The organism is Rhodococcoides kyotonense (assembly GCF_900188125.1).
GTDB lineage: Bacteria > Actinomycetota > Actinomycetes > Mycobacteriales > Mycobacteriaceae > Rhodococcoides > Rhodococcoides kyotonense.
This window is the reverse complement of sequence record NZ_FZOW01000009.1, coordinates 172,804-230,474: the sequence shown is the minus strand read 5'-3', so window position 1 is coordinate 230,474 and position 57,671 is coordinate 172,804. Positions and strand designations below refer to the sequence as shown.

At 62.1% G+C, this 57,671-nt stretch carries 55 protein-coding genes (2 of these 55 only partly in view); 30 read left to right on the top strand and 25 right to left on the bottom strand.

Going from position 1 to position 57,671, the window contains the following annotated elements; all coding sequences use genetic code 11:
- Positions 1-136, bottom strand: the 5' end (the start) of a protein-coding gene (locus CHB96_RS16825; protein WP_089248212.1) for a DUF7064 domain-containing protein. Its footprint begins 878 nt before the window's first position; the window shows 136 of its 1,014 coding nt (coding positions 1-136); it begins with the start codon at positions 134-136; the stop codon falls past the left edge of the window.
- A 597-nt stretch (positions 137-733) separates the two neighbouring features.
- Here CHB96_RS16825 and CHB96_RS16820 point away from each other — a divergent pair.
- From CHB96_RS16820 to CHB96_RS16805, 4 genes are all read left to right on the top strand, one after another.
- The gene (locus CHB96_RS16820; RefSeq protein WP_089248210.1) at positions 734-2,182 is read left to right on the top strand and encodes an aldehyde dehydrogenase; all 1,449 of its coding nucleotides are present in this window, start codon (positions 734-736) and stop codon (positions 2,180-2,182) included.
- 155 nt (positions 2,183-2,337) lie between these two features.
- Positions 2,338-3,318, top strand: a complete 981-nt coding sequence (locus tag CHB96_RS16815; protein ID WP_089248209.1) for a zinc-binding dehydrogenase — start codon at positions 2,338-2,340, stop codon at positions 3,316-3,318.
- Positions 3,319-3,456: 138 nt separating this feature from the next.
- A complete protein-coding gene (locus CHB96_RS16810) occupies positions 3,457-5,151 on the top strand; it encodes an AMP-binding protein (protein WP_089248207.1) in 1,695 nt (564 codons plus the stop codon).
- A gap of 16 nt (positions 5,152-5,167) precedes the next feature.
- Entirely contained in the window at positions 5,168-5,947 is a 780-nt protein-coding gene (locus CHB96_RS16805) for an enoyl-CoA hydratase/isomerase family protein (protein ID WP_089248205.1), read from the top strand.
- 69 nt (positions 5,948-6,016) lie between these two features.
- Here the strand turns inward: CHB96_RS16805 and CHB96_RS16800 are convergent, their stop codons facing one another.
- Positions 6,017-6,412, bottom strand: coding sequence for a MaoC/PaaZ C-terminal domain-containing protein (locus tag CHB96_RS16800; protein WP_089248203.1), 396 nt, complete (start codon positions 6,410-6,412; stop codon positions 6,017-6,019).
- A complete protein-coding gene (locus CHB96_RS16795; RefSeq protein ID WP_245865781.1) occupies positions 6,409-6,876 on the bottom strand; it encodes an FAS1-like dehydratase domain-containing protein in 468 nt (155 codons plus the stop codon). The genes CHB96_RS16800 and CHB96_RS16795 overlap by 4 nt, the downstream gene beginning before the upstream one ends.
- 65 nt (positions 6,877-6,941) lie before the next feature.
- On the opposite strand from CHB96_RS16795, the gene CHB96_RS16790 reads away from it, so the two are divergent.
- Positions 6,942-8,120 (top strand): acyl-CoA dehydrogenase family protein, encoded by a 1,179-nt coding sequence (locus tag CHB96_RS16790; protein WP_089248199.1) that lies wholly within the window; start codon positions 6,942-6,944, stop codon positions 8,118-8,120.
- A 97-nt stretch (positions 8,121-8,217) separates the two neighbouring features.
- Here the strand turns inward: CHB96_RS16790 and CHB96_RS16785 are convergent, their stop codons facing one another.
- Both CHB96_RS16785 and CHB96_RS16780 read right to left on the bottom strand, forming a co-directional pair.
- Positions 8,218-9,513 carry an MFS transporter gene (locus CHB96_RS16785; protein WP_089248197.1) on the bottom strand — a complete coding sequence of 432 codons (1,296 nt, stop codon included), beginning with the start codon at positions 9,511-9,513 and terminating at the stop codon, positions 8,218-8,220.
- A gap of 232 nt (positions 9,514-9,745) precedes the next feature.
- Positions 9,746-10,465, bottom strand: coding sequence for a FadR/GntR family transcriptional regulator (locus CHB96_RS16780; RefSeq protein WP_089248195.1), 720 nt, complete (start codon positions 10,463-10,465; stop codon positions 9,746-9,748).
- Positions 10,466-10,635: 170 nt separating this feature from the next.
- Between CHB96_RS16780 and CHB96_RS16775 the strand changes: the two genes are divergently transcribed.
- The 14 genes from CHB96_RS16775 to CHB96_RS16710 all read left to right on the top strand — a co-directional run bounded on the left by CHB96_RS16775 (position 10,636) and on the right by CHB96_RS16710 (position 24,686).
- Complete coding sequence (locus CHB96_RS16775) at positions 10,636-11,712, top strand: acyl-CoA dehydrogenase family protein (RefSeq protein ID WP_089248193.1); 1,077 nt, start codon at positions 10,636-10,638, stop codon at positions 11,710-11,712.
- A 70-nt stretch (positions 11,713-11,782) separates the two neighbouring features.
- Positions 11,783-12,949, top strand: coding sequence for an acyl-CoA dehydrogenase family protein (locus tag CHB96_RS16770; protein WP_089248191.1), 1,167 nt, complete (start codon positions 11,783-11,785; stop codon positions 12,947-12,949).
- A complete protein-coding gene (locus tag CHB96_RS16765; RefSeq protein WP_089248189.1) occupies positions 12,949-13,698 on the top strand; it encodes an SDR family NAD(P)-dependent oxidoreductase in 750 nt (249 codons plus the stop codon). The genes CHB96_RS16770 and CHB96_RS16765 overlap by 1 nt, the downstream gene beginning before the upstream one ends.
- Entirely contained in the window at positions 13,698-14,888 is a 1,191-nt protein-coding gene (locus CHB96_RS16760) for a thiolase family protein (protein ID WP_089248187.1), read from the top strand. The genes CHB96_RS16765 and CHB96_RS16760 overlap by 1 nt, the downstream gene beginning before the upstream one ends.
- Positions 14,889-14,890: 2 nt before the next feature.
- Positions 14,891-16,129 carry an acetyl-CoA hydrolase/transferase family protein gene (locus tag CHB96_RS16755; protein ID WP_089248185.1) on the top strand — a complete coding sequence of 413 codons (1,239 nt, stop codon included), beginning with the start codon at positions 14,891-14,893 and terminating at the stop codon, positions 16,127-16,129.
- A 31-nt stretch (positions 16,130-16,160) separates the two neighbouring features.
- Positions 16,161-17,090 carry a hydroxymethylglutaryl-CoA lyase gene (locus CHB96_RS16750; RefSeq protein WP_089248183.1) on the top strand — a complete coding sequence of 310 codons (930 nt, stop codon included), beginning with the start codon at positions 16,161-16,163 and terminating at the stop codon, positions 17,088-17,090.
- Positions 17,091-17,137: 47 nt separating this feature from the next.
- Positions 17,138-17,893, top strand: coding sequence for an SDR family NAD(P)-dependent oxidoreductase (locus CHB96_RS16745; protein ID WP_089248181.1), 756 nt, complete (start codon positions 17,138-17,140; stop codon positions 17,891-17,893).
- A 99-nt stretch (positions 17,894-17,992) separates the two neighbouring features.
- Positions 17,993-18,838 carry a 1,4-dihydroxy-2-naphthoyl-CoA synthase gene (gene menB, locus CHB96_RS16740; RefSeq protein WP_089248179.1) on the top strand — a complete coding sequence of 282 codons (846 nt, stop codon included), beginning with the start codon at positions 17,993-17,995 and terminating at the stop codon, positions 18,836-18,838.
- An 82-nt stretch (positions 18,839-18,920) separates the two neighbouring features.
- Positions 18,921-19,703 carry an enoyl-CoA hydratase/isomerase family protein gene (locus CHB96_RS16735; protein ID WP_089248177.1) on the top strand — a complete coding sequence of 261 codons (783 nt, stop codon included), beginning with the start codon at positions 18,921-18,923 and terminating at the stop codon, positions 19,701-19,703.
- A 1-nt stretch (position 19,704) separates the two neighbouring features.
- Entirely contained in the window at positions 19,705-20,697 is a 993-nt protein-coding gene (locus CHB96_RS16730) for an EamA family transporter (RefSeq protein WP_245865779.1), read from the top strand.
- Positions 20,698-20,748: 51 nt separating this feature from the next.
- A complete protein-coding gene (locus tag CHB96_RS16725) occupies positions 20,749-21,957 on the top strand; it encodes a CaiB/BaiF CoA transferase family protein (RefSeq protein WP_089248175.1) in 1,209 nt (402 codons plus the stop codon).
- Positions 21,954-22,766, top strand: a complete 813-nt coding sequence (locus CHB96_RS16720; RefSeq protein ID WP_089248173.1) for an enoyl-CoA hydratase/isomerase family protein — start codon at positions 21,954-21,956, stop codon at positions 22,764-22,766. Before CHB96_RS16725 ends, CHB96_RS16720 begins: the two co-directional genes overlap by 4 nt.
- Positions 22,767-22,771: 5 nt before the next feature.
- The gene (locus tag CHB96_RS16715) at positions 22,772-23,620 is read left to right on the top strand and encodes an enoyl-CoA hydratase/isomerase family protein (RefSeq protein ID WP_176444333.1); all 849 of its coding nucleotides are present in this window, start codon (positions 22,772-22,774) and stop codon (positions 23,618-23,620) included.
- A gap of 43 nt (positions 23,621-23,663) precedes the next feature.
- Positions 23,664-24,686, top strand: coding sequence for a phosphotransferase family protein (locus CHB96_RS16710; RefSeq protein WP_089248171.1), 1,023 nt, complete (start codon positions 23,664-23,666; stop codon positions 24,684-24,686).
- 58 nt (positions 24,687-24,744) lie between these two features.
- Here CHB96_RS16710 and CHB96_RS16705 read toward each other — a convergent pair whose 3' ends face one another.
- The 3 genes from CHB96_RS16705 to CHB96_RS16695 all read right to left on the bottom strand — a co-directional run bounded on the left by CHB96_RS16705 (position 24,745) and on the right by CHB96_RS16695 (position 27,706).
- A complete protein-coding gene (locus CHB96_RS16705; RefSeq protein WP_089248169.1) occupies positions 24,745-25,644 on the bottom strand; it encodes an SDR family oxidoreductase in 900 nt (299 codons plus the stop codon).
- Between the two features lie 28 nt (positions 25,645-25,672).
- Positions 25,673-26,809: an acyl-CoA dehydrogenase family protein gene (locus CHB96_RS16700; protein ID WP_089248167.1), complete on the bottom strand. Its 1,137-nt coding sequence runs from the start codon at positions 26,807-26,809 to the stop codon at positions 25,673-25,675.
- A 93-nt stretch (positions 26,810-26,902) separates the two neighbouring features.
- The gene (locus CHB96_RS16695) at positions 26,903-27,706 is read right to left on the bottom strand and encodes an enoyl-CoA hydratase-related protein (RefSeq protein WP_089248165.1); all 804 of its coding nucleotides are present in this window, start codon (positions 27,704-27,706) and stop codon (positions 26,903-26,905) included.
- 268 nt (positions 27,707-27,974) lie between these two features.
- On the opposite strand from CHB96_RS16695, the gene CHB96_RS16690 reads away from it, so the two are divergent.
- The gene (locus CHB96_RS16690; RefSeq protein WP_089248351.1) at positions 27,975-29,732 is read left to right on the top strand and encodes a class I adenylate-forming enzyme family protein; all 1,758 of its coding nucleotides are present in this window, start codon (positions 27,975-27,977) and stop codon (positions 29,730-29,732) included.
- Here the strand turns inward: CHB96_RS16690 and CHB96_RS16685 are convergent.
- The 7 genes from CHB96_RS16685 to CHB96_RS16655 form a co-directional block, all read right to left on the bottom strand.
- Positions 29,655-30,116, bottom strand: coding sequence for an SDR family oxidoreductase (locus tag CHB96_RS16685; protein ID WP_089248163.1), 462 nt, complete (start codon positions 30,114-30,116; stop codon positions 29,655-29,657). The two genes, CHB96_RS16690 and CHB96_RS16685, sit on opposite strands and share 78 nt — an antisense overlap.
- Positions 30,113-31,042, bottom strand: coding sequence for an acyl-CoA dehydratase activase (locus tag CHB96_RS16680; protein ID WP_089248161.1), 930 nt, complete (start codon positions 31,040-31,042; stop codon positions 30,113-30,115). Before CHB96_RS16680 ends, CHB96_RS16685 begins: the two co-directional genes overlap by 4 nt.
- Positions 31,042-32,382 carry a 2-hydroxyacyl-CoA dehydratase subunit D gene (locus CHB96_RS16675; protein ID WP_089248159.1) on the bottom strand — a complete coding sequence of 447 codons (1,341 nt, stop codon included), beginning with the start codon at positions 32,380-32,382 and terminating at the stop codon, positions 31,042-31,044. The genes CHB96_RS16680 and CHB96_RS16675 overlap by 1 nt, the downstream gene beginning before the upstream one ends.
- Before the next feature lie 28 nt (positions 32,383-32,410).
- Positions 32,411-33,583 (bottom strand): 2-hydroxyacyl-CoA dehydratase subunit D, encoded by a 1,173-nt coding sequence (locus CHB96_RS16670; protein WP_089248157.1) that lies wholly within the window; start codon positions 33,581-33,583, stop codon positions 32,411-32,413.
- Between the two features lie 137 nt (positions 33,584-33,720).
- Positions 33,721-34,569, bottom strand: coding sequence for a PaaX family transcriptional regulator (locus CHB96_RS16665; protein ID WP_089248155.1), 849 nt, complete (start codon positions 34,567-34,569; stop codon positions 33,721-33,723).
- A 41-nt stretch (positions 34,570-34,610) separates the two neighbouring features.
- A complete protein-coding gene (locus CHB96_RS16660; RefSeq protein WP_089248349.1) occupies positions 34,611-35,663 on the bottom strand; it encodes an NAD(P)H-dependent flavin oxidoreductase in 1,053 nt (350 codons plus the stop codon).
- Between the two features lie 56 nt (positions 35,664-35,719).
- Positions 35,720-37,348, bottom strand: coding sequence for an AMP-binding protein (locus CHB96_RS16655; RefSeq protein ID WP_089248154.1), 1,629 nt, complete (start codon positions 37,346-37,348; stop codon positions 35,720-35,722).
- A 236-nt stretch (positions 37,349-37,584) separates the two neighbouring features.
- Here CHB96_RS16655 and CHB96_RS16650 point away from each other — a divergent pair, with 236 nt between their 5' ends.
- Both CHB96_RS16650 and CHB96_RS16645 read left to right on the top strand, forming a co-directional pair.
- Complete coding sequence (locus CHB96_RS16650; RefSeq protein ID WP_089248152.1) at positions 37,585-38,376, top strand: SDR family NAD(P)-dependent oxidoreductase; 792 nt, start codon at positions 37,585-37,587, stop codon at positions 38,374-38,376.
- Between the two features lie 12 nt (positions 38,377-38,388).
- The gene (locus tag CHB96_RS16645; RefSeq protein ID WP_089248150.1) at positions 38,389-39,561 is read left to right on the top strand and encodes an acyl-CoA dehydrogenase family protein; all 1,173 of its coding nucleotides are present in this window, start codon (positions 38,389-38,391) and stop codon (positions 39,559-39,561) included.
- Between the two features lie 6 nt (positions 39,562-39,567).
- Here the strand turns inward: CHB96_RS16645 and CHB96_RS16640 are convergent, their stop codons facing one another.
- Complete coding sequence (locus CHB96_RS16640) at positions 39,568-40,089, bottom strand: thioesterase family protein (protein WP_342746273.1); 522 nt, start codon at positions 40,087-40,089, stop codon at positions 39,568-39,570.
- The gene (locus tag CHB96_RS16635) at positions 40,028-40,357 is read right to left on the bottom strand and encodes a LuxR C-terminal-related transcriptional regulator (protein WP_089248148.1); all 330 of its coding nucleotides are present in this window, start codon (positions 40,355-40,357) and stop codon (positions 40,028-40,030) included. Before CHB96_RS16635 ends, CHB96_RS16640 begins: the two co-directional genes overlap by 62 nt.
- Positions 40,358-40,433: 76 nt before the next feature.
- On the opposite strand from CHB96_RS16635, the gene CHB96_RS16630 reads away from it, so the two are divergent.
- Entirely contained in the window at positions 40,434-40,985 is a 552-nt protein-coding gene (locus CHB96_RS16630; RefSeq protein WP_089248146.1) for a TetR/AcrR family transcriptional regulator, read from the top strand.
- 2 nt (positions 40,986-40,987) lie between these two features.
- Here CHB96_RS16630 and CHB96_RS16625 read toward each other — a convergent pair whose 3' ends face one another.
- Positions 40,988-42,229 carry an acyl-CoA dehydrogenase family protein gene (locus CHB96_RS16625; RefSeq protein ID WP_089248144.1) on the bottom strand — a complete coding sequence of 414 codons (1,242 nt, stop codon included), beginning with the start codon at positions 42,227-42,229 and terminating at the stop codon, positions 40,988-40,990.
- A gap of 154 nt (positions 42,230-42,383) precedes the next feature.
- Here CHB96_RS16625 and CHB96_RS16620 point away from each other — a divergent pair, with 154 nt between their 5' ends.
- Both CHB96_RS16620 and CHB96_RS16615 read left to right on the top strand, forming a co-directional pair.
- On the top strand, positions 42,384-42,836 hold the full coding sequence (locus CHB96_RS16620; RefSeq protein ID WP_089248345.1) for a MaoC family dehydratase: 453 nt from the start codon (positions 42,384-42,386) through the stop codon (positions 42,834-42,836).
- Between the two features lie 22 nt (positions 42,837-42,858).
- Positions 42,859-43,839, top strand: a complete 981-nt coding sequence (locus CHB96_RS16615; protein WP_089248142.1) for an NADPH:quinone oxidoreductase family protein — start codon at positions 42,859-42,861, stop codon at positions 43,837-43,839.
- Here CHB96_RS16615 and CHB96_RS16610 read toward each other — a convergent pair.
- The gene (locus CHB96_RS16610) at positions 43,836-44,867 is read right to left on the bottom strand and encodes a phosphotransferase family protein (protein WP_089248140.1); all 1,032 of its coding nucleotides are present in this window, start codon (positions 44,865-44,867) and stop codon (positions 43,836-43,838) included. The two genes, CHB96_RS16615 and CHB96_RS16610, sit on opposite strands and share 4 nt — an antisense overlap.
- Positions 44,868-44,992: 125 nt before the next feature.
- Here CHB96_RS16610 and CHB96_RS16605 point away from each other — a divergent pair, with 125 nt between their 5' ends.
- Positions 44,993-45,781 (top strand): SDR family NAD(P)-dependent oxidoreductase, encoded by a 789-nt coding sequence (locus CHB96_RS16605; protein ID WP_089248138.1) that lies wholly within the window; start codon positions 44,993-44,995, stop codon positions 45,779-45,781.
- Positions 45,782-45,864: 83 nt separating this feature from the next.
- On the opposite strand, the gene CHB96_RS16600 is transcribed toward CHB96_RS16605, so the two are convergent.
- From CHB96_RS16600 to CHB96_RS16590, 3 genes are read right to left on the bottom strand one after another with little or no spacing between them, the layout of a single operon-like run.
- The gene (locus tag CHB96_RS16600) at positions 45,865-46,578 is read right to left on the bottom strand and encodes an SDR family oxidoreductase (protein WP_089248136.1); all 714 of its coding nucleotides are present in this window, start codon (positions 46,576-46,578) and stop codon (positions 45,865-45,867) included.
- Positions 46,575-47,981 (bottom strand): PucR family transcriptional regulator, encoded by a 1,407-nt coding sequence (locus CHB96_RS16595; protein WP_176444332.1) that lies wholly within the window; start codon positions 47,979-47,981, stop codon positions 46,575-46,577. The genes CHB96_RS16600 and CHB96_RS16595 overlap by 4 nt, the downstream gene beginning before the upstream one ends.
- Before the next feature lie 10 nt (positions 47,982-47,991).
- Entirely contained in the window at positions 47,992-48,951 is a 960-nt protein-coding gene (locus CHB96_RS16590; RefSeq protein ID WP_089248133.1) for an LLM class flavin-dependent oxidoreductase, read from the bottom strand.
- Positions 48,952-49,159: 208 nt separating this feature from the next.
- Between CHB96_RS16590 and CHB96_RS16585 the strand changes: the two genes are divergently transcribed.
- Positions 49,160-50,305: a helix-turn-helix transcriptional regulator gene (locus CHB96_RS16585; protein ID WP_089248131.1), complete on the top strand. Its 1,146-nt coding sequence runs from the start codon at positions 49,160-49,162 to the stop codon at positions 50,303-50,305.
- Between the two features lie 92 nt (positions 50,306-50,397).
- On the top strand, positions 50,398-51,237 hold the full coding sequence (locus CHB96_RS16580; RefSeq protein ID WP_176444331.1) for a helix-turn-helix domain-containing protein: 840 nt from the start codon (positions 50,398-50,400) through the stop codon (positions 51,235-51,237).
- Positions 51,238-51,243: 6 nt separating this feature from the next.
- On the opposite strand, the gene CHB96_RS16575 is transcribed toward CHB96_RS16580, so the two are convergent.
- A complete protein-coding gene (locus tag CHB96_RS16575) occupies positions 51,244-51,564 on the bottom strand; it encodes a 2Fe-2S iron-sulfur cluster-binding protein (protein WP_089248127.1) in 321 nt (106 codons plus the stop codon).
- Positions 51,565-51,822: 258 nt separating this feature from the next.
- Here CHB96_RS16575 and CHB96_RS16570 point away from each other — a divergent pair, with 258 nt between their 5' ends.
- Together CHB96_RS16570 and CHB96_RS16565 are read left to right on the top strand one after the other, a co-directional pair.
- Positions 51,823-53,178, top strand: coding sequence for a cytochrome P450 (locus CHB96_RS16570; protein ID WP_089248125.1), 1,356 nt, complete (start codon positions 51,823-51,825; stop codon positions 53,176-53,178).
- Entirely contained in the window at positions 53,175-54,428 is a 1,254-nt protein-coding gene (locus CHB96_RS16565) for an NAD(P)/FAD-dependent oxidoreductase (protein ID WP_089248123.1), read from the top strand. Before CHB96_RS16570 ends, CHB96_RS16565 begins: the two co-directional genes overlap by 4 nt.
- A 68-nt stretch (positions 54,429-54,496) precedes the next feature.
- On the opposite strand, the gene CHB96_RS16560 is transcribed toward CHB96_RS16565, so the two are convergent.
- Positions 54,497-56,473 carry an acetoacetate--CoA ligase gene (locus CHB96_RS16560; RefSeq protein ID WP_089248121.1) on the bottom strand — a complete coding sequence of 659 codons (1,977 nt, stop codon included), beginning with the start codon at positions 56,471-56,473 and terminating at the stop codon, positions 54,497-54,499.
- A gap of 144 nt (positions 56,474-56,617) precedes the next feature.
- A protein-coding gene (locus CHB96_RS16555) for an Rv3169 family protein (RefSeq protein ID WP_089248119.1) crosses the window boundary here: on the bottom strand, positions 56,618-57,671 show its 3' portion. It continues 14 nt past the right edge of the window; 1,054 of the gene's 1,068 nt are visible here — the last part of the coding sequence; its start codon lies beyond the right edge, outside the window — the gene reads right to left on this strand; it ends in the stop codon at positions 56,618-56,620.

Here is a 57,671-nt window from a genome sequence, read left to right as displayed (position 1 = left end):
CATTGGGTCTGGCCAAGACATAGACGTTGCCGTAAATGGACTCCTCGGGAATCGCGAACCAGAAGCCGATGGTTTCGGTCCAGTTGGTGATCGAGGGATCGCTGGGGTGGAAGTCCGAATCAGCTGGAACGATCATTGCTGCCTCTCATGCGTCGCCGGTGTATCGACTACGACCGTCGCGTCGTGTTCGCCGACCGCGGAAATTGTGGGGACGTGCCTAAATCTGCTGGTTCGACCATGCAGCTAGAATTGGCTAGACCAATATTGCATACTGTGTCGTGCGGCACAATGGCTCGCGCTTCAGGCGTCGGCCGGGACCGCGCTTGACACTCTGGTCTAACCATTCTATTTTCAGACAGAACGTCTGTGAGCGTTGCCACATCGACAAGGGGCGGCCCAGTGCCTGTGAATGCCGAGGTCCAGCAACTATCGAAATGCTGTCGCGGGACGGAGTCACTCGCGGAGTATGCCGAGTTCGTCAAACAGTGTGATGACCGACACTTCGGCTGATGGCACAATTGCCGAGTCGGCTTCTTCCCGTTGTGAATGTACGCACAAGCGGTCGACCATGGCAGACGTCGAACCAAGCCTTGGTAGGGATGGCACCCCACGGCGTGCCCATGGCGTGCCGGAATCGGTTCGGGCACGTTCTGCGGACGTATTTGAAACGCAAGAACATCGGAGGTCCGACCGCCCCATGGGGCGTCGGCCGCAACTCGAAGGTGACTGCCTCATGACAATCGAATACTCGACTCTCTACATCGGCGGCAAGTGGGTCGAACCGTCCTCCTCGGCAAAGATTTCGGTGGTTTCGCCTACGACCGAACAGGTAATCGGCTCGGTACCGGAGGCTGTCGAGGCCGATGTCGACGCCGCGGTGTCGGCCGCGAGATCGGCGTTCGACGATCCGATCGGTTGGGCGTCGTGGACAGCATCGGAGCGCAAGGACGTCATCGAGCGTTTCGCACTCGAATTGGAAAAACGTAGTGAAGAGACGGCGCAACGAGTTTCGTCGCAGAACGGCATGCCTATCACGTTGGCACGCGCCTTCGAGGGTGCGTTCCCTGCGGTCATGCTGCGTTACTTCGCCGATCTGGCAGTCTCGACTCCGCAGGAGGAAATCCGCCCTGGCCTGCTCGGTGGCTCGACGCTCGTATCGAAGCTGCCCGTCGGCGTCGTGGGTGCGATCGTCCCGTGGAACGTGCCGCAGGCGATCTCTTTTCTGAAGTTGTCGCCGCTTCTGTCCGCAGGCTGCACGGTGGTGCTCAAGCCGGCACCCGAGACGGTTCTCGACGCCTTCTTGATGGCTGAATCCGCCGACGCCGCAGGGTTCCCTCCGGGAGTCATCAACATCGTCCCCGCAGGTCGTGAGGTCGGTGCCTACCTGGTGTCGCACCCCGGCGTCGACAAGGTGTCGTTCACCGGATCGACCGGTGCGGGCCGCAGCATCGCCGAGACATGTGGTCGTCTTCTTCGGCCGGTGACGCTCGAGCTGGGCGGCAAGTCTGCAGCCGTCGTTCTCGACGACGCCGATCTGGCCAAGAGTATCGAAAGCTTCGTTGGCGCAACCATGATCAACAACGGGCAGATCTGCTGGCTGAACACCCGTATCCTGGCTCCGCAATCGCGGTACGGCGAGATTCTGGACACCGTCACCGACATCATCGGATCGATGAAGATCGGCAACCCGCTGGACGAGACGACCCAGGTCGGACCACTGGTCTCCGCACGTCAGCGCGACCGCGTGGAAGGCTACATCGCCAAGGGTCTTTCCGACGGCGCACGGCTGACAGCGGGTGGCCAGCGTGCCGGTGATACGGGTTGGTTCGTCCAGCCGACGATTTTTGCCGATGTGGACCCACGGTCGACCATTGCACAGGAGGAAATCTTCGGACCCGTGCTGTCGGTGATCCCGTACACCGACGAGTCGCAGGCGATCGCAATCGCGAACGACAGCGAGTACGGCCTGGGTGGCACTGTCTGGTCGTCCGATCCGGATCGTGGTGCAGCAGTGGCGCGTCGGATTCAGTCCGGCACCGTCGGTGTGAACGGATACCAGAACGATCCGACGGCACCGTTCGGTGGCATCAAGAGCAGTGGACTCGGGCGGGAGCTCGGTCCTGAAGGGCTGGCGTCGTACCAGTACCCGAAGAGTATCTATCTGGACGCGTCCGCCAGCTGATTCGACCTGCATTTCACCCCTATGGTCGGCACTACTGGCTATAGGGTGATTCGTCGTTCCATCCGGTCGGCAAGTCTGTATTCGGCGGACCGAACGCTGGTCAAAAGCATCGACACTCCGTTATAGTCCAATGGTTGGACCGAAATGGAGGTGCGGTGTACGCGACAGTGATGACCGAATTCGGTGGACCCGAGGTGTTGACTGCTGCCGAGGTGCGCAACCCGCCGGTGCCCGAAGGCTGGGTTGCCGTGAAACTCGAAGCCGCGGCGTTGAATTGGCATGACGTGTTGGTTCGTCGTGGGCAGTACGGTTCGCCGCTCCCGCACACTCCAGGAGCCGACGGCGCTGGAATCCGTAGTGATACCGGAGAGAAGGTGCTCGTCGTTCCTTCGCTCTGGTGGGGCGGGGACGAGTCCGCGCCTGGTCCCCGGTGGGAAATCCTCGGCGACCGTCGACCCGGCACGTACGCGGAGAGGGTTGTGGTCCCCTCAGGTTCGGTGGTCCCGAAGCCGGCGGGCTGGGACTGGCATGGCGCTGCGGCGCTTCCACTCGTCGGTGTGACGACGTACCGGGCCCTGTTCACTCGCGGTCGACTGAGGGAAGGGGAGTCGCTTCTCGTTCTCGGCGCCGGAGGTGGTGTTGCCACGATGGCGGTGATGCTTGGCGCAGCCGTGGGCGCCAGGGTCATCGTGACATCGTCGAGTCAGGCCAAGATCGATCAGGCGGTCGGGCTCGGCGCAGCAGGCGGAGTGCTGTACACGAATGACGGCTGGCCCGACGCCGCTCGACAACTGGCAAATGACGCAGCAGGTTTCGACATGGTGCTCGATTCGGTGGGAACGTGGGAATCCTCTGTCGATTCTGCGAAGCATGGCGGACGAGTCGTGGTGCTGGGGGCGTCGCGAAGTGGCACCGGAGTTCTCGATGTTCGACAGTTCTACTTCGGCCAGTACGACCTACTCGGGACGACGATGGGTAGCCCTGCCGACTTCGCCGAACTTCTCGGTTTTCTCGAGCGGTATTCGGTGCCGCCGCCACCCGTGGGTCGAGTCTTTCCACTGGACGGCGCGGTCGACGCGCATGAATACCTCGAAAGCGGAATGGGATTCGGCAAAGTTGTTCTCTCCATGTCGTAGCCGAGTTCGGGCGATACGCGTCGTGCGGTCGAACGCGAGCCGTGTTCGGTACCGATATGGCACGAAATGCTTGCAAACTTCGGTCCAACCATTCTACCCTTTTATCAAGTCGGCATCTTTCATCGAAGGACGGGCACTATGGCAAGCGAGCGAAGCCTCGGACGATTCACTTCTCAGCAGATCGAAGATTTCTACGCAAACGGCCAATGGACCGGCGAGAACTTCACCGACCTCCTCGGCTCGCGGGCCGCGTCGAACCCGGACAAAGTGTTCATCACCGATGGAACGCATGCTCTGACCTTTGCCGAGCTCTACGACACTTCGCAGCGGTTGGCGCTCGGGCTCAAGCGTCGTGGAGTGAACTACGGGGATCGTGTTGCTGTCCAGCTGCCGAACTGGGCGGCATTCGTGGTGGTGGCCGCTGCCTTGTCCCGTCTCGGCGCAGTCACCGTGCCCATCATGCCCATTTACCGCCGCGACGAGGTGTCGCACGTGGTCGCAGACGCAGCGGTCACGACTGCTATCGCTCCAGTCGAATTCAAAGGGTTCGACTACGCTTCCATGTTCGACGACATTCGCACCGAGTCTTCGACGTTGAGGACAATCGTTGCCGTTCGTGCACCCGAGGACAAGCGATCCGAATTGGCAGAACGAGGAATCGACGTTCTGGAGGACCTCGTGGTTCAGGACATCTCGTCCGCGAACATCGACGCCGAGTTGGACACCCGCGTTCATCCGGACGACCCATTCGTCATCGTATACACGTCGGGAACGACCTCACGGCCGAAAGGATGCCTGCATACATTCAATTCGTATGCATCCGGAGCTCGTGCCCTGACCGTGGCCTTCGGCCACACCGAGAACGACGTCCAATTCGGTCCTTCGCCGATAACCCACACGACAGGTTTGGTGACCAGCGTCCTTCTTCCATTGCTCGTGGGAGCCTCGACGCACGTCGTAGCCGAGTGGTCTCCCGCACAAGGGCTGGCAGATATCAAGCAGTACAGATGCACGGCCGCGGTCACAGCAACGACATTTCTGCAGACGCTCATGTCCGCTGCGGACGAGGACGCGGACGCGGATTTGTCCAGTTTGAGGGTGTGGACATGTGCGGGATCGCCGATTCCGGCTTCGGTCGTCGAAAACGCCAAAGCCAAGCTACCTGCCGCGAGCATCCTGTCGTTGTACGGCCGGAGTGAAAACCTCTCCACGACTACATGCACTGTCGATGACGACGCCAGTCGCGCAATCACTTCCGATGGCGCGGCGCTACCGAGTGCGGAAGTCAAGGTCGTCGGCGACGACGGGCTGGAGCTTCCCCGGGGTACGGAAGGTGACATTGCCTACCGCGGACCTTCCCACATGATCGAGTACTTGAACCGCCCGGAGGACACTGCAGAACTCTTCACACCTGAGGGGTTCTCGCGATCCGGTGATCTCGGAGTCATGGACGACGACGGATTCGTCCGCGTCACCGGTCGTACGAAAGACATTGTCATTCGGGGTGGAATGAACATCAGCGTGCGTGAGGTCGAGGACAAGCTTGCCGATCATCCCGACCTGCTTGCGCTCGCAGTGGTCGGCATGCCCGACGAGAAGCTGGGCGAGAAAGTCTGCTGCTATATCGTCGCCAAGGACGGGCACGATGCTCCCTCTGCCGAAGACTTGCGACACTATTTGACCGATCGCGGTGTCGCGATCCAGAAGACACCAGAGCGGGTCGAGGTTGTCGATCAGCTTCCGATGACGGCGACGGGCAAGATTCAAAAGCACACGTTGCGAAAGTTGATTGCAAACAAATTGAATGCCGCAACCACTGCCGGCGCCCGATAAGCTGGGAGAACAGGTTATGCCGCTGGTCAGGTACCACGTCGAAGATGCTGCGCTGGCCTTCGTCACATTGGACAGTCCGAGCACTCGGAATGCGTTGAGCGACGAGATGCTCGATGAATTGATCGACGCATTCGAGCGGGCTCGCGACGATGCGCACGTGCGGGTAGTCGTTCTCACCTCGTCGCACGAGAAGATTTTCTCTGCAGGAGGTGACCTGAAAGCGTTTGCCGACGATGCGCCCACGATTCGGAAATATGCTGGTTTGCACAGGTTTCCGCGGCTGTACCAACTGATCGGGGGGTTGGGAAAGCCTGTCATCTGCGCTGCGAACGGGGACGTCCTTGCTGGTGCATTCGGTCTCGCATTGGCGTGTGACCTGATCCTGGCAAAGAAATCGGTGCATTTCGGATGTCCCGAGATCAATGTAGGAGTATTTCCCTTCATGATCTCCGCGCTCATATACCGCAACGTGGGGCGGTTGACTGCGAACGAGTTGATGATGCTCGGTGATCGGTTGAGCGCTTCCGAAGCCAAAGATCATGGCATCGTGAACCGCGTTGTCGCTGACGACGAATTCGACGATGTGGTGCGAGCGTGGGCTCAGCGTGTGGCCGAGAAGTCACCCCTGCTGATGAAGCTCGGCAAGGATGCAGTGAACGCCACCAAGGACATGTCTCTGCCCGACGCGCTCACGGCCCTTCAATCGCAGTTGGCTCTCGCGTTCACAACCGAAGATATCGGTGAAGGCGTCGCGGCATTCCGAGAAAAGCGAAAGCCCGTGTGGAAGATGCGCTGAGCCACGAATGTCCTCAGTGCGCAGGTCGGAGCCTGGGCAGGCTCCGACCTGCGGGAGTGCAGGTGCCTCCTAGGGCGAAGACGTACTGACGGCGGCGCGTCCGGTGACGATCGTGTCGGAACCGCGGGTAACTTTCAGCGAGATCTCGGCGATTCCGCTTTCGCTACTGCTCACCGTCCCGTCGAAGGCGAGGTTGTCGCCGACGAACACCGGTGCTACGAACCTCACGCCGAATTCCCGCACCCGCTCGACACCGACCCAATCGGTCAAGTAGCTGCCGAGTATGCCGGCATGGAGCTGGCCCATCGCGATGACACCGGGGAAGCCGCTGGCGCGGACGAATTCCGGATCATGGTGCAGTGGATTGAAATCTCCTCCCGCACCGGCGAATCTGACGATATCGGTTTGCGTGATCGGCCCGATATTCCGGGTCGGTGCGCTGAATCCGGGTTCCAGTTCGGTCATGACGCTGCTCCTCGTTCGATGATCTGCTCACGTTGGCGGAGAACTGTCGAGCCTGCAGCATCCACGAACTCCGTTTCGAGAGTCAGAATGCGCATGGAGCCGCCTCGCTTGCCTTCCTTCACGGCGTCCGCGACGACGCGTCGTGTTCCGGTCAGTCGGTCTCCGACGACGAGCGTGCGCATGTAGGACCAGTCGACGGAGCCGACGACCACTCGTTCGAGGGCGAGTCCCAATGCATCGACGAACGCGCGCTGGTCCCGGTAGTGGCCGGATACGACGGAATGCGTTGCGGTTGCAGCGATGCCTGCGTGACCGGCCGCAAGGGCAGCCTGTTCGTCTACGTGCACGTCGCTCTCTGCGAAGGTCGCACGCGCGAACTCGTGCACCTTCCCCTGCTCGACGGTGAAGGACACTGTGTCGATGATTCGACCCACATCCGAGGTGTGATCGACCTGTACTTTCACGGACACTCCTGGTTGTTTTGGTCCGACCATAGTAACATCAAGCCAAATAAAGATGAGGAGACCCGATGGATCTGTCAGACTCCGCAGACGAAGCGTTGTTCCGCAGCGAGGTGAAGGTGTGGTTGGGCGAAACGCTTCCTTTGCTACCGTGGCCCGAGCCTGTGACTCTGGTGGACAAAGTGCCGTTCTGGAAGCAATGGCAACGCGCATTGTTCGACGCCGGATATGCGGGATTGTCGTGGCCCAAGGAGCACGGGGGACAGGGCGCCGATCCGATACGCCGCGCGATATTCGCCGAGGAACTCGATCTTGCCGGTGCGCCGGAACGACTGAACACGATCGGTGAGGATTTCGCGGGCCCGACCATCAGTGACTTCGGGACGTCGTCGCAGAAGGAGCGATTCCTTCAGTCGATTCTGACCGGTGACGAGATCTGGTGCCAGCTGTTCTCCGAGCCCGACGCGGGCTCCGATCTGGCGTCGCTGCGCACGAAGGCGACGAAGTCGGACGGCGGTTGGAAGATCGACGGGCAGAAGATCTGGACGTCGAGGGCGCACATCGCCCAACACGCAATTCTGTTGGCGCGTACGGGCGGTGGCCCCAGGCACAAGGGAATCACGTTCTTTCTCGTGCCCATGGACAGTCCTGGAATCACGATTCGCCCACTCGAACACATGCTGGGTGAGGCGGAGTTCAACGAGGTCTTCCTCGACGACGTCTTCGTTCCGGATGAGCTGGTCGTCGGAGAGATCGACGGAGGCTGGAAAGTGGCGATGGGCACGCTCGCCTACGAGCGCGTTGCGATAGCCACCGGACGGGTGAACACCAAGAAGGCAGTCAGCGAGATCGTCGACGACGTGCGCGACAGGGTCGACGAGGATGGAAATCCTCTCGGCGCCCAGGCATCTGTCAGACAGACGGTTGCCGATCTGTACGGACGAGCACTGATTCACTATCTGATCGGTCAACGAGTGGTGACGCTTGCCGCCAACGACGGTCCGCCCGGGCCTGTTACGTCCATCGGCAAGTTGTACTTCTGTCCGCTGGTGGAAGAGTTGGCCGATTTCCGGCTCTCCCTCGAACCCCTCGGAGGTCAACAAGATTCCGACGACCCGGACCAGAAGACTGCGAAGTGGCTGCGACTGGCTTACCAGGCTCGCGGTACTGCCATCGCCGGAGGTTCGACGTACATTCAGCGCAATATCGTCGCCGAGCGGATTCTCGGCATGCCGCGAGGAAAGTAGCAAGACGGGCCCTGAAACGCCGAGGGCGACACTACATTTCGTAGTGTCGCCTTCGGCGTCTGTGTTTGGTTCGCCCCGAAAGGAAGACCCGGAGAACCTAATCGACCGGTGTCGCAGTCTGCGTGGCATCCTCCGGTTCGGTGGCCTCCACATGCTTGTGGTCGAGTGTGAAACGGTACGGTCCCAGCAGCAGGAGGCAGACGATGCTGACGATGACGAGGCCGAGAATGGGTAAGGCTCCCGCGCTGTACGAGCCGGTTGCCCTGAAAATCTGCCCGAGCAGGAAGATTCCGAACGCGGAACCCATCGCGTACAAGAAGTAGATCGATCCCAGTACACGGCCGTACGAGTGCTGCGGGAAGTAGCGGCTGCACATGTAGGCAGCGAGATCACCCTCGGCGCCCAATCCGAGACCGACTAGAAGAGCTGCTGTGATCAGCACCGAGACGTTGGACGACGAGATCATCAAGAACGCACCCAGTCCGCAGAGCGCGAAGATGATCGAACCGATGATGGGTGCGTAGAACCGATCGAGTAGGTACCCGACGAGCAAGCGCGCCACGATCGACGCAAAGCTCAATGCGGAGAGGATTCCCACCGCGGTGGCTTGGGCAATGCCCTTGTCGGTCGTCATCGGTACGACCTGCGACATCAAACCGAACGTGGCCGAGGATACGAAGAATATCGACACCGCAAGCAGCCAGAACTGACGGTATTTGCGTGCGATCGTCCATAGGGATTCGCCGGCAACCTTGCCCGCTTTGAGCGCAGTTCTACGAACTTCCTCGTGGTGGGCGGGCATCTTGGTCACGAAGGCATACACAGATGCCGGAATGACGGTGCTCAGGGCGCCGACGACGAGAAAGGCTGTACGCCAATCTGTAATTCCGAGAACGAAGTTGGCCAGATAAGGCATGAGTACGCCGCAAGCGCCGAGGCCGGCCATGAGGATTCCCAGGGCCATTCCGCGGCGGTCCTGGAACCACGCGCTGACGACGGTCGAGTGTGCGACCGGGTTGACCGCGCCTGCACCTGCGCCGATCAGTATGCACAACGCGTAGAAGGCGATCTGGCTGTTCGGAAGAACCGACATCAGCATCAATCCGATGCCGAACGTCAGTGACATCGGAACCGTCGGTGTGCGAGGGCCGAATCTGTCGATCAGGAAGCCGAGGACGACGATGCTGACGCCGACCATCAGTGTCTCGATCGAGAGGCCGTTACTGATGACGCTGCGTTCCCAACCGAACTCTTCGCTCATCGGCTTTCCGAGAACGTTGAAGAGCACATTGACGCTGGTGGTTCCGAACAGCAGTGTCAGGAATCCGGTGACGACATACCACCATCGATTGAGGTGGCGGTCCGAAGTGCGTGCGCTCGAAGTGACACTCATGGAGATCCCGTCTTGTCGAAATCCTGGCCGGAAAGGCAGAGGACCTGTGGTCGAGGGCCCACCCAGTGGTGCCCGTCACATATCCAAACATATGGACCGACCAAATACAATGTTGACCAAAAATGAACCTCGAGAACCCAAGCGAGCGTCCCGGAAAACACTTCAGGCAGGCCACCGGTGGTGGCCTGCCTGAAGTGCGACTCTCGGTACTGCTAACGGCGTTCTGTTGCGCTCAGTCCTCGCCGGGCACTGTGATGTCGACTCGTTCGTCCACCGCCAGAACCTCTTCCGCGTAGGAGTGCACGTGTCGAGTCATTCGGCGAACGGCCGCATCCGGGTCACGGTCTCGGATTGCGCGCGTGATCGATTTGTGGGCGCGCACGGTGGTGTTCCGAACTGTTTCGTCGACGAATCCCTCGTTCTCGGTGGCCGCGTAGATGGCTCGCGAGAGTGCCGTCATCATTCCCATGAGCAATTCGTTCTTACTGGCATGGGCGACGGCGACATGCCAGTCGACGTTGGCGCTCAGAAATGCGTCCAGGTCACCTTCGGCCGTGACTATCGCGTCGTTGGCGGCATCGAGTGCCTTCAGGTCCTCGGTTGTCCGGTTCTTGGCTGCGAGGCGCGCACAGAACGGTTCGAGAGCTTCTCGAGTCTCGAGTAGTGCTGCGAGGCGAATCTGCTGACCGCGGATGAGCAGCGCGACCGAGCTGGCCATCGATTCCCCACCGGGACGCTGGACGAACGCCCCACCTGCGCGGCCGGCTTTGATGCGCACCAGGCCCTGGACTTCGAGGATTCGCAGTGCCTCACGGACTGTGGTGCGGCTCATCTTCGTCTGAACAACCAGCTCACGCTCAGGCGGAAGGGGAGTGCCTTCTTCGTACTCGCCGCTCAAGATGCGTTCGCGCAGTTCGTTCGCCAGGACGTCGGATGCCTTGGGGACCTCCATCGGGGACAGCTGAATGGCGGATCGCCCATTCTTGGTAGCTCCAGGAGCGGCTGGTGTCATAGGATTCCCCCATCGCTGGTCTAACGGTCAGACCTAATATAACATTAACATCATGCCTGCACTGTGACATGTGCAGAGTAATCGCTGTCTCGAAAATTAGGAGCAGGCGCATGCGGTGGGAACTCTCCCAAGACCAAGAAATGTATCGCGAGTCGTTCCGAGGGTGGGTCGAGAAGTTCGCCCCGAACGAGTCGGTTCGCGCGTGGCTCACCTCCGGGGATGCCAGGGACTTCGAGAACCGATTCGTGGCCGAGGGTTGGTTCTCGGTCGGCCTGTCCGAGGACGTCGGTGGGCAGGGTGGTGGCGGGCTCGAATTGGCATTGACCGCAGTCGAGTTGGCGCGTCGATCGGCTCCCTCGGGTGCGTGGATCGCGTCCGTGCTCGCGGCACCATTCCTCGGCGGAGAACTGGGTGTCGAAGTCCTACAGGAAGGCGAGTTCGCGGCGCTCGTGGCGGACAGCACCAGGCCGCTGGACAGCGCGCCTCGGCTGCGCGTTGCCGACGGAAAAATCTCCGGCGACGTTTCGGGCGTGTTGGGCGGGGACCGCGCGCGCCATCTGGTTGTTCCTGTGCTCGGTCCGGATGGAGTTCAGGTCGCTCTCGTGTCCGCCGAAGCCGATGGGGTAACGATCGAGGCGACGACCCTCCTCGATCGGTCTCGGTCGGCGGCGAAGATACGTTTCGACGGTGTTGCCGCCGACGTACTCGACGTCGATGCGCCTGTGTTGCTGGCCAACGCGTCGTTGGTCTCTGCCGTACTGATTGCAGCCGATTCGCTCGGCGCAATGGAGCGCATGCTCGACCTAGCGGTCGAATACAGCAAGAGCCGAGAGCAGTTTGGCGTTCCGATCGGCTCGTTCCAGGCGGTCAAGCATGCAGCGGCCTCGATTCTCGTGTCCGTGGAAGCCGCGCGGTCGATTGTGTTCTACGCGGCCGAATCGATCGATGCGGGTATGGCGGAGTGTGACTTACATGCCGCGACTGCCAAGGCTCAGGTGACTGCTTCCGGCGCTGTGGCAGCGGATTCTGCGCTGACGATGCACGGAGCCGTTGGGTACACCTGGGAGCATGACCTCCATTTCCTGTACAAGCGGACGAAGTTGAACAAGGCGCTCTTCGGGAGCCCGTCGGTGTGGAACGAGAGGATCGCACGGTCGCTGCCACTCGTTCCGTTCGCACCGGCTTGATCGTTGACTTTTTGGTCTGTCCTTTAGTACGTTAAGTCCAAACATTCTTCATGGAGACAGGACGATTGCTGTGGACTTCGACCTCACAGAGGATCAGGCGACGATCCGAGACGCCGTGCGCGAACTCGCCGGAAAGTTCGACGACGAGTACTGGTTGGACAAGGACTCGGAGCACGAATTCCCGACTGAGTTCTACGACGCCTTCGCATCCGGTGGATGGCTGGGTATCACCACTCCCGAGGAGTACGGCGGGCACGGTATGGGCATCACCGAGGCCTCCATACTGCTCGAGGAAGTTGCGGCCTCCGGTGCGGGCATGAACGGTGCGAGCTCGATGCACTTGTCCATTTTCGGCATGCACCCGGTCATCGTCCACGGTTCGGAAGAGCTCAAGCAGCGCAATCTCCCGCGCATCGTCAACGGAGACATGCATGTCTGTTTCGGAGTCACCGAACCGGGAGCCGGTCTCGACACGACGCGCATCACGACGTTCGCCAAGCGTGAGGGCGACAAGTACATCGTCAACGGACGCAAGGTGTGGATTTCCAAAGCGATGGAGTCCGAGAAGATTCTTCTTCTGACTCGGACGACGAAATTCGAGGACGCGAAGAAGAAGACGGACGGACTCACACTCTTCCTCACCGACCTCGATCGCAGCAAGGTCGAGATTCGCCCCATTCGGAAGATGGGCCGCAATGCGGTCACGTCCAACGAACTGTTCATCGACGGCCTCGAAATTCCGGTCGAGGACCGCGTCGGCGAAGAAGGAGAAGGCTTCAAGTACATCCTCGACGGTCTCAATCCGGAGCGCATGTTGGTCGCGGCCGAGGCATTGGGTATCGGACGTGTCGCGCTACGCAAAGCGGTCCGGTATGGAAACGAGCGCGAGGTGTTCGGACGGGCGATCGGCAAGAATCAGGGAATTCAATTTCCTCTCGCCGACTCTCTCGCACGCCTCGACGCAGCCGAGCTGGTGCTTCGCAAAGCCACGTGGTTGTACGACAACGGGCGACGGTGTGCCCGCGAGGCGAACATGGCCAAATACCTGTGCGCCGATGCGGGATTCGAAGCTGCCGACCGCGCACTGCAGACACATGGCGGCATGGGGTACTCGGAGGAGTACCACGTGGCTCGCTACTTCCGTGAAGCCCGACTCACCAGAATCGCACCACTCAGCCAGGAAATGATCCTGAACTACCTGGGTGAGCACGTTCTCGAACTTCCCAGGAGTTACTGATGTTCGATCTGACGGGCAGATCAGCCCTTGTCACCGGTGCCGGAAGCGGCATCGGCGCGGCCGTCGCGCGCGCTTTCGCCACAGCAGGCGCGGCAGTACTGGTCACCGATGTGAATGGAGACGGCGCAACGGCGGTTGCCGCATCGATCGTGGAGGCAGGCGGAATCGCGAAATCCGCGGTACTCGACGTTCGAGACGGCGATCAGGCGAAGGCTGCAGCCGAGCAGGCTGCATCGTTGACCGATGGAGCCTTGCACATCGTGGTGAACAACGCGGGTGCGATCGCTCCCAACATGGTGCCCAACTTGAGCGTCGATGATTTCAGACGCATCGTGGACATTCACCTGAACGGCAGCTTCGTGGTCAGTCAAGCCGCCCTACCGTTCCTGCCCGAGGACGGCACCGCCCGCATCATCAACGTCACGTCGGCTGCGGGATTGACCGGCACCATCGGTCAGGCGAACTACGGCGCAGCCAAGGCGGGCATCATCGGGCTGACCAAGTCGCTGGCGAAAGAGCTCGCTCGCAAACAGATCACCGTGAACGCCATCGCCCCACTTGCGGCCACGCCGATGACGGAAAACATTCGTTCCAACGAAAAGCTCGCCGCGAAGACACTCGCTCGAATTCCATTGGGACGGTGGGCGTATCCAGAAGAAATTGCGGCAACCTTCGTCTTCTTCGCGTCCGACGGCGCCTCGTACATCACCGGCCAGGTTCTTCCGGTCGACGGCGGGACGGTCATCTGATGGCGATATCGAATCCATTCGTCCGATCCTCGCGCGAGGTTCTCGTCGTCGACGCCGTGCGGACGCCGATGGGAAAGTCGCATCCCGAGCGCGGCTGGTACCGCGACACGCACCCCAACGAGATCCTCGGGGCCGTGTACACATCGTTGATCGGCCGAAGCGGTCTCGACCCGTCAGTGGTGGAGGACCTGATCATCGGCTGCACCGCGCCGTTCGGTGAGCAGTCACGCAACATAGGCCGAAACGCTTGGCTGCAGGTCGGATACCCGGCCGAGGTTCCCGCGGTCACCCTCGACCGCCGCTGCGGATCAGCCCAGACGGCTGTGGAGATGGGTGCGGCGCTCGTTGGATCGGGCACGCACGATGTTGTCATCGCAGGCGGCGTCGAGCACATGGGCCACGTCCCCATGAACTCACCTGCCAAGATCTCCGAGCTCTACGGCGATCCATGGCCGGCGGAACTGCGGGATCGGTACGACTTCGTCACCCAAGGCGAGAGCGCCGAACTCATTGCCGAACGATGGAACATCTCGCGCGAGGAGATGGACGAGTTCGCCGTTCGTTCGCACCGGCTGGCGTCGGAGGCGTCGGACGCCGGACGGTTGCAATCAGAGATGATTCCGTTCGAGCTGGCGGGAGAGATGCGGACGACAGATCAGACGGTCCGCCCCGGTACTGACCTGGACGCACTCGCCAAGCTGCGTACGGTCTTTCGGGAGAGCAGCGGTCGAATCACGGCTGGTACGTCGTCGCCGATCTCGGACGGTGGCGCAGGCATTCTGCTTGCCTCGCGCGAAGGCATCGACACGCACGGACTCACTGCGCGTGCTCGTATCATCGACCAGACCACCGTCGGAGTAGACCCGATCATCATGCTCACCGGTCCGATTCCGGCGACTCGAAAGTTGCTCGAGCGCAACGGACTGACGATGGCGGACATCGACCTGGTCGAGATCAACGAGGCATTCTCTTCGGTCGTACTGGCCTGGGAGCGTGAGCTTAAGCCGGACATGGATCGGGTGAACGTGAACGGTGGTGCCATTGCGATGGGCCATCCCGTCGGCGCTACAGGAGCGCGGCTGATCGCCACTGTCGTCGCCGAACTCGAACGCCGCGACGCGGAAATCGGGCTAGTCACGATGTGCTGCGGTGGTGGGCTCGGTACTGCCACGTTGATTCAGCGGGTGTGACGATGATCGATCTGACGCCGCACATCGGCGCCGGCTCAGGTGTGTGGTGGAGCCAGACCACGGCGGAACCGTCGCCGTTGGTGCATGCGCTCATGCGCCAGATTCCCGAGATCGGGCCGGTGCGTGCGTTCGTCGGAATGTCCCTCGACAGAACGTTCGCCGACGCGGTTCCCGACCAGCTGAGTGTCGTGTCCTACGGCGGGCTCGGTGAATTGCGGAAGCTCAGTGCACGAGGGCTTCTCGATGTTGTGCCGTGCCACTATTCGGCACTGCCGAGTCTGTTCGAGCAGAAGCTGTTGCCGTGCGACGTCGGGATGATTCAGGTGTCGCGGCCCGACGCCGACGGCTACTGCTCACTCGGGGTCGGAGTCGATTACGTCGAGGACGCAATACCGCACACCCCGGTCCTGATTGCCGAGATCAATACGCACATGCCCGTGACGCACGGTGCGATGAAGCTGCACATCAGCCAGTTCGCTGCCACCGTGGAGACCGACCGTCCGCTGCCCGAAGTGCCCGATCGGACACCAGCGGACGTCGAAACAGCCATCGCAGCGAACGTTGCGGGCCTCGTCTCCGACGGCGACACCATTCAGATCGGTGTCGGTTCACTTCCAGGAGCGGTGTTGGTAGCACTCTCGGATCACCGTGACCTCGGGTTGCACTCGGGGATAATTTCCGACGGCATTGTTGCGCTGGTCGACAGTGGTGTTCTCACCGGAGCGCGCAAGGAGATCGACCCGGGTGTTCTCGTGACCGGAGCTGCCCTGGGGACCTCTGCACTGTACGACCGGTTGGCGGATCTGCCGATCGAGTTCAGGCCTGCGAGCTACACCCACGCCCCGAAAGTGCTGTCCCGACTGTCCACATTGGTGGCGATCAACTCGGCTATCGAAGTGGACCTGTCGGGTCAGGTCGGATCGGAAACCCGCGGCGAGGAATACGTCGGTGCGGTCGGAGGCCAAGTGGACTTCTGCCGGGCGGCGTCGTTGACCGGCGGACGGTCGATCATCGCGCTGCGTTCGACATCGCGCGGGGAGTCGACCATCAAGGCGGCTCTCGATTTCGGATCGGTCACCACAGGACGGTCGGACGTCGACTTCGTCGTGACCGAGCACGGAGTCGCAAGTCTGCGCGGCGTGGGATTGGCGGAGCGAGCGCGTCGGCTCACCGCTGTCGCCGCACCCGAGCATCGTGAGCTCCTCGAGCGGAGCCTGACAGAACCGGACTGCACGTCCTGACCGGCGGCAGGGGAGAGGAACTTTCGAGACCATGACAAGACCACAGAGCGTGAAGATCCGGGAAGTGGGTCCACGTGACGGCTTCCAGAACGAACCCGAGACGATCTCGACCGACGACAAGGTTCGGTTGATCGATTCGTTGGGCAAGACCGGGCTTGGGCGTATCGAAGTAGCGAGCTTCGTACGTCCAGACGTCATTCCGCAACTTGCCGACGGTGTCGAGGTGCTGGAACGCATCGATGTCCCCGACCACGTGAAACTGATGGTGCTCGTTCCGAACTCGCGCGGTCTCGACAATGCGTTGAAGATCAAGGAGCGGTTCCACGAAGTCACGATCTTCGTCAGTGCGTCGGAGACCCACAATTTCAAGAACGTCAATCGGACGGTCGACCAGACGATGGCAGACAACGACGGCATGGCAGGCCGAATCGTCGATGCAGGCTTGAAATGTGCTGCGGTGATCGCGACATCTTTCGGATGCCCATACGAGGGACACGTCGAGTTGGACAGGGTCCTCGATCTCGCACAGCGGTTCGCCGAAGCCGGCGCCACCGAGATCGGTTTCGGTGACACGACGGGAATGTGCAATCCTGCGTACTCCGCGAAGTTCTTCGCGGCGGCGATCGAGCGTCTGCCGGATGTCGAGATCACGGCACACTTCCACAACACGCGTGGCCAGGGTTTGGCCAATGCATATGCGGCACTCGAAGCGGGATGTGCCAGTTTCGAGTCGAGCTTCGGCGAGTTGGGTGGGTGCCCGGTGCCGGCCGGCTCGACAGGAAACATCGCGTCCGAGGATCTGATCAGCATGTTTCACGAGATGGACATCGACACCGGTGTCGACCTCGGCAAGCTCATCGAATCCGCGCGCGACGCCCAGGACGTACTGGGACGCAAGTTGACCAGTCATTCGATCGTGGCAGGCCCGATCACATGGAACACTTTGGCCGCCAACGCCTGAGCGGCACAGCACACATCATCGAACAACGCAGGAAGAGAGAGCACAGCATGAGCAGAGTTGCATTCGTTACCGGTGGAGCACAGGGAATCGGCAAGGGAATTTCCGAAACGCTCGGAGCCCACGGGTTCAAGGTCGCAGTCGCGGACCTCAACCTGGACGTCGCCAAGAGCACCGCCGACGAGATCGCCGCTGCGGGAGGCCAGGCGTTCGCGGTTCGCGTCGACGTCACCGACACCGCGTCGGTCGAATCGGCGGTGAAGGAAGTCGAAGCACAGTTGGGTCCGATCGAGATCGCGGTCAACAATGCAGGCTGGGACGACTTCATGAAGTTCCTCGACACGAACGAAGAATTCTGGGATCGAATCTTGGAAATCAACTTCAAGGGTGCGTTGCGTGTGACCAAGGCCGTCGTTCCCGGAATGATCGAGCGGGGCTTCGGACGCGTTGTCAACGTAGGCTCCGACGCCGGACGTGTCGGGTCGTCTCTCGAGGCCGTCTACTCGGGTGCAAAGGGGGGAATCATTGCGTTCACCAAAACGCTTGCGCGTGAGGTTGCGACGAAGGGTGTCACCGCAAACACCGTGTGCCCCGGTCCGACGGACACGCCCGCGCTGCGCAAGTTCGCCGAGGGGTCGGGCGGAGACTCGGAGAAGGTGATCGGCGGAATGACGCGTGCTGTACCGATGAAGCGGCTGGCCAAGCCGAGCGATGTCGCAGCCGCGGTGTCGTTCTTCGCTTCCGACGCGGCCGAGTACATCACGGGTCAGACGTTGTCGGTCAGCGGCGGACTCACGATGGCCTGATTCTTGCCTTGCGCTATGCCCCTGCTGTGATCGTTTGCGGCAGGGGCATTTTCGTGCTCCTGATAACGATCGTTCACGGATGCCGGTATGCTGTGATCCATGACGGCAACACAATCGGTTCAGTGGACGAGCCTCGGTGAATACGAGGACATTCGGTACGAGCACAGCGGTGACGGAATTGCCAAGGTCACCATCTGTAGACCCGAGGTCCGCAATGCGTTTCGCCCGCAGACGTTGATGGAGATATCCGATGCTCTCGTCGAAGCGCGTGAGGACCCGTCGATCGGCGTCATAGTGCTGACCGGCGAAGGACCGGATGCCTTCTGTTCGGGTGGTGACCAACGCGTCCGTGGTGACACCGGGTACCTGACCGAGCCGGGTAAGAAGGGGAGCGTCGGACGCTTCCACGTGACGGACCTGCAAATTCAGATCAGGCGTCTGCCGAAGCCTGTCGTTGCGATGGTGGCGGGATACGCCATCGGTGGTGGGCACATTCTGCACCTGGTGTGCGATCTGTCCATCGCGGCCGACAATGCACGCTTCGGTCAGGTCGGACCCAAGGTCGGTTCGTTCGACGGCGGTTTCGGCGCGGGGCTTCTCGCAGAACTTGTGGGGGTCAAGAAGGCGAAGGAGATTTGGTTCCTGTGTCGTCAATACAACGCTGATGAGGCCCGCGAGATGGGCCTGGTCAACACTGTCGTGCCACTTGCGGATCTCGAGGCTGAGACAGTGCAGTGGTGCCGCGAGATGCTGCAACTCTCGCCCTTCGCGCTTCGCCTGATGAAGGCCAGCTTCAACGCCGCAGAGGATGGGCTTTCCGGGATTCAGCAGCTGGCCCACGATGCGAATCTCTTGTTCTACTCCACCGACGAGGCGAAGGAGGGCCGTGAGGCGTACAAGGAAAAGCGGCGTCCGGAATTCGAGAAGTTTCCGAGGCGGCCGTAAGCTTCCATTTTGGTCCTACAATTAGTAATGTAGGACATTATTGCCGAATGTCGGCCGCACCAGACACACGAGGACGGACCGTATGACCGACAGCAAAACCTCCGCAGTCGAATGGACCATCGACGCCGGAATCATGGTGGTCACCATGAAACGCACTCCCGCCAATGCCCTGGGTCTGCCGATCATCGACGGGATCAACGCAGCGGTCGATGCTGCAGATGCAGATGGCACGGTCAAAGTCATCGTCGTCTCGTCGAGCATTCCGAACTTCTTCGCCGCGGGCGCCGACATCAAGCACATGGCTGCCGTCGACGCCGCATCGTTCACCGAATACGGCGACAAGTTGCGTGGCGCGCTGGATCGCCTGGCATCGGCCGATCGGATCACCGTCGCCGCGGTCGACGGGCTTGCGCTCGGCGGTGGGTTGGAGCTGGCCATGGCCTGCCACCTTCGGGTCGGAGGCGGCGAAGCGTCGTTCGGTCTGCCCGAGGTCAAACTCGGCCTCATCCCGGGCGCCGGTGGAACACAACGGCTTCCGCGACTCGTAGGCCGTGGCCGCGCGCTCGACATCATGCTGACTGCGCGTCAGGTGCCCGCTGCCGAAGCACACGCCATCGGTTTGATCGATCGACTCGTCCCAGCGGGAACCGCTGTCGAGGCAGCGGTCGAGCTTGCCAAGACACTCGTCACCAAGTCTCTTCCGGCGCAGCGAGCGGTCATTCGCACGGTCGACGCGTCGTTCGATCTTCCGATCGACGACGGCTTCGCGTACGAGGTTGCCCAGGAACAGGACTTGTTCGAGGACGGCGAGGCCAAGGAAGGCATCACCGCGTTCCTCGAGAAGCGCGCACCCGAGTTCTCCTGACGTGGCGATCGAGCAGGCAGACGCAGCGCGCTCAGGCGGAGGGTTGGCCGTATCCAGGCCTGCCGGCCGCGGCGCTGTGGCATTGGCTCTCGGTCTCGTCTACGTCATTTGGGGATCTATCTATCTGGCCGTGCGGTTGGTCATCACCGAGCTACCGCCCCTCGGATCGATGGGCTTGCGCTTCATCGCAGCAGGCCTCCTGATGGGACTCTTTCTGGGGATACGGTCGGGGTTCGGTCAGTTCGCGCTGACATGGAGGCAATGCCTCGGCGTTGTCTTCATGGGAACGATCCTTCTCGCCATGGGAAACGGTCTGACCTCGCTGGGACAGCTGAAGGGCGTGCCTTCAGGTATCACAGCGCTGATCATCGCCACCGTCCCGCTCTGGATTGCGATGTACCGCACGATCAGCGGCGACAGGCCGTCGGCCATGTCGCTCATCGGGGTCGGAGCCGGCCTTGCCGGGCTGATCTTCCTGATATCGGCCGGACCGGGTGTCGACGGAGGTGGCCTACCGCTGGTCGGTGTCGTCATCATCCTGATCTCGAGTCTCAGCTGGTCTTTCGGTTCGTGGATTCAGCCGCGAATCTGGCTGCCGCGGAGTCCCTTCGTGGCGGCGACCTATCAATTGGTGGTTGCAGGGTCGGTCATGTCGCTGGGTGCACTTGCCGTTGGAGAGTCTTTCGACGGAACGGTCGGAACACGTACTTGGGGTGCTCTTGCATACCTCGTCCTGATCGGCTCGATCATCGGATTCACCTCGTATGTATGGCTTCTCGGTAACGCCCCGGTCTCGCTCGTTGCAACGCACGCCTACGTCAACCCCGTCGTGGCGATCTTCCTGGGATGGCTCGTCCTCTCGGAGCCGGTCACCGTGCCGGTGCTGATCGGCGGTGGCGTCGTCGTGCTGTCCGTGATTCTCGTGGTGGGCGGAGAGCGGGCGAGCCCCGACGTCACCCGCAACGGAAGAGCCTCGCACCCCGTCGGGGGATGAGCGACGTTCGTAGACCAGGCAGTGCCGACCATTCGAGAAGAGAAACCACGTATGAGCGAGACATTCACAGGTCCCCTGAAAGGGATCAAAGTCGTCGAACTGGGGTCTATCGGTCCAGGCCCGTTCTGCGCGATGCTTCTCGCCGACCTCGGAGCCGACGTCATTCGCGTCGACCGTGTGAGCGGAGCCGGCCTCGTCGGGCCCAATGCTGACTTTCGCACCGAACTGCTTCATCGCGGCAGACGATCGATCGCGGTGGATCTCAAGCATCCGGACGGAGCCGAGGTGGTGCTCTCGCTCGTCGACAGTGCCGACATCGTCATCGAAGGGTTCAGGCCCGGGGTGACCGAGCGTCTCGGCGTAGGACCTCAGCAGTGCGCCGAGAGAAACACCCGGGTGATCTATGGGCGTATGACAGGATTCGGTCAAGACGGCCCGTTCGCTCAGACCGTCGGCCACGACATCAACTACGTCGCTCTGAGTGGAGCTCTGTCGATGATCGGTCGCCGTGGCCAACCACCGACCCCTCCGCTGAGTCTCGTCGGTGACTTCGCCGGCGGTGGAATGATTCTCGCGCTCGGAATTCTCGGTGCGCTCGTCGAACGTCAGACCTCCGGCAAGGGTCAGGTCGTCGATGCCTCGATGGTCGAGGGAGCGGCACTGCTGGCGACCGCGTTCTACGGTTTCGTTCAGAACGGCACTTGGAACCGAGAGCGTGGCACCAACATCGTCGACAGTGGTGCACCCTTCTACGACGTATACGAGACAGCAGACGGCAAGTGGCTTTCGGTGGCAGGCATGGAGCCGCACTTCTACGCCGATCTGGTCACTCTGCTCGGGATCTCGGACGAACTGGGCGACCAGAACGACCAGTCGAGGTGGCCCGAGATGAAGCAGGTGTTCGCCGACGCGGTGCGTACCAGAACGCGGGACGAATGGGTGTCCGCCGCGGCGGGTTCGAATCCTTGCGTCGCTCCGGTGCTCGATGCCGACGAAGCGCCGAGGCACCCGCACAATGCCGCGCGTCAGTCGTTCGTCGAGGTCGACGGGATCGTTCAACCCGTCCCGGCGCCGAAATTCAGTCGAACACCAGCGGAGGTGGATCGACGTCCACCCCTGCCGGGCGAGCACTCCACGGCCGTCGCAACAAGTTGGGGCGTCGACGCCACGACGATCGAAGCTTGGCTCGCCTCGGGCGTGATCAGTCAAACAACACTCGGCCCTGAAAGGGCGACAACCGAAGGAGTCGAACACAGATGACGTACGCGAATCTCGATCTCGAGACCATAGAGATCACCGAGCCCTCTCCAGGAGTGGTACTGGCGACACTGAATCGGCCGTCGAGGATGAACTCGATGACAAATGTGATGTTCGTCGAATTGGAAACTCTCGCACGCACTCTCGATCGCGACGATGATGTCCGAGTGTTGGTGCTCACCGGCGCAGGCAAAGCGTTCTGCGGAGGCTACGATCTCGACGACGCCGAGCTGCTCACTTCATTGTCACCGATGGGGATGCTCGATCAGCAGGAGCTCGCCGCGCGAGGTCTGGCCGCGATTCGCGCAATGCGCATTCCGGTCATCGCCGCAGTCAACGGTGCCGCCGCGGGTGGCGGTTTGTCGCTCACACTTGCAGCAGACATTCGCGTCGGATCCACCAGAGCCCGGTTCAACGCAGCGTTCGTCCGAATCGGCCTGTCTGCAGGCGATCTCGGAGCATCGTGGTTGTTGTCACGGTTGATCGGACCGGCGCGCGCCGCAGAGTTCGCCTACACAGGACGATTCATCGAAGCGGTCGAGGCGGAGGAGATCGGGCTGATCAACTCGGTGTTCTCGCCCGAGGATCTGGTGAACGAGGCAGTGGAACTCGCGAAGAAGATCTGTCTCAATTCGCCGGGCGGAGTGCAGTTGTCGAAGCGTGCCCTGCAGGCGAACATGGAAGTCGCCTCGTACGCCGCTGCACTCGAACTCGAGAATCGCGGGCAAGCTCTGTTGACGCGTGGCGAGGACATGCCCGAAGCATTGGCGGCGTTCAAGGAAAAGCGCACCCCACAGTTCACCGGGAAGTGACAGTCATGACGGACATGATCAGCCACGAGGCAGCAACACTCAGCAACTACACGCCGCCGGAGCTCGAGACCCTGAGGCTCGAGGTTCTGCCGGGCAAGATAGTCGTGCTCTACAACGACCGCCCGGCCCGCATGAACTCCCAGACAGTGAAGATGTTCGAGGAGTACAACACTGTCGCGTACGCGTTGCGTGACACCGACGCGCGGGCCCTCATCGTTCGAGGGGAAGGGGAGCGGGCGTTCTGTGCTGGGTTCGACCTGGACGAAATCGATGTGATCACCACGATGGGTGTGCGCGACTTCTTGAAATTCCAGGAAACCGCGACCGGTGGTCTGGCCGCCATTCGGCATCTGCCGTTTCCTGTCATTGCAGCCGTGCACGGTGCCGCGACCGGCGGCGGAATGGCTCTTGCGCTCGCAGCGGACATCCGTTTGCTGGCACCGACCGCGAAGTTCAGCGCCGCGTTCGTCAAGGTCGGATTGTCCGTCGGTGAACTCGGGACGTCGTGGCAGTTGACCCGGCTCGTCGGATATGGGCGCGCCGCCGAGATCGGGTTCACCGCCCGATTGGTCGAAGCAGAGGAAGCCGTCCGGATAGGACTTGCCAACCGAATTGTGCCTGCCGACGACTTGATGAGCGCAGCCGTCGAACTTGCTGGTCAGATCGCACAGAACTCGCCGGGTGGTGTGCGGATGTCGAAGCGCGCCCTGCAGCGAAACCAGGAAGTGTCCTCCTACGCGGCGGCGTTGGAATTGGAGAATCGCGGTCAGGCCCTGCTCACACGTGGCAGCGACATGCCGGAGGCACTAGCAGCATTCAAAGAAAAGCGTCAGCCCCGTTTCACGGGTCAGTGATCTGGAATACGAGCATTTTTCGAAACGAACGACAGGCCGGTGTGTGATGTGGGAATGGTCCGATGAGCAGCTGAGGGCGCTGCAGCAGTTCCTCGAGGAGCGCGGTCTCGCGTCGGGTCCGGTGACGACAGCGACGATCGGCGACGGTCACTCGAACCTGACCTATCTGGTCAGTGATGGAACCAGGCAGATGGTGCTTCGGCGTCCGCCGCCGCCGCCGGTTCCACGCGGTGCACACGACATGCTCCGGGAAGCGCGTTTGATCTCTGCGCTGAGCGGCACCGACGTTCCGGTCGCGGATGTTCTCGCGACCGGCCAGGTCGGTGACGTCCTCGACGTGCCCTTCTACGTGATGAGCCATGTCCAGGGACCGGTGGTGACGACGGAAACGCCGGATGCGCTCCGATCTCCAGCCGACCGTCTGGCGGTCGCGTACGACCTTGTCGACACACTCGCAGCGCTGCACAAGGTCGACTGGCGCGCTGCGGGTTTGGACGACATAGGAAAGCCCGAGGGATTCAATCGTCGTCACCTGGAACGCATGGGTAAGTTGGTGGCCGACGAGTCGGGCAGGCCGCCTGCTGCTTTCGCAGCCATCGATGGCTGGCTTGCGGCGAACGTTCCCTCCGAGTCGGGAGCAGCAATCATTCACAACGACTATCGCATCGGGAATGTAATCCTGGCACCGGATTCGCCGGGACGTATCGCTGCGGTGTTGGACTGGGAGTTGGCAACCATAGGCGACCCGTTGTTCGACGTCGGCTACTTCTTGGCGTCGTATCCGGTTGCGGGCGAGCCGTTGACGCCGACAGCCGAGCTGGGCATCGCAGTCCTCGAGGACGGATATCCGACCCGGGACGAGATCGCTCAGCGGTATTCCGCAGTCACCGGTGCAGATCTAGGGAACATCGACTGGTACACGGCTCTGGCGCTGTGGAAGCTGGCGGTGCTGTACGAGTACGGTCGCCGTCGAGCCGATCGCGGAGTCGGGGACCTTTACTACAAGGATCCGGCGTTGGTCGAGTCCTTCCTCGGCGCAGCCCACCGCGCAGCGGGGATTGCCTAGCGACGAAAAAGATGGCCGGTGGGAACCCCCACCGGCCATCCTTTTCGTCTGTGGAAAATCAGACGCCGCGCTGAGACTTGGCCACTTCGCTTGCGGCCTTGCTCTTTTCACGCGCAGCCACCCAGTCCTCGTCGGACATCGATGTGAGGCCCGCGAACGTGCCTGGTCCTGCCAGCATCTGACCGCCGTCCATTGCGATCGTTTGACCCGTCAGATAGTCGCAGCCGTCGGACAGCAGGAACGTTGTCAGGTTCGCCAGTTCCTCGATCGTGCCCATACGACCAGCAGGAACCTGATCCGCCTGCGTTGCTCCGACAGCACTCTTGTCCGTCGGGTTGAGCATCTCCCATGCGTAATCCGTCGGGATCGGGCCTGAAGCAATGGCATTGAACCGGATCCCGTAACGCGCCCATTCGACGGCAAGCGACATCGTCATAGCGTGCACGGCGGCCTTGGCCATCGCAGACGGCACGACGAATGCAGACCCACTCCACACCCAGGTGGTGAGGGTGGACAGAACGACACCCTTTTGTTTGCCGGCGATCCAGCGCTTTCCTGCTGCGTGCGCTGTATTGAACGATCCGTTCATGACGGTGGAGGTAACCGCTTCGAAGCCTCGCGCGCTCAACGATTCGGTCGGTGCGATGAAGTTCGCAGCGGCGTTGTTGATCACTCCGGTCAACGGGCCGTGCCTGTCCCAGATCTCGTCCATTGCGGCACCGACGAGATCCGCTTTGCGGACGTCGACGGTCTGCCAGTGCACGCTGCCCGGCCGGGAGGCCGACGCCTCTGCTGCCGCCTCTTCCAGCACCGCGGGGCGCCTGCCCCACAGGTGTACTTCGGCGCCGTTGTCGACGAGATGTCGGGCGACGCCGCGTCCCAGACCGGTGCCACCGCCGGTGATGAGAATTCGCTTGCCTGCAAGGGTGGTGGGTGCGAACAACGGCGTCGTTGTCATCGATGATCCTTTCGGGTGGGTGTGGCCACTACAGGCCCAGACTCTTCGAGATGATGTCGCGCTGAATCTCGTTGGTACCGCCATAGATCGGAGGGGCGAGCGAGCGTCGAACCTGCTCTTCCATTCCGTACTCGCGCGCGTACCCGTAACCGCCCATCATCTGCATCGCTTCCAGCGCACTTTTCTTGGCGATCTCGGTGCACTTGAGCTTCGCCATGGAACCCTGGCGGTTGAGCGAATCCTCCTCGCCTGCATCGATTCGTTCGGCGACGGAGTAGACAAAGGTGCGGCAGTAGTCGATCTCGGTGGCCAGATCTGCGATGCGGTGTCGGATGGCTTGGAACGAACTGATGCTACGTCCGAACTGCTCGCGGTCCTTGACGAAGGCGATGGCGTCGTCGAGCGACCGTTGGGCGGCGCCCATCGACATCGTCGCGATGATCAGGCGTTCGACACTGAGCCCACGCATGAGGTGCTTCCACGCCTGCCCCGGTTGACCCACGACCGCGGATACGGGGATCTGTGCGTCGGTGAAATACAGGTCGTTGCACGTGCGCGCCTCCATGGTCTTCACCTCGTGCATGGTGAGGCCTGGAGTGTCGGTCGGCACCATCAGCAGCGTGAGTCCCTGATGCTTCGGACCGCTCGAATCTTCACGGACGAGGAGGAGGATGTTCTCGGCGACATGCGCGGCCGAGATCCAGGTCTTCTGTCCGTTGACGATGTAGTGGTCACCGACGCGTTCGGCTTTGATGCGTACGCCGCCGAGGTCGGACCCTGCGCCGGGCTCGCTCAGTGCGATGGCTTCGAGTTTGCCGGACGCCATGTTGGTGACGACCGATTTCTTCTGTTCCTCGGTGCCGTATCGGAGATAGGTCTGCACCGCGGTGAGGCCTGTCGAGTACCCGATGATCGGTGCGAGGCCGCGCGATGTCTCCTCGAGGAAGATGCACTCGTCGACCATGCCGGCGCCGCCTCCGCCGTATTGCTCGGGCAAGGAAACCCCCAGCCATCCGAGTTTTGCCATCTTCGCGAGGATCTCGGGACTGTTGGCCACAGTTCCGTTCTCGGTGAGCACATCTCGTTTCGAAAGAGTCCCGCATTCGGCGTCGCAGAGGTCACGCACTGCGCGTGCGAAGTGCTGTTGTTCATCGGTGAAACGCATGGTTTCGGTGCTCCTCGATGTATAAGCACGATATCGGCGTCACTGCGGTCACGTGGGTTCGACCCAGTGACGGCAGTGACGCCGACGTCGCTACTAGTTTCCGCGGTACTTCGAGAAGTCGGGCTTGCGCTTCTCGTTGAATGCGGTGATGCCTTCCTTGGCTTCCTCGGACTCGCCGAAGACTTTCAACGTCGAAATCGCCATCGCACCTTGCGCTATGAAGTGTTCCGAGTCGGCGTTGAGGGACTGCTTGAGCACTTTCAAGGTGAAGGGGGAGAGCAGCAAGATCTCGTCTGCCCATGCACGGACTTCCGCCCTGAGCTGATCTGCCGGTACGACCTTGTTGACCAAGCCCCAGTCGAGGGCTTGTTCGGCGCTGTATCGGCGGCACAGGAACCAGATCTCACGCGCACGTTTCTCACCTACTGCGCGGGCGAGATAGCCGGTGCCGAGGCCGGCGTCGAACGAGCCGACCCGTGGTCCGTTCTGGCCGAAAATGGCGGTGTCGGCGGCGATGGACAGGTCGCACAGCAGGTGCAGCACATGTCCGCCGCCCACAGCTACTCCGTTCACCGCGGCGATGACAGGTTTGCTGACATCACGCAGCACGCGGTGCAATGCTTCGACCTCGAACAGTCCGCTGTCCGACGGGCCATAGTCGCCGGTCTCCATCCGCTGCTTCTGATCTCCGCCGGCGCAGAATGCTTTGTCGCCTGCGCCTGTCAGAGCGATTGCCCCGACGTCGCTGCTCGCCCACGCGTGTTTGAACGCCTTGACGAGTTCGTCGACTGTGCGGGCACGGAAGGCGTTGTAGCGGTCGGGACGGTTGATGGTGATCCAGGCGAGCCCGTTGTCCACCTCGTAGGTCACATCGGTGAAGTCGGAGAAGTCGGTCATTTGACTGTGCTGGTCCTTCCTGTGTCGTGGCCTCGCTGCCCCGCAAAAAGGTGTCGGTGCAACGCCCGTGTCGGCTTTGGTCCGACCGTATACTGAATGTAGCCCTGTGAACGATCGTTTTCAAGACCCGATTCGAGATGGAGCTTTCGACAGTGCGTCGACAGATGCCGCCTGACATCTCGGACGTTCACCGTCTATGGTGCGCAGCGAACCGACCGGCATCCCGCCGCCTCGTATTTCCATACGGCACAGCATATTCGGAGGATCGATGACCCAGCAGGACAGTTTCGACGTGACCACGCTGCGCGGACGCCGAGCCGATCGGCGGTGGAATCGGCTGGCCGTAGGAGACATTCTCGAACGGGTGCGCAGTAGCGCGCCGGACAAACTCGCTCTCGTTGCACGAGAGGGGGCATGTGCTTCTGCACGATTTCGGAGGATGACCTATCGCGAGGCCGACGAAGCCGCCAATCAGGTGGCGCACGCGCTACTGGATCGCGGACTGAATCCCGGCGATCGAGTGCTGCTGTATTGCGACAATTCCATCGAGGCCATCGTTCTGATGTTCGGGGTTGCCAAAGCGGGAATGGTTGCCGTACCGGTCAATCCATTGCTTGCCCCCGATGTACTTCGGTGGGTCATCGGCCACGTGGACGTGGCGTTCGCCGTGGTCGACGGCGAGTACATCGAACGAGTGAACGGCGATCTCGACGAGGCGGGCGTAGGAATCGGCGTAGTGATTCCGGTCGGCGGTCAGGGACTCGGTGGAGTGGATACATTCGACGCGTGGATCTCTCGGTATTCGGTCGAGCCGCCCGAGATCGAGGTACACGCCGACGACATCTGGAGTCTGCTGTTCACCTCGGGCACCACCGCGATGCCCAAAGCGTCGATGACCTCTCATACGTATTCGTACATGGCGGGATTCTCGTACGCGATGTCGTTGACTCGCGGGCTGAAGTTCGAGACGAATTTCGTCATGTGCACGTTTCTCCCGATCGTCTTTCACTGCGGACACAATTCGACGCTGCTTCCAGCGTTGCTGTCGGGCGGGACGATGGTGCTGGGACGGCGCCCCGACCCGCGGGGGCTCGCCGATGCGATCACGGAGCACGGGGTCACTGCCGTGTGGGCGGGCTCGCCGGCCTGGGTACAAGCGCTGGCAGACGCGGCTCTGGACGACCCGACGAATCTCGACCTGAGCACGCTGACGGTGGCGATGTTCTCGTGGGGAGCGATGAATCCGACCATGGAGAACGATCTGCGCCGAGCTTGTGGCACGCAGGTGGCGCTGCTCGAGGTGTTCGGCCAGACCGAGTCGATGTCGTGTTTCAGATTCTGGCCGGAGATGCATCCGAGCAAGTTCGCGCAGACGTTCGACGGGGTCAACTACGTGGGAGTTCCCAACCCGATGTTGGGCGCCGACATCGTCGACATCGATGGAGTGAGTCTGCGCGGGAAGGCGAGTGTTCCCGGCGAGGCCGTGTATCGAAGTCCGGTGATCACCGCAGGGTACTACCGCGACGAGGAGTCCACCCGAGAAGCGTTCCGCGATGGGTGGTTTCATAGCGGGGACAGCTGCATGTACGACGACGACGGCCTACAGATCATGGTCGACAGGTTCAAGGACATCGTGAAGTCCGGTGGAGAGAACGTGTCGAGCCTGCGCGTCGAGGGTGTACTGGCCGCTCACCCCGACGTCGTCCGGGCGGCAGTCATCGGACTTCCGGACGACAAGTGGGGCGAACGGGTGACCGGAGTCGTCACGGTGAAGGCGGGAGTGATCCCAGACGCGGCGTCACTGATCGCATACGCACGTGAGCGTCTTGCCAGCTACGAGGCACCGAAGCAGATCGTGGTCGTCGACGCCATGCCCGAGACGGTCGGCGGGAAGATCCTCAAGTACAAGCTTCGTCAACGACTGAGTGGGGCGGGTAACGCCGGCAAGTCAGGATCGGAGTCGGGCGACGACGACCTTCGCGGCGTCGGCGGCGCCATTGACCGAATACATGGCGACGCCACCTGAGGAGGAACCGTGTTCGTCGTTCGAACCCACGTCGACCACGATGCCCTGCCCGATCGAGCGCATCGCCTGCAGTAATTCGGCGCGCACAGCAGTGGGTGCGTCGGATACCTCGACGAGTACGTCCGGTTCACCCAGGGACGCCGACAATTCGGCCACCATCCGGCGGGCTTCGGCCGGAGAATCCGGATCGCCTGATGCCGACAGTGCCCAGACCCCCGACGCAGATCGAAAGATCTCGGTCGCGGCAGCGTCGCCTGCCCCGGCATCCCGGCTGACGAACCCGATCCGCTGCACTCCGACGCGAACGAGCTCGTGAGCGATCTCGAGTCCTACGCCCAGATGATCATCGACCACGAACACCGTCGAGTTCACGATCCCGCTCACGAGCGCACCGTCAGCGGGATCGTCGTGTGCGAGTGGTCACCTGCCATCCCGTCACATCCCGTGCACTGGGGGACGATGCCCGCGGCCCGGTCGACCAGCTGATTCTTGGCGGCTACGTCTCGTGTCTCCGTCGCGGCGATCGAACCTGCGTACTCGTCACGGGCGAGCAGCCCGGCTCCGTATGCGCCGGCTATCTGCGGTTGATCGAGCAGCTCGATGGGATGCCGCAAGGCCTTCTCGACGTAGTGACGGGCGGCGGGATTCCGTGCGACCCCACCGGTCATGACTGTCGGGGTCGCCTTGCCGACCTGCGCGACGAGGCCGAGAGTGCGTACAGCGACAGCCTTGTGGACCGACGCAGCGACATCGGCCTTCTCCTGTCCTTGGGCGAGCAGCGAGATGACCTCGGTTTCGGCGAACGTGGCGCACATGCTGCTGACCTCCAAGCCGTCGGCTCCGGCGAGAGCCAGATCACCCACCTCGCTGACGTCGACTTCCAGAGCGCGGGCTAGGACGTCGAAGAAACGGCCTGTCCCGCTGGCGCATCGGTCGTTCATCGCGAACCGGTCGACGAGACCGTCGGAGTCGACGGCGATGACCTTGCTGTCCTGTCCACCGATGTCGATGACCAGGCGAACTCCCGGGTGCAGCGCCGCCGCACCCCGTGCGTGGCAAGTGATCTCGGTGAACGAGCGGTCGGCGCCCGGCACGAGCTTGCGACCGTAGCCGGTACTGATGGTGCGTCGAATATCCGTCTGCTCGACGCCGGCCGCAGTCAGTGCAGCGTCCATCGCTCGCCGGACGGCGTCACGACTGACCGCTCCCATCTGAACGACGCTAGATCCGACCAGCGCCCCGGAATAATCGACGACGGTTGCCTTGGCCGTCGTCGATCCGAGATCGACGCCCATCACGTACCAGTTCATCAGATCAACGTCTTCATTCTCTGCACGTCGATGGCTTCCAACATGGCTTCGAGACGACTATCGAAGAGTTCGTCGTTGTAGAACGACGCATCTGCGACATCACCCTCGAAGAAGAACGACTTGACGCCCCGCTCCCGCTCGGCGGCCTTCGCGAGCATGGACTGCGGATTCGTCATGGCGCGGCAGGTACGGGTGGAGTGGAATGCGATACCGTCGATCGAGTACTGATCGAGTCGACGAATCAGCAACTCTTGCAGGTTCTTCAGACCATGGTTCAGTGGGCACAATAGATAGTGCTGCCCCATCCCGCGCAAGGGGTTGTCGATGTCGACAAGTTGCGGTTCCTGCCAGAAGGATTCGTGCGTATAGCGGCCCGCGATGACAGCGACGTCGTACTCGGCGAACTTACGCGTCAGGAAGCCGAGCTTGTTCCAGTTCATGATGCCGTCGAAATACACTCGGTAGCGTTCGTTCTCGACCGCGGAGACACCGTCGACGATCCGTTGTTGGATTTCGGCCTTCATGCCGGCGAAGTAGTCGACGAGAGCTTGGTTTCCGGGAAGGAAATTGATCGGTGCGATGCTGGCAACCCAGTCCCAGTACGTCGCGGGAGTCGGTGCAAGCGTGCACAGTTCCATCGCTTCGAGCCGGAGCTCTGATGCTCGTTTGATGTAGGACATGCTCTCGCTCAACTTGTCCCAGTCGAACGGCCGGCCGGTCTGGTGTTCGAGAAACACGATCAGTTCGCGGAGCTGGCCCTCGACGTAGTCGCCGACCTCTGCCCATTCCTCGCCGCGCATGTACCCAGCATCGGGCTTGTTGCCCCACAGCATCGGGATCGAGACGTTGAAGATCGGAAGCTTACGATCGAACACGCGGTACGTCATCGCGTCCCACTGCTGACCGGTGCTGCATCCGGAGTAGCCGTTGACGAAGAAGTCGGGCGCAGGCAGCTTTGCAGCCAATTCCTGCTGATCGAGCATGCCGACGACACCGCTTTCGCGTTCGTTGACATTCTTCTGCGTCAGCACCGCGCACCCGAGGTGAGTCCTTGCGTACGAACAGAGTTCGCCGATGTAGCCGTACTCGGCACCTGCAGCCTGAGCTGGCTCTTCGAGGTGCTGCGCAGCGAGCCGGGCGGCGAATGCCTCACCGTGACACCACTCCAGACCTGCAGCTTGGAAAATCGGATTGAGCGCCGAGCCGTTGTACCAGACGACGTGCTTTCCACGTTCTTTCGCGGTGAAGATATTGTTCCAGTAGTCGGCGGTCATCTTCCCACCGAGTCGGGTGCTGGACAGACGATTCGTCTTGTCCTTCTGGGGTATAGCGATCGACATTCGAACTCCTTCGAACAATGGTGTCGGGTCAAGCCGGAACAGGTGCGCCCTGACGGCGGATGCGTTCGACGAAGGTCTCCATCTTGGTGCGGAGCGTCTCCACCGGAATGCCTTCGTGCTCCGTCTCGATGAGCAGCGACGGAATGCCGTTCTGTTCGAGCGCTTTTCGCAGCTCCGGGTAGTACAGCATGTGAGGTTCGCAGAACTTCGCCATCAGCACGACTACACCGACGGACCTACTGACCGACAGGGAGTCGAGCAGGTAGGTGTCCCAGTCGACCTTGCTGGTCACACGAGTGGGACACGGAGCGTTGATGTTTCGTTGCATGTACCACGTCGACAACGCTTCGAATGGATCCCCGATCTCGGGAACGTCGGTCGAGATGTAACGAAAGCCCGTGTACAGATCGTCGTCGACGACGAGTCCACCGGATTCCTCTATGACGTCGAGGATCTCAGGCTTGGGAGCGTGACAGAAGTGCCCTGAAAGATGTAGTCGAACGAGATCGTCAGGCGCGTGGTCGCGTATCGGCAAGTGGTTCGACAATGTCTGTAGTACTGCCGTGTGTTCCTCGATGTCCATCACCATCGACGATTTGACGAGCAACTGCATCTCACTCGCAGTGATTCGCGCACGTCCCGATCGGCGCAGGTCGTAGAACGTGCGCAACAGTCGTCTGTTCACGTTGAAGGCCCGGATGCTGTGGGACAGCCGTTCCGGCGTGACGACGATGCCCGTGACGCCTTCGATGTCGCCCCTGAGGTCTTCGATTCGGTTGTCCACCCGAGGTTTCGACCACGTATCGTCCATCGCGCTCGTGAATTGGGCGAAGTGAACCGGCTTTTCGGGGCGCGTGTATCTGATGGCGTCGACCGCGCCGAGCAGCTGGACGCAGTGGTCGGCCGCGACGAAGGCGTCGAACACATCGAGTTCGCCGATGGCTGCCTGATCGGCGACGCTCCGGGTGTAGCCGCAATAGAACTCGGCGAGCATGCTGCGCCCCTCGGTGATCGGCGTCTTGCTCTCCTGCACGATGACCGGCAATGCCCCAGCGGCATGCACGATCTCGGACGGGAAGTTCATGGGGAACGAGCCGACCACCGGGCGTTCGTGAGTCTGCTTCCATTGCTGTGCATACGAGACGGGATCGTCGGCGACTTCTCGTAGCGTCGCCAACGAGGGTGCGTGGAGTTCGCTCACTGTTGTCCTTCGACTTCCTGGCGTGGAACGCACCTCACCGGCGCTGTCTAGAACGATACATTTACTGAGCTGATCTGTCCATAAATGTAGAACGAAATCTGAATACAGCTATGCCAGGACTCTGCAGAGGATGTTGCCTAGTCCAGACGCGCTACGGACAGCCAATGCGCGTGAGCTGCCGGCGCCCATTCGGTGCGAAGATCCTGCAGACGCTTCACCGCGCCCAAGCCCGACCACTCCGGAAGCAGTGCGTCAGGAAGGTGCGGGTCCATATACGGCGTCTGCCGGAGTGCGTCGACCAACTCGAGGTGCGCGACCAGCGCAGCCTCACCCGACAGACCTCGCTTGTCCTCGAAGCGGTTCAGCAGCTCGTCGTACGTGTCGGCGATCTTCTCCAGATCCCACGAGCGCTGGACCAGTTCGTTCTCCGATATGCCTGCAGCCGCGGGCGAACCGACGAACGAGACGGTATTCGGCGACAGCCCGAGCGAGTCGATGACGTCGGTCGCCTCCGGCAGCCTGTCGACATGAGGGGTGACCCAGACGCCTGGACTCGGATTGCCGAAGCCTGCCCAACGGAACGCGGCGTAGAGCTTCTTACGCACAGCCCGATGGGACTCCGGCACAGGAGCGATGACGACGAGCCATCGGCCGTCCCAACGACCGGACCGCGATGCGTCGGGAAACACCCGGTTCGTGCCCTCGACGAACAGTCGATGACCCAGCTCGGTCAAGCTCCACTTGGTCTCGCGGCCGTCCTTCTCTGCCGTGATCAGCCCTGATGCGCCCGCGCGTGCAATGGCCTGGCGACTCGCGGGTTCTCCGTAACCGAGGCGTGCGAGCGCATACAGCAGCGCGGAAGTACGTACCGGCCGACGATACGGGTTGACGAACTCGCCGAGGATGGAGATGAGCGCAGACCGAGCGCTACTACCCGCAGTCGGCCTCGACACCTCTTTCGATAAGGAATCCGTCACGGGCGACATGCTATCTGCGAGCCAGCACGGACACTGCACTCAGCACTGCATCAGAGCAGCACCGGAGAGGGTTCCGGAAGCGACGCCGTGAGACCACGGAGGATATCGGCCGCCTCCGACGCCATCGAAGGCACGAATTCCGCGATGTCGATCACGTCGTGGATCGCCGAGGCCACTTGCCCGGTCAGAACGAGCCCGTCCTCGACGTCACCGTGCGTCTGAGCGCGTTGCATCGATTCGATCTTCCAGCGAGTCAGCTCGACGGCGTCGAGAACCTCGCCCGCTGTGGACCGGTGGTCGGTCAGCTTCATCGACGCCGTGTTCCGAAGCCCGCGGCACGGGCCGTACACGCCGTCGAATGCGACGTCGTCACCCTCATTGGCGTCGAGAATGGCCTGGATGTAGCCGGGATGCCAATCAGAATTCGCGGTACTCGCAATGAATCGCGTGCCCATCGCGACGCCGTCGGCACCCATGGCGAGAGCCGACGCGAGGCTTCTGCCGTCACGCGCACCGCCCGTCAGGAGCACCGGCACGTCGACCGCTTCGGTCACGCTCGGAATCAGCACGTACGAGTGCACTGCCTTGCTCGGTGCGTGTCCGCCCATCTCGAACCCTGCTGCGATGACGACGTCGACGCCGGCGTCGGCAGCTTTCACGGCCTGACGCGTCGACCCGACTTTGTGCTGGTGGATCATCCCGGCGTCCCTGATCATGTCGATGTAGTCACCGGGAAAGCCTGCCGACGTCGTGAGGACCGTCAGCTGTGTCGCCAGAGCGGAATCTGCGCTCCGCGCGTCGAGGACCATACGGATGTAGACGTCGGTGAACGGGAGTACGACGCCGTTACCATCCACACCGACCGGGATGTTGACGGCGAAATGTCGGTCGGTCAGGGAAGCGCATTCTTCGATGTGCTCACGAAAGGTGCGCGCGCCCGCCTCGATGTCGGCGGGCATTCCTGGCATCGACACCGTACCTAGGCCTCCCGCGTTGGATACGGCTGCGGCGAGTTTCGGTGTACGGAAGGGGCCGAGACCCTCCTGCACGATGGGGTGGTCGATTCCGACGAGACGGGTGTAGCGATTGACGATGGGGTTCACAGAGACTCCGTAGCGGTCGATGTATGACGTGTGAAGCGTGTAGGTGTCGTGCAGTGTCAACTGACGTCTGCGCGTTCGGCTGCGGAAGTCAGTTCACCGGCGACGATCTGATCGCGCAGTTTGAACTTCTGGATCTTGCCGCTCGGAGTCATCGGGAACGCATCGGTGAAGTACCACTGCGACGGTGTCTTGTGCGCCGAGATACGTTCGCGGCACCACGCTTTGAGCACTTCGGGTTCGAGGCGATCATGACCTGCGTGCATCCGGATCACCGCACCGACCTGCTCGCCCCATTTCTCGTCGGGGACGCCGACGACCACGACGTCGGCGATCGCGGGATGCCGGAACAGCAGTTCTTCGATCTCCCGCGGGTACAGATTCGCACCGCCGCGGATGATGACGTCCTTCAGCCGGCCGGTGACCTTGATGAATCCACGGGAGTCCATGGTGCCGAGATCGCCCATGCGCAGCCAGCCGTCGGCGTCGATGGTATCCGCGGTGGCGTCGGGCATCTCGTAGTACGCGAGCATGTTCTGATAACCGCGACAACAGATTTCGCCCTGCTCATCGATCGGCACGACCTCACCGGTCAGCGGGTCGGCGATCTTCACCTCGAGTTCGGGCAATGGCTGGCCGACAGTCGTCGCTTGATCCGACGGGTCGTCGGTGACGCGCGTCTGACTGATCACGCCGTGCATCTCGGTCTGACCGAACAGAATCGTGAACTGGCAGTCGAATCGGTCGATCACACGGTGGATCAGACTCTCGGGCACCGTTGCAGCGCCGGACATCACGGTGCGCAGGCTGGACATGTCCCGACTCTTCAGATCGGGGTGGTCGAGCAGTGCGATGAGCATGGTGGGCACCATCAACGAGTGTGTGCCCTTGTAGGTTTCGAACATCTCGAGCGTCAGACCTGCGTCGAATCCTGGTAGCACGACGTAGGTTCCGCGCTTGGAGAACGTCCCCAGCTCGGTCACAGCACCACCACCGATGTGATACATCGGCATGGCATTGATGCAGACTCCACCGTCCTGCATGTCGGCACGCTCGAAGACGAACGTCGCTTCGTTGATGATTCCTTTGTGGTGAAGCAGGGCACCCTTGGGGAAACCGGTTGTGCCCGAGGTGTATTGGATCTGCACTGGATCCGTCGATGCGACATCGGGGAGTTTCCTGCTGTGGTCTGCTGCGTCGACGAAGGACTTCCACTGGCCCGTGCTGACGAGCGTGCGCAACGCGGGAAGGTTGGGGCGGATCTCGTCGATGATCGGACGGAGGTCGGTGCCGCGGTACGAGTCGCGATAGAACAGCGCGACGGCACCGGACTGACGCAGAACATATTCGAGTTCGTGGGCACGATAAGCGGGATTCGCAGCGACGACGACCATGCCCGCCATTGCCACCGCCTGCTGCAGTATGACCCATTCGCCGCTGTTGGGGGCCCAGATCCCGATGCGGTCGCCCGGTTCGCACACGGTGAGCAGCGCTCGCGCCACGGACTCGACCTCGATCAACAGTTCTCGGTACGTCCATTCGGTGCGCTGGTCGACCTCGGGGACACCGTCGACGAGGGCTACCCGGTCCGGCACCGTGCTTGCAGCTTCGCGCAGCAGCCCACCGAGGGTGATGTCGCGAACTCCGGTGCTGGGGGTCGACGGCCAAAGTGACAATTCTGGATGCATGCTGCGGTCCTGCCTTCGGCTTGGAGAATTGACATGGGGTGTTGCCTGAGTCACACCCATGAAGTAATACATCGAGTATCGGTTTTCGTCTATAGCTGTCACACGAACGTCAGTGTAGATCTGCACAGTAGTGCTGGTTGCCCGATTCGGCATCTGATGTTCTGATACATGTCAGAAGATCCACTTCCGTCAAATGTAAATAGTTTGGCGAGCGAATAACTTCGGAAAGGTAACAAATGTCCGTATCTCCGCTGGTCCGCACCTACGAGGACTCCTCGGTCCTCATCGCTGGGGGTACGTCCGGCGTCGGACTGGCCTCGGCCTTGGCGTTCGTCGATGCAGGCGTTCGACGACTTGTGCTACTCGGGCGAAACGAAGACCGGGGCCTCGCTGCTCGTCAGAAGGTTCTCGACCGGTGCGGCGATGCGAAGGTCGAGTTCATCGCCGCCGATGCCTGTGACGCACGTCGAGTGGAGCGGGCGGTCGACGAGGCGCAGCGGGCAATGGGATCCATCGATGTGCTGGTCAACTCGACGACGACCTCGTATCGGCCGGAGCTGCTTCATCGAACTGCTATCGACGACATCTCCGGGATCCTCACCGGTCAGGCGCTCCCGCCCATGTTCTTGACCCGAACCGTGCTTCCGATGATGCAGCAGCAGGGCGGCGGCAGCATCGTCAACATCGCATCGGATGCAGCCAAGGTCCCGACGCCGGGTGAGAGTGCACTCGGTGCGGCGATGGCCGCGATTGTCATGTTCTCACGGGTCGCCGCAATCGAGGGCAAGCGAAACGGCGTACGCGTCAACGTGGTGACGCCGTCGTTGATCGCGGGCACTCCGACTGCGGCCAACGTACTCAGTGACGGATTCAGCAAGTCGTTGTTCGATAAAGCTGCAGCTCAAGCGCACCTGGGCGTGGCAGAACCCGAGGATTTGGCATCGCTCATCGTGTATCTCGGTGGACCGGCGTCGGCTCGCCTGACCGGCCAATCGATCAGTGTCAACGGCGGAATCTCCGCGTTCTGAGCTGGAGAAATCATGACCACTGTCGAGACCACCGATCAGAGCCTCATCGCTGACGCCGTGCGCGACTTCGCGCGGAAGAAGCTCGCACCCGGGTATCTCGAGCGAGCCAAATCGTCGACATTTCCCTGGGACCTACACCGAGCCGTCGCCGAACTCGGGATCTACGGTCTCCTCGCCGGCGACGAGTACAACCCCCTCGATCAGGAAGACTTCGTCGCGGCGGTGCAGGCCGTCGAAGAGCTCGCGTACGCCGACTTCAACATGGCCAACGTGGCGATTCCTGTACTGCTGATGAGCTCGCTGTTGCAGCAGCACGCGACCGACACGGTCAAGCGAGAATGGATTCCGCAGCTGGTATCGGGCGACGCCTACGTTGCTTTCGGCCTGACCGAACCCGAGACCGGATCGGACGCGGCCAACATCCGAACCACTGCGCGTGCAGTCGACGGTGGTTACGTCATCACGGGCGAGAAGACCTCCGTGACGATTCTGGCCAATGCGTCGTCGATCCTTCTCGCTGCCCGGACGATTCGCGGCGGGGTCGATGTAGGGGTCTCCACCTTCCTCGTTCCGCTCGACGCCTCGGGAACCGTGAAGTCGACTGTCGCCGACACCGGCTGGGCCATCATGGGACGTGGAGTGCTGCACCTCGACGGTGTCGAGATACCTGCGGAGAACCTTTTGGGCGTCGAAGGAAAGGCGTTCTCGCGATTGCTGAACGGCTTTGACTTCACTCGTCCGTTGCTGGCTCTCACCGGGATCGGTGCGGCGCAGGCATCGATCGACGAGACGGCACGATACGTCGCCTCGCGCACTGCATTCGGATCGCAGCTGTCGAAATTCGAAGGTGTGTCGTTTCCGCTCGCCGAGCATCTCACGAAACTCGAGGCAGCTCGGCTCGTCTGCTATTCCGCACTGGACAAGCGAAACCGCGGCCTACCTCACACGGCCGAGGCTGCGATGGCGAAGTGGTACGGACCCTTGGTCGCCAGCGCCGCTGTGAAGGAATGCCTCCTGCTGCACGGCAATTACGGCTACTCGCAGGAACTTCCGTTCGAACAACGACTCCGCGACGTGATGTCCGTCGAGATCGCCGACGGTACGGCTCAGATCCAGAAGATCATCATCATGCGCGAGCGCTACGGTCTCGATTTCGTGCCCTACACCAAGAAATCGCGTTCCTGAGCTCGCTTACCTACGTCGGACACCGATGGCGCCCGACACCGGCAAATCGAACGTGCGATGCGCGGTCGACGCGATTTCGGCGTCGACCGTCGCAGCGAGGTCGTCGGCGAACGGCACGACGCGCCGCGTGGTCATATCGACGTGCGGTGCCGCAACTTCGAGGCTGTAGACCAGCTGTTTCGTATCGTCGTCAACAAGGAACGCCATGGCGTGGAACACCTTGTCCGACCTCTCGACGAAGGTGAAATAGCCGGATACGGTCTCGCCCGCATGAACCTCGGCGAAGTACTTCAGGTGGTGTTCGGCAGTGAAGATTCCGTGCCCCCTCGACGCTCGATACTCGTCGTCGATCCCGATGCGATCGAAAACACGGGCCACCACTTCGACTGCGAGATCGAAGTAGTGCCGAACATTCATGTGGCCGTTCTCGTCCTCGAACTCCGGTGGGACGACGAACGGACCGAACTCACGGGCGAGCGCAGTAACCTGTGAGTACGTGGGGATCGTCGCCGTGGAATCGATTGGCATGGTTTCGGTGCACCTTTCGTCCTTGATCGTGACCGAGTGTCGGTCGAAGATCCTTCGACACTGCTTCGGCTCGGTTGTCCACCCGCAGTTTTCGAAGAATTCGGCCGACGTGTGACTTCACGGTGTCCGAGCTCAGGTCGTACCCCGGGGCGCCGTGCACGTCCTCGGTGCACTGCGCGAGCGGTTCGGCGGCGGACAGGACCGTGAGACCCTGCAGTGCGATTCGCTGCGCGTGGGAGTCTGCGGACTTGTCCAGTTCCGAGCTCACTGCGTATCACCTCGTGGATGGTCGTCGGGTAGATCAAAAGTATAACGCTCGTTCACTACCGTGCTAGTTTCGACCCGTGGACCGCAATCGGAGAATTCTCGATGCTGCCGCCGAGCTCTTCTACGAGAAAGGGTTTCACGGCACGAGCGTCGACGAACTGGGTACTCGCGCAGGCGTGAGCGGCCCGGCTGTGTACCGCCATTTCGCGGGCAAGGACGAGATTCTGGCCGCGCTCTTCGATGAGGCGATGGACATTCTTCTCGCTGCCGTCGAACCGATACACGACGGCGCGGGCGACGACCTGGAGAGGCTGATACGGCATCACGTCGAGTTCGCGATCGGCAACAGGCATCTGGTCAATGTGAGCCAGCGTGAGGACCGGTCGCTCGTGCAGCCGTTCAAACGCCGAGTCGATCGGCGGCGTAAGAAATACGTCGAAGGGTGGGAAGCGGCTGTCGGTCGCTACCTCCCGGACGCGACGAGCACCCAGGTGTCCGTTGTGACGCAGACGTGCCTCGGCATGATCTTCTCGATCTCCTACTGGCCGACGAGTGCAACGAAGTCCAGCACGCTCACGGACTCCGTTGTCGCCATCGCACTCGGTGGTGTGGACGCTGCAGGCCGGTGAGATCAGCGCCGCGAACCGAAGTCGAACATCCGGCTCGCGATCCGACGCAGCTGCAGTTCGTCCGTTCCTTCCGTGATTCGATATCTCCTGTGGTGACGGTAGATGTGCTCGAACTGCTTGTGCCTGGTGTATCCAACTCCACCGTGGATCTGGATGGCGCGGTCCGCGGCCCGGCACGCGAGTTGGTTACTGCGCATATTGACCATCGCGACCTTGTCGCTGACCTCCGACTTTCCTAGCTCGTCCATCATGGACGCCGTCTTGTGAATCGTGTTGCGAATCAGCTCGGCATCGGTCTGGAGTTCGACCAACTGCCACTGGATTCCCTGATGCTCGTACAGCGGCTTCCCGAACACGACGCGTTCCTGCGCGTACTCGATACTGCGGTCGATGCAGTACTGAGCAGCACCGAGGGACGAGGCTGCCTGACGTATCCTGTTCTCGTGCACGAACAGTTGTGCACAGTCCAGACCCCTGCCCACCTCACCGAGGACGTTCTCCGCCGGGATTCGGACGTTGTCGAGATGCACTTCGGAGTGATCGCTCGGCATGTTGAATGTCCAGTGGTTGAACGGAACCGAGAATCCAGGCGCGTCCGTCGGCACGATGAACGCGGTGATACCTTCCGCTTTGCCGTCGGTGCCGGATGTGCGGGCGAACACGATGTCGATCGCCGAGCAGTCGACGAGCGAATTGAAACGTTTCGCTCCGTTGATGATCCAATCCGTACCGTCGCGGTGGGCCGTGGTCTCGAGATAGGTGGCGTCGCTGCCGTGGCCCGGTTCTGTCAGGCCGAACGCGATCTCGATGTCGCCGCTCACCAATGGCTCGAGGTACTTCTTGCGTTGCTCGGGAGTACCGAAGGCGTGAAATACCAGTGCGAGAGGAAGATTCGCCACCACCGACGCCTCGTCGGCGTGCGGGAAGTGCAGACCGGATCCCTTCTTCAGTAGGTGCTCGCGGACGACTGCCATGGCCAGGTTACTGGCGTCCTGCCCTCCGAGTGCCGCAGGAAGCGGATAGCGGAAGAACCCTGCGGCGTCGGCACGCTTGCGTGCCTCGTGCAGAAGCTCGCGCCACGCCTGTTTGGGAAACCCGTCACGCTCCCAGTCGGTTCGGGCGAATTCGCGTCGATGGTCGAAATACTCGGGATGTTCGTTCTCGAGCGGGGTGATCTCGGATGCGATGAACGCGTCGAGCGACACAAGGAAGTCCTGAATGTCCTTGGGAATTGTCCAGTCCACGATTTTCGTGCCCTTTCGGCCGTTGGTGTTTCGGCAAATGTACGGCCAGCAGGACCGTCCATCGCTCGACCTGTCGGCACACCGGTGTGGGGTTCTCCAGTATCGCCGTCTGGGCACGTGGTCAGCTCACCCGCGAGCATGGTTGCCTGTCGACATGCTGAAAGTCGACGGGATTGCCGATCTGGCCTCGCGGGTGGGACAGCACCTGGGAACGAGCGCCTGGTACGCGGTCACGCAGGACAGGATCACGGCGTTCGGAGCGTCGACAGACGACTTCGAGCGTATTCATCTCGACCCCGAGCGCGGCCGCGCGGCCGGATTCGGGGGCACGATCGCGCACGGCCTCTACACGCTGTCGCTCGGACCGAAGTTCCTATACGAGATCTTCACGATGAACGGCCACTCGCTCGGCCTCAACTATGGGTTCGAGCGGGTTCGGTTCCTCACACCCGTTCGGGTGGATTCACAGCTCAGAATGCGAGCCACCCTTACCTCGGCCGCGCCGATCGACGGCGGACAACGGTTCACCATCACCGAGACTTTCGAGCTCGCCGGGCAGGACAAGCCTGCCTGCGTCGCGGACTCGATCGTCGCCTACTTCCACTGACAGCCACACACAAGGAGAGCACGTGCGCGCGATAGTCGTCGACCGGTTGGACGGACCACAGTCGGTACGAGTGCAAGACATTCCCGAACCGGTAGGGGCACATCCACGAGCCGACGGAGCTCGTCTACTCATCGATGTTCGCGCTGCAGGACTTTCCTTCATCGACGCTTTGCAGACACGTGGTGGGTACCAGAACGGTGTTCCCGTCCCGTTCGTGTGTGGCAGCGAATTCGCGGGTGTCGTTCTGGAATCACCGACGGAGTCGCGTTTCGCACCGGGTGATCGGGTCGGCGGCATCGTCTGGAACGGCGCAGTGGCCGAAAGAGCTTTGGCGCTACCGGAATACACGGTGTTGCTACCGGACACGATGTCGTTCACGCAGGGCGCCAGCCTGTATATGAACTACGCGACATCCTGGTACGCATACTATCGAGCGCAGGTCAGACCGGGTGAAATAGTCCTCGTTCACGGCGCGGCAGGTGGCGTCGGGACTGCTGCGCTGGACCTGGCGTCGTCGTTCGGTGCTCGGGTGATCGCGGTGGTGTCGAGCGAGGAAAAAGCAGACATGGCGCGCTCTGCTGGAGCGCACGAGGTGGTTCGCTCCGACAGTGACTGGTTGGACGAGACGCGGGCATTGACAGACGGTCGAGGTGTGCATGTGGTGATCGATCCCGTCGGAGGCGATCGATTCACCGATTCGCTGCGTGCGCTCCGGCAGGGAGGCAGGCTGGTCGTGGTTGGGTTCACCGGCGGATTCATCCCGACGGTCAAGGTCAACAGACTGTTGCACCGCAATCTCACCGTCACCGGGATCACGATGGACAACATGGAAACCGAGTATCCAGGAACCCTGACGATGGTGCGTGACGCCGTCGAGAAGCTTGCGCACGACGGCGCAATAGCACCTGTCGTCGGGCGTATTTTCGCGTTCGGCGATACTGCTGACGCGCTGGATGCCCTCGAATCTCGCTCGGCGACAGGAAAGATCGTCGTCGAGATCTAGCCTTTCGGCGCCAGGGAGCGCGCGCGCTCGATCACGTCGGGTAGGTGCCGAGCGGCCACCTCCAACGTGGGGTCGGGACTCTCGCGTCGGCGATTTCGTTTGACCAGAACCGAGATGGTCGACGCGGTCTTGTACAGGCAGTACGCAAGGAACCAATCGATCGACTCCAACAGGTTGTCGGCGCCTGCGGCCCGTGCGTACGCATCGGCGATCTCGACTCTGCTCGGCATGGCAGCGCCCGCTGCTTCGTCTGCGGCACTGCGAGACTCGTGAAACACGTGCGCGGGATCGGTGTGCATGAGGAGCCACGCGATGTCGGTACGCGGGTCGCCGACCGACCAGATCTCCCAATCGATGACAGCGGTGAGTTCGGTGCCGTCGAACAGCATGTTCGCGAGCCGGTAGTCGCCGTGCACCAACTTGTCAGCCACCGGTTCGGGGATCGAGCGTCGAAGGAGTTCTAGCACGTCGGTGTGCCCGGAGCACACACTGTCGTCGACGGTGGCGAACAGTGCCGCCCAGCGGTCGAGCTCGTCCGGGAGTGCTAACGACTGCTCGTCGCCGACACCGAGTTCCTCAGGGCCGAACGAGTGCATCGCGGCGAGCTGGCGCGCAGCGGCCAGCGCCCGCGGCGCGACGACGTCGGGCGACGGCGGCTTCTCGGAGATGTCGAGAAGAGGTTCGTAGGACTCGCCGCGCATCAGACTCATCGCGAACAACGGGGGATCGCCGGCATCCTCGAACAGAACCGACGGCATCGAGATCTCGGGCCGCGCATCGAGCAACGCGATGATCCTGGCTTGACGCAACACGTCTCGGTTGCGCACCGGCGCCAATCCAGGGGGAGCGACCTTGACGACGATCGGCTGCGCGGAACAGCCGGGACGCGACAGATCAGCGCGATACGTCAGCGAGGACACCCCGCCGGGAAGCGGCGTCAGCTCGCCGATCGAGGTGTCGGCGCCCCAGCGCGCGCGGGCTGCTTCGTTCGCGCGTGCGACGACGGCGTCTACGTCCAGTTCGGTCACACCGCAACTGTCGCCGTCCCCACAGGTGTATCGCAAGGCCGAAGCAATGACCCAGATGGAGACTTCCACAGTGCATCCCACGGATACTCGTGTGCGGAAAAGTCGCCGCATGGTAGCCATGATGCATGTCATCGAAGAGCATTCAGCGGCAGCCGGTTTCGTCCAGGTTCTCGCTCGAGGGCACCGTCGCGGTCGTCACCGGAGCTTCCTCCGGGCTCGGGGCGGCGTACGCGATTGCGCTGGCCGAATCCGGTGCGTCCCTCGTGCTCGGTGCCCGACGCGAGGACAAGCTGAACATGACGGCCGATGCGGTCAGGGCCGTCGGTGCCGACGTGGTCACCGCCGTCACCGACGTGGTCTCGCCCGACGACTGCACCGCCCTGGTCGACGCGGGTATGTCGAGGTTCGGTCGGATCGATGCTCTGGTGAACAACGCGGGTACGGGCGGCGAGTACCACCGGGTCGACGAGGACACACCGGACCACTTCCGACGCGTCGTCGAGACCAATCTTCATGGTTCGTACTGGATGGTGCAGGCATGCACGCGAGTGATGCTGCCCGGCAGTGCAATCGTGAACATCTCGAGCGTCATGGCACTGACCACGGCGCGCATGCCCGCAGCCGCATACAGTGCGAGCAAAGCGGCGATCCTTGGGATGACACGCGACCTGGCAGCGCAGCTGGGTCCACGGGGAATTCGTGTCAACGCCGTGCTTCCGGGAGTGTTCCCGTCCGAGGCGACCGAGCACTACAGCGAGAACTACAAGCGCAAGATCGTCGATGCGCGGATCCCGATTGGCCGCATCGGCGATCCAACCGACATCGCAGCCGCCGTCGTTTTCCTCGTCAGCGACGCAGCGAACTACATCACCGGGGTCTCGCTGCCGGTCGACGGCGGAATTCTCGTCAACTGACCGTCTGGACCACGACATTGCCGAGTGCTTCACGACGGTCGATGAGGGACAGGGCTTCGACGGTACGCTCGAACGCCCTCACCTCAACGCCGCACGACGGAGGAGGTGACCGATCGGGTGTTCAGCTCGTCACCCGCGTCGACCGTCAGTACCTGTCCGGTGCAGCTGCGCGCACTCGGAGACGCGAAGAAGGCGACGGCGTCGGCGATATCGTCCGGGTCGACGAAGCCGCCAGGAAGGGAAGCGAGCCAGGCATCCTGAATATCCTGCGGCATCGACAGGATTCCGGAACTCGCGGTCATTCCCGGGCACACCGCGTTGGCGGTTATTCCGCGCGTCACGTTTTCTGCGGCGACGGTCTTCGTCAGGCCGAGTAGGCCGGCTTTGCTTGCACTGTAGGAGATCTGAGCGGGCATACCCTGTGTTGCCGCGGTGCTGGAAATGATCACGATTCTTCCGAAATTCCGTGCGCGCATTCCCGGAAGGCACTGCTGTAGAACGCGGAAGGTGCCGGTCAGATTGACGTCCAAATCGCGCTGCCACTTGTCCAGGGTCAATCCGTGCGCCGAACCGAATGTGGTGGTGAGGCCGGCATTCGCGACGTAGACGTCGATGTCGTCGAGGTCGGGCAGTTCGCCCGACGCGATGTCGACGGTGTACGTGCATCCTTCCTCCCTGTCGAGGGTCACCACTGTCATCCCGTCCCGTTGGAGTCGAGCAACGATGGCGCGCCCGATACTTCCTTCCCGAGCGGCACCCGTGACGAGTGCGCGAAGTGGGCGAGAGGGATCGGTCATGCGAACTTCCTTCCTGGTTCACCGTCTACTCCGTCGTTGCCGAAGGTCGGCAGAGCGGGGTGGCCCTGCAACCTCAGCAGGAGCAATGCGGTCTGTACGCTCAGCTGATCGTTGGCATCCGATGCGACATCGAGCCCCGTCACCCCGTGCACTCGTGCAAGGCGTAGTCGAACGGTGTTCTCGTGCAGTCCAAGTCGAGCCGCCGAGGTTCGTACACTCCGGCTGGCGTCGAAGTAGTGCTGAAGCGTCACGAGCAGATCCGCTGTCCCTGGTGTGCCCGTCAGCAACGGTCCGAGGACGTCGTCGACGTAGTGCGTGACGGCGGTCGTACTGCTGTTGGCGAGGAACAGTCGGGCGGGCCCGAGGTCGTCGACGGCCATCACACGATGATCGGTAAGTTGCGCGAATCGGTCGATGCACAGTACGACCTCCCGTGCTTCGCGATAGCCGCGCGCTAGGGTCGCGGGAGTGCACACCGACGACACGCCGATGATCGCGGACGCGAACGATGGAATCGTCGACGATGCCTGGGCCGCAGCCGATTTCACGCGCGCGACCGATGTGAGGGCGCCGGAGTGTCGCGGCGCTTCCACGAGCAACATGACGCCGTCGGATCCGCGGGTCGCGAGCACCTCCACCTCGAGAGCCCGTTCGAGGCGAGCGGCCAGAGCTTGGTCGAGAACGGCCGAGGTGCGAACCCTGTCGGCGTCCTGGACGTAGACGACGACACGATCTGCGTCGATGTCGACGCCGAGATACTCGGCACTCGACGCGAGGTCGGCCGACTCGTTGGTGCCACGGATCAGTTGTCGGGTCAGGGACGAACGTGCATTCCACGCGACCCTGGCGATCCGCTTCTGCACTCCGTACTCGTGCGCCAGCAACTGCGCCGACCGCGCGACGACGAACTCGTCGACGGCGCCGAACGCGGCTGGATGCTCGTCCAGCACGAGCCAGCCGAATCGTTCGCCGCCCGCATGGACCGATGCGATCATTTTGCGTCGACTCAGCGAGCCGCCGAGCGCCGCGTTCGCGACGTGCACCCGGTCGTTCTGGTGCGGCCGAGATTCCAGCGAATCGAGAATATCCGCAAGCGGCGGCGTCGGGACCGTGGTTGAGGTGACGTGCGCGGACATGGTGCGTCGTCCGTCGTGGTCGAAGAGTGTCACCGGTTTGCCGGTGAGGTGCGAGCACGTGCGGACGAGTGCGGCCAAGCCTCCGCCGTCTCGCGCGCAGTCGACCAGCCTGCGATCGACGGCTGTGCGAGCATCGGCGTCTCGGCGGAGTCGCTCGGATCGGGCGAGGTCCTGCTCGAGTTCCTGCACACGGGCGTCGGCCCGTGCGAGCAGTGCACGCAGATGTCCGACGGCTCGCTCGTCTTCGGTGCCCGGTTCGTTCGTCATCTCGGGTGCGTCACGCCGAAGTACCTGCGACGGCGTCGGATCGCTTCCCGGCCCATCCATGTTCGGCTACGAGAATGCGGCGGACCGCGGCGGCGTGGTCGATTTCGGCGTCGCCGTCTCGGCCCACAGGAATGATGGTGATGCTGCGTGCGCCCGCGTCGACGAATCGGCTCAGCCAGTCGGCGACCTGCTTCGGTGTTCCTGCTGGAGCTACGTGCTGGAATTTCTCACGAGGCAGGCGGTACATCGTCGACATGCGATCGCCGATGAGTTTCTCCGCGACGTCCGGATCGTCGTCGATGCCGCACCAGACGTTCACTCCGAACTCTTCGGGGTTTCGGCCGAGTTGGGACGCCGCCTGGACGATTTTGACGCGTGTCTCGCCGAACCGGCGAGCCGAGCAGAAGATGCCGAGCCAACCGTCGCCGTAGCGCGCGGTCCGTGCGACGGCGCTGTCGCCCTTGCCGCCCACGACGATCGGGATCGGAACCGCGGGCGGCGGGAGGATTCTCGCTCGGTCGAGTTCGAAGAACCGGCCCGCGTGGGTCACTTCCTGCCCGGTGAGGAGTCGTTGCATCACGTCGAGCGACTCGTCGAGCCTCTTGCCGCGTGTGGCCGGATCGACTCCCGAGTTGCTGATCTCGGAACGGTCCTCGCCGCCGACTCCCACTCCGAGCGTCAACCGGCCAGGCGCGATCTGCGAGAGCGTTGCGAGCTGTCGTGCGGCCAGCATCGGGTGTCGCAGTCCCAGGAGGTAGACGCCGATGACCACTCCGAGATTGTCGGTCGACGCCAGAATCGACGTTGCCGACACGATCCCGTCGAACCCGGTCCCGCCGTGGAAGCTGATGTGGTCGCCTACGGTGACGTAGTCGAGGCCCGCGTCCGAGACTCGGTCGAGCAAGCGTCGTCGCTCGACCGGGTCGGGTACGAGGAGCGACTCGTGTACGGACAATCCGACTGTGATCATTCGGCTCATTCCCCTCGTGACTGCTATTGGACTGACCATAAACTGATGCGACCGAATGGGCAAGGAAAAGTCCAGTTCGGCGTCCGTGCGGTCATCGTGGTCGCGCTGAGCTGGAAGATTGGCGCATCCGCAGAGCGCGCTTCTATGATGTGCCTTGGGTCACATCGCGCCGGGCCCTTCCTACAGTCACAAGGAGTTGATCGCTGGGATGAGGTCCGCCGCGTCTTCGGTCACCCCGACGGCCCGTACGTCCGCTCACGATCTGTTCGGGCGAGTGCGGGACGTGCTCGGGGGCTCGGATGAGCTGACTCGCATCGAACAGGGCGGCTCCGATGTCGTGTCGCTCCGCCGATTTCTCGTGGAGCGGCTACGCGCAACGGTGTTCGATCGCAGCGAGATCGAGGCGATCGCCCGGATTCTCGTTCGGATCGATGCTCACCAGTGCGAGACGGTCTCCGCGCAGATCGAGAAGTGTGCGGCCCAGTTCGCGGCTCTACGAACCGTCGCTGACGCGATCGGCGCGGCGCAACCGGACGACCTGGCGCACACGGTGACCACATCTCTGTGCGGTCCACTCGGGTACCGAAAGGCGATGTTCTCGGTCGTGAACGGATCGTCCTGGTCGCCCGCATCGGTGTCGATGCAACCTGACCTCGCACCGATGTTCGCCGACCTTGTCTCGGCCGTCGACGGTCATGGAATCGAGTTGCGGGACGCGCCCCGCGAGGCGGAACTGGTGCGCAAACGCAGGCCGTACGTGCTCGATCGAGTCGACACGTATCGGTACACCTATCGGCCCCTGATCGATCTGTCTCGTCCGTCCGGGTACCTCGCGGTACCCATCGTCGTCGGAGGCAGGGCACGGGGCATCATCCATGTCGACCGGCACGAGGAAGGCTTGACCGACTCGGACATGCACATGGTGGGCGCTCTCGCTGCGGTGTGCACGTTGTCCAGCGAACGAGCCGATCTGAGGGGGTCGCTCAGAGCCCGTCGCACCGACATGGAAACGCGCATCGCACAACTCGCCCGCGCGCTACGGGAACTCGACGCATCGAGTGTTGGTTTCGCCTCCGCAGCGGACGAGCAGAACGGTCAGGTCGGACGCGAGTCGGGGCCGGTGTCGCGGGCAGGCCCGCCCGCCGAATTGACGCACCGCGAATGGGAGGTACTCGAATTGCTCGCTGCAGGAGAAACGAACTCGTCGATCTCGCATGCGCTGTGCATCTCCGACGGTACTGTGAAATCCCACGTACAGAGGATTTTTCGCAAGATTCATGTGTCGACGCGCGCGGAAGCCGCAGCCTTCGTCGCGCGCAGGCGTTCACGACCGCGGAACGCCGACGGTCGATGAGCTCATCGTTCAGATCGGGTACGTACCGGAGTCCCGAGACATCGGAAACGGTCCGACGAATCGTCGCCGACGCCGACTCAACCCACGCCGAGGTGGCTGAATCGGTGGCAGCCCTGTTCGATCGTGAGGTTGCGTCCGAATCCGCTCTCCTGGAACAGATGACACGATCGGTGACGATTCTCGACGACGTGTTCGATTCCATGGTGTCCGCACCGTCGGAGCGCGAGCTGATCCACCGTGCATGCTCCGGTGCAGCGCGGCTGTGCGACGCGGACACAGCGGTACTGTCGACGGTGTCCGGCGACACAGCGACGGTCGTGAACGCGAGCGGCTGGGCAGGCATGGGTCGGTTTGCGCTGGGGGAGAAGACAATCGAGGTAGATGCGCTGTCGGTCGGCGGCGTCGCAGTCCAGTTCGAGAAGTGCCAGACGGCATCGATCACGTCCGTGATTCCCGACCGTCCGTGGAGCGTTGCAGCAGTGTCCGTCGACGGCAAGAACATCGGGTTGCTCCATGTGGCTGCGGTGCTGCCGCCGACGCTGCGCGACGCGTTCGGGGCCTATGCCGCGACACTCGGTGGTTGCATCGAGCGGAGTGGCCTACGTGTGAAACGCATTCGGCAAGAGCAGGTTCTGTACGACAGCGTCCGATCGTGGGCCGACGGCGCGGAGTTCTCCATCGGGATGGCGTCGGGCTCGCCCGGCGCCGAGGCCAAGCACGAGGCCGTGGCGACCGGGTCGGTGATGCACCCGAGCGAACCGCTCACCGATCGGGAAGCGGAGGTGCTGTCGGCGGTGCTGACCGGTGCTTCGAATGCGGCGATCGCAACCGAACTCGTCATCACGGTCGACACGGTGAAGTCGCACATGAAGAAGATCCTGCGCAAGTTCGGCGCAGCCAACCGTGCCGAGCTCATCGCCCGGCACGGGTGACCGTCGTCAATTCTCGCCAGGGACGGTGACGTGCACCGTGGGAGTGTCTTTGCCGATGATGAGCTGACACGCGAGTCGAGAGCACGGGCGTGCGCCTTCGATGAATTCGATCAGATCTTGCTCCTCCAAGCTTGGCTCATCGAAGTGTGTGGTCGTCGAGTGGTCGTCGAGATACACGTGACACGTTGCGCACGAGCAGCTTCCGCCGCACTCGGCGATAATTCCTGGAAGATTGTTGCGCACTGAACCGTCCATGACGGATTGGCCGGAGGGCACGTCGACGGACACTTCGGATCCGTCGGACAGTCGATAGACAACTGTGGACATCGGTAACTCCTCGAGAAGACGGAACGGGCGAACGGTGCTGCCCGTAAGTGTTGCGCCACCATCTCCTGGGCCGCATCACCTCGGTTGCGTAACCATGTGCGCCATCGGGGGGATAGCAGGCGGCGAGATACCCCTGGATGACGACGCGATTCCACCGAAGGTGTGATGTGACTCACCCGTAGTGCGAGCAGTGTTGATCTCGCGACGCCCCGCAGTCCGACGACGGGGTCGGCCGCGCTTACCGACCAAGGAGATTCGATGACGACGACCGAAGGCACCACTCACATCAACCCAGGCGGAGTGCTTCAGCCCGATGCCCTCATCCCGGAGGAGATCGCGCGCCAGATCGTTCTTCCTGAAGGCCACCGCGACAACGACGCCTTGTTCGAGGCATACCGCTGGCTGCGTGAGAACAATCCGCTCGGCCAAACCGACGTGGAGGGATACGATCCGATCTGGCTTGTCAGCAAGCATGCCGACATCATGGAAATCGAGCGTCAGCCCGACGTGTTCACCAGCGCGGGTGGCGACGAAAAAGGTTCGGTCAACCCGATTCTTGCCAACCAGGTCGGCGACCAGTTCACGAAGTCGATCAACAACGGCAGCCTCCGCATCCTCGAGACGCTGACATACCTCGACCCGCCGGAGCACACCGCAGTCAAGGACATCGCCTTGGACTGGTTCCGCCCCGGCAACGTCTCTCAGTGGGAGACCACCATTCGCGGGCTCGCGAAGAACGCGGTAGAGCGACTGCTCGAGACGGACGGCAAGATCGACTTCGTCAAGGACTTCGCCATCCACTACCCACTCCACGTCATAATGAGCCTGTTCGGTGTGCCGGAGACCGACGAGCCACGCATGATGATGCTGACGCAGGAGTTCTTCGGCACCGCGGATCCCGATGCAGTTCGCGAGGACGTCGAGCCTCTGAGCGCGGATGCGGCTGCCAAGCAGTGGGTTGCGACGATTCAGGACTTCTACGCGTACTTCGAGAAGTTGCTTCTGGACCGACGCGCCAACCCGCGCGACGACCTCGCGACGATCATCTCGCAGGCGCGACGCGAAGACGGCGAGTACTACCCCAACGAGGTTGCCTACGGCTACTTCATCGCAATCGCAACTGCCGGACACGACACGACGTCGAGCACACTCTCCGGTGGCATTCTCGAACTCGGTCGCAACCCAGAACTCCTTGCACGGGTTCGCGAGGATCCGAAGCTGATCCCGAACCTGGTCAACGAATCGCTGCGGTGGGCTTCGCCGGTGAAGCATTTCATGCGGATGGTCACCAAGCCCTACACGCTTCGCGGGCGAGAGCTCAATCCGGGAGATCGCTTCATGCTGCTGTACCAGTCGGGTAATCGCGATGCCGAGACAATTCCGAACCCCGATGTGTTCGACATCGATCGCAGGCCGAACAAGCACATTGCATTCGGCTACGGGCCGCACATGTGCATCGGTCAGCACTTGGCCAAGCTCGAACTCAAGATCATGTTCGAGGAACTGTTGCCGCACATCGAGTCGATTGTCTCGGTCGGCGACAACAAGGTGATTCAGACCAACTTCGTCGGCGGGCTCAAGAACATGCCGGTCCAGATCGAATTCCGCAGGTGACCAGCGATAACCCCGGACAGCATCAGGTAGTCGTCGTAGGAGCCGGGCACGCCGGTGGCACAGTTGCCGGCGTGCTCAGGCAGCAAGGGTACGCCGGCCAACTGGTGATGCTGGGAGACGAACCCGACCCGCCGTATCACCGGCCACCTCTGTCGAAGAAGTTCACCGATTCAGCATCGGTGCAGTGGTTGCGCCCTGCGGAGTTCTACACCGACAACGACATCGATCTGAGGGTGTCGCAGTCTGTTTCACGTATCGACAGAGACGGCCGCTACGTCATGACCGATGCAGGGGAGAGGTTCGACTACGACACCCTGATCCTTGCAACGGGCGCGGCGGCTCGTGGTCTGCCGGTGCCGGGACACGACCTGGACGGCGTTCTGTCGCTACGTACGTTGGCCGAGGCGGAGACGTTGCGGCACAGTGTTCGCGCCGGGGCCCGCATCGCGATCATCGGCGGAGGGTACATCGGTCTGGAAGTGGCTGCATCGGCCCGTGCGCACAATTGCGACGTCGTGATCGTCGAACGGGAGGATCGCTTACTCGCTCGGGTCGCGAGTCCCGAGTTCGCCGATGTGCTGAGCGGATTTCATCGTGCCCGCGGAACCCGAATAATGACCGACGCTTCGGTGGTCGAGATCGGTTCAGCCGCTGACGGATCCGTCGGATTCATCCGCCTGGGTGATGGGACAGTGATCGAATGCGATGTCGTCCTGGTTGGGATCGGTGCAGTCCCCAACGATACGCTCGCCCGTCAGGCGGGGATCGAGTGCGATCAGGGCATCGTGGTCGACGGAGCTGCGCGCACGTCGGACCCGAGCATTCTGGCAATCGGTGACGTCACCAACCGCATCCACGACGGGATCGGGCGTCGAATGCGACTGGAGTCGATCCCGAGCGCAGTCGAACAAGCCCGTCAGGCTGCTGCAGTGGTCATGGGCACAGAGATGCCGAAGCACGAGGTTCCGTGGTTCTGGTCGGATCAGTTCGACATGAAGATGAAGATGGCGGGTGTGAAGTCCGACGGTACCCACGCGGTATTGCGTGGAGATCCAGCAAGTGGTTCGTTCGCCCTGTTCCATCTGGCTGCCGACGATTCGGTCGATTCGATCGAAACGGTCAATGCAGCAGCAGAATTCATGGCGGGGAAGAAGTATCTCGCCAGTCGGGTCCGGTTGGATTCACTCAAACTGGCTGATGTCAGCGTGTCGATGCGCGAAGTGTTGCTCGACTCCTATCTCGCTCACTGACAGACAGAGAATGCGCCGTGTGCGTACCAAGGGGTACACACACGGCGCATTTCGTCGTCCAGGAGGGGTCAGGCCCTGAATGCCTTGGCATAGTCGACATACCACTGAAGTACATCGGTGTCCGCGACGGTTCCGCGATTGACGGCAACGGACTCGTCGACGCCCTGAATCAGCTTCTTGATCGGCACTTCGAGCCGTTTACCTGTGCGGGTCAACGGGATTGCAGGCGCCGCCAGAATCACGTCTGGTACGTGGCGCGGTGAAACCTCGATGCGAATGACTTTCTTGATGCGGTCGATCAAGGTCGCGTCGAGTTCAACACCTTGAGCCGGGACCACGAAAAGCGGCATGTGGTACTCCCCGCCCGGCAGTTCCGCGCCGATGACCAGGCTGGAGGACACTTCCGGCAAAGCCTCTACAGCGTCGTAGATGTCTGCCGAGCCCATCCGCACTCCACCGCGGTTGATCGTGGAGTCGGAGCGTCCGTGGATTTGGCAAGTGCCGTTCTCGGAGATCGTGATCCAATCCCCGTGCCGCCACACACCGGGAAAGGTGTCGAAGTAGGAGTCGTAGTAGCGAGTTCCGTCGACGTCGTTCCAGAACTTGATCGGCATCGACGGCATCGGGGCCGTGATCACCATCTCGCCGACACCGCCGACAACGGGCGTTCCGTCCTCCGTCCAGGCCTCGACCTTGCAGCCGAGGCAGGGTCCCATCAGCTCTCCGGTGACGACCGAGTCCAGCGGGTTCGCGCCTACGAACGCCGTTGCCACATCGGTTCCGCCGCTGTCGGATCCGAGGAGAACGTCGGAACTGACCTTTTCGTACACCCAGCGCCAGGTCGAGTCCGGAAGTGGGGAGCCGGTGGTCATGATCGACCGCAGCGCAGAAAGGTCGTATTTCTTGCCCGGTTCCGTGCCCTCTTTCTCGCACAGGGTGAGATAGGCGGCTCCGGTACCGAATCGGGTCACATCGAACTCGCCGCACAGCCGTAGGGCGGTATCGGGGCCGGTGGCTGTCGGGCTTCCGTCGTACGTGACGATCGAACATCCCGTGAACATCGTGTCCACCAACATGTTCCACACCACCCATGCCGTACTGGCTGCGATGAGAACTCGGTCGGTGGGACCGAGGTCGTAGGCCAGTGCGTTGGCCTTGAGAACTTCCAACAGGATGCCGCCGTGCGAATGGACGATGCCCTTCGGAAGGCCAGTGGTACCCGAGCTGTACAAGATCCACAGTGGGTGCTCGAACGGAAGCTGGGCGTAGGTAGGCTCCTCATCTCCCCGTACGAGTGCTGCGAAGTCGAGATCGCCTTCCGCCAAGGTCGATTCGGGATCGAGATGACGGACGGTGATGGTGTGCTCGACGGTAGTCAGGGAGCGACGCACTTCGCCGATCACGTCGCTGCGGTCGACTCGTTTGCCTGCCCAGACGTATCCGTCGACGCCGATGAACACCGTGGGTTCGATCTGGACAAATCGATCGACGAGCCCTTTCACACCGAAATCCGGTGCGCAGCATGACCAGATGGCGCCGACACTTGCGGTAGCGAGCAAGGCGATGACAGTCTCTGCGATGTTCGGCAGAACAGCGGCGACTCGGTCGCCGGGGCCGACGCCGAGTTCGCGGAACTTCGCAGCGAGGTTGGCGGTCTGTCTTTCGAGCTCGCCCCACGAGGTCGTGGTCGGTCCGTCCGTCTCCGTGACTGCGACGATCGCGGGCGCATCCGGAGTGATGCTCGCTCGGCGAAGGAGATTCTCGGCCCAGTTCAGCCGCGCGCCGGGGAACCACACCGCCCCGGGCATCGTGGCATCGGCGAGAGCCGATTCGGGAGGTGTCGAATGCACGACGTCGAAGTACTCCCAGATCGACATCCAGAATGCGTTCGGATCGGTGACAGACCACTGCCACAAGTCGGTGTAGCTCTCGGTGTGCGTGTCACGGTGCCGTCTGATCCAGCGTTGGAAGTCGGCCATGCGCGAAGAATCGATGCGGTCGATCGACGGGGTCCACAGCACCTCGCGCTCTGCAGGTTCAGTCACGAAAGGTCTCTTTCTTCGAGTGAAGTGTCGCCGACCACGTTGGTGCGTCCGCAGTCCGTCACTGCGTCGAACGAGAACGTACACAGGCACTTCGAGTGCGTTGCGGAAACTCCGCGAGGGACGACGCCAACACTGGAGTCCGGGTCAGCGTCGAACGCTCGACTGATATTCATAGGTCTTGCTGCGAGTGAGGGCAAATTCGAAAATTCCTCGACCCGCCGCGTTTCGCAAACGGGTGACCTCGTCGGCAGGACCTCCGGTGAGCGTCAGATCGAAGTCGGCAAGCCTGTCCGTCAGTGCGGAGTCGAGAGTCTTCTGAGTCACCGATCCGTCGAGTGGATAGACGTCGTGCTCGACGACATCGACTCCAGCTGGAGTGCCATGGTGCCCGCCGTATCCGGCGCCCGCCATATAACCACCCCCGGCCGACGCGTCGGTGCCGATCTCGTAGCGACGACCGGCTGCCGTTGCCACTTCCACGATGCCTGATCGCAGGTCGAGGTTGCTGTCGAACGTGAGGTCGTGCCGTACGTCGGTGATCGTGTCGACTTCTCCGTCGGCGTGCATCACGGCGCCTTCGAGGAGGAGCCGTGTGTGATCGCGTGTCTCCACGAGAAGGAAGCCGACGCTGCGGTCGTCGAACTGCGCCTGATACCAAATGTGCAGGCCCTGTCCGCCGGACATCGTCCGGACGCCGCGCGAGCGGTCACGTTGTCCGTCCCATCCCTCGACTGACGTCGACGTGCCGTCGATGGACAGAGTGCCCTCGTAGAACCCCGACTGAAAGAGATGGTCGAACGCCGAAGCGGCTGCCCCGGCGTTGTTGACTGCCACCTCGCCGAACCACGCGGGTGTCCTCGCGGTCCATGTCACATCGAACTCGACGCCGATCGGATTGGGGCCGAGCTTCAACTTCCAGACCTTGTTCGGTGAGACCACCTCGAATGAGAACGGTCCGCCGCCGTTGCCGTCGGTTGCACTCAATTCTGTCGAGAATCGGAGATTACGCTGTTCGGAACCGTTGGAGAAGACGATGAAGCCGTCGACTGTGTTCTTAGGGGGATACATCCCGAACCCGATCAACACCGAGATCGGGTCCCCGCTCCGCGGATGCAGATTGAACACGAATCTGTCGAAGAAGCGGTCCGGAAGGCCCGTGGTGTCGGGGGAGACGAGCTCGTCGTGGAAAGTGCCGTCG

Bases quoted from the DNA above. Each gene is read 5' to 3' on its own strand.
- CHB96_RS16820 (WP_089248210.1), top strand. From the start codon at position 734: ATGACAATCGAATACTCGACTCTCTACATCGGCGGCAAGTGGGTCGAA.
- CHB96_RS16810 (WP_089248207.1), top strand. From the start codon at position 3,457: ATGGCAAGCGAGCGAAGCCTCGGACGATTCACTTCTCAGCAGATCGAA.
- CHB96_RS16805 (WP_089248205.1), top strand. From the start codon at position 5,168: ATGCCGCTGGTCAGGTACCACGTCGAAGATGCTGCGCTGGCCTTCGTC.
- CHB96_RS16800 (WP_089248203.1), bottom strand. From the start codon at position 6,412: ATGACCGAACTGGAACCCGGATTCAGCGCACCGACCCGGAATATCGGG.
- CHB96_RS16790 (WP_089248199.1), top strand. From the start codon at position 6,942: ATGGATCTGTCAGACTCCGCAGACGAAGCGTTGTTCCGCAGCGAGGTG.
- CHB96_RS16785 (WP_089248197.1), bottom strand. From the start codon at position 9,513: ATGAGTGTCACTTCGAGCGCACGCACTTCGGACCGCCACCTCAATCGA.
- CHB96_RS16780 (WP_089248195.1), bottom strand. From the start codon at position 10,465: ATGGAGGTCCCCAAGGCATCCGACGTCCTGGCGAACGAACTGCGCGAA.
- CHB96_RS16775 (WP_089248193.1), top strand. From the start codon at position 10,636: ATGCGGTGGGAACTCTCCCAAGACCAAGAAATGTATCGCGAGTCGTTC.
- CHB96_RS16765 (WP_089248189.1), top strand. From the start codon at position 12,949: ATGTTCGATCTGACGGGCAGATCAGCCCTTGTCACCGGTGCCGGAAGC.
- CHB96_RS16760 (WP_089248187.1), top strand. From the start codon at position 13,698: ATGGCGATATCGAATCCATTCGTCCGATCCTCGCGCGAGGTTCTCGTC.
- CHB96_RS16755 (WP_089248185.1), top strand. From the start codon at position 14,891: ATGATCGATCTGACGCCGCACATCGGCGCCGGCTCAGGTGTGTGGTGG.
- CHB96_RS16750 (WP_089248183.1), top strand. From the start codon at position 16,161: ATGACAAGACCACAGAGCGTGAAGATCCGGGAAGTGGGTCCACGTGAC.
- CHB96_RS16745 (WP_089248181.1), top strand. From the start codon at position 17,138: ATGAGCAGAGTTGCATTCGTTACCGGTGGAGCACAGGGAATCGGCAAG.
- menB (WP_089248179.1), top strand. From the start codon at position 17,993: ATGACGGCAACACAATCGGTTCAGTGGACGAGCCTCGGTGAATACGAG.
- CHB96_RS16735 (WP_089248177.1), top strand. From the start codon at position 18,921: ATGACCGACAGCAAAACCTCCGCAGTCGAATGGACCATCGACGCCGGA.
- CHB96_RS16725 (WP_089248175.1), top strand. From the start codon at position 20,749: ATGAGCGAGACATTCACAGGTCCCCTGAAAGGGATCAAAGTCGTCGAA.
- CHB96_RS16720 (WP_089248173.1), top strand. From the start codon at position 21,954: ATGACGTACGCGAATCTCGATCTCGAGACCATAGAGATCACCGAGCCC.
- CHB96_RS16715 (WP_176444333.1), top strand. From the start codon at position 22,772: ATGACGGACATGATCAGCCACGAGGCAGCAACACTCAGCAACTACACG.
- CHB96_RS16705 (WP_089248169.1), bottom strand. From the start codon at position 25,644: ATGACAACGACGCCGTTGTTCGCACCCACCACCCTTGCAGGCAAGCGA.
- CHB96_RS16700 (WP_089248167.1), bottom strand. From the start codon at position 26,809: ATGCGTTTCACCGATGAACAACAGCACTTCGCACGCGCAGTGCGTGAC.
- CHB96_RS16695 (WP_089248165.1), bottom strand. From the start codon at position 27,706: ATGACCGACTTCTCCGACTTCACCGATGTGACCTACGAGGTGGACAAC.
- CHB96_RS16690 (WP_089248351.1), top strand. From the start codon at position 27,975: ATGACCCAGCAGGACAGTTTCGACGTGACCACGCTGCGCGGACGCCGA.
- CHB96_RS16680 (WP_089248161.1), bottom strand. From the start codon at position 31,042: ATGAACTGGTACGTGATGGGCGTCGATCTCGGATCGACGACGGCCAAG.
- CHB96_RS16675 (WP_089248159.1), bottom strand. From the start codon at position 32,382: ATGTCGATCGCTATACCCCAGAAGGACAAGACGAATCGTCTGTCCAGC.
- CHB96_RS16665 (WP_089248155.1), bottom strand. From the start codon at position 34,569: ATGTCGCCCGTGACGGATTCCTTATCGAAAGAGGTGTCGAGGCCGACT.
- CHB96_RS16655 (WP_089248154.1), bottom strand. From the start codon at position 37,348: ATGCATCCAGAATTGTCACTTTGGCCGTCGACCCCCAGCACCGGAGTT.
- CHB96_RS16650 (WP_089248152.1), top strand. From the start codon at position 37,585: ATGTCCGTATCTCCGCTGGTCCGCACCTACGAGGACTCCTCGGTCCTC.
- CHB96_RS16645 (WP_089248150.1), top strand. From the start codon at position 38,389: ATGACCACTGTCGAGACCACCGATCAGAGCCTCATCGCTGACGCCGTG.
- CHB96_RS16640 (WP_342746273.1), bottom strand. From the start codon at position 40,089: ATGCCAATCGATTCCACGGCGACGATCCCCACGTACTCACAGGTTACT.
- CHB96_RS16620 (WP_089248345.1), top strand. From the start codon at position 42,384: ATGCTGAAAGTCGACGGGATTGCCGATCTGGCCTCGCGGGTGGGACAG.
- CHB96_RS16605 (WP_089248138.1), top strand. From the start codon at position 44,993: ATGTCATCGAAGAGCATTCAGCGGCAGCCGGTTTCGTCCAGGTTCTCG.
- CHB96_RS16600 (WP_089248136.1), bottom strand. From the start codon at position 46,578: ATGACCGATCCCTCTCGCCCACTTCGCGCACTCGTCACGGGTGCCGCT.
- CHB96_RS16595 (WP_176444332.1), bottom strand. From the start codon at position 47,981: ATGACGAACGAACCGGGCACCGAAGACGAGCGAGCCGTCGGACATCTG.
- CHB96_RS16590 (WP_089248133.1), bottom strand. From the start codon at position 48,951: ATGATCACAGTCGGATTGTCCGTACACGAGTCGCTCCTCGTACCCGAC.
- CHB96_RS16585 (WP_089248131.1), top strand. From the start codon at position 49,160: ATGAGGTCCGCCGCGTCTTCGGTCACCCCGACGGCCCGTACGTCCGCT.
- CHB96_RS16575 (WP_089248127.1), bottom strand. From the start codon at position 51,564: ATGTCCACAGTTGTCTATCGACTGTCCGACGGATCCGAAGTGTCCGTC.
- CHB96_RS16570 (WP_089248125.1), top strand. From the start codon at position 51,823: ATGACGACGACCGAAGGCACCACTCACATCAACCCAGGCGGAGTGCTT.